At 64.7% G+C, this 56,636-nt stretch carries 55 protein-coding genes, 1 pseudogene and 1 riboswitch (2 of these 57 only partly in view); of the genes and pseudogenes, 24 read left to right on the plus strand and 32 right to left on the minus strand.

What is annotated here, in order from left to right; translation table 11 throughout:
* On the plus strand, positions 1-1,198 hold the 3' portion of the coding sequence (gene glpK / locus JGU72_RS22030; protein ID WP_199686234.1) for a glycerol kinase GlpK. It extends 296 nt beyond the left edge of the window; the window shows 1,198 of its 1,494 coding nt (coding positions 297-1,494); its start codon lies beyond the left edge, outside the window; it ends in the stop codon at positions 1,196-1,198.
* Here glpK and JGU72_RS22035 read toward each other — a convergent pair.
* From JGU72_RS22035 to JGU72_RS22045, 3 genes are all read right to left on the minus strand, one after another.
* Complete coding sequence (locus JGU72_RS22035) at positions 1,177-1,710, minus strand: type II toxin-antitoxin system prevent-host-death family antitoxin (RefSeq protein WP_199686235.1); 534 nt, start codon at positions 1,708-1,710, stop codon at positions 1,177-1,179. The genes glpK and JGU72_RS22035 overlap by 22 nt on opposite strands.
* A gap of 234 nt (positions 1,711-1,944) precedes the next feature.
* Positions 1,945-3,132: an aminotransferase-like domain-containing protein gene (locus JGU72_RS22040; protein WP_199686236.1), complete on the minus strand. Its 1,188-nt coding sequence runs from the start codon at positions 3,130-3,132 to the stop codon at positions 1,945-1,947.
* A gap of 130 nt (positions 3,133-3,262) precedes the next feature.
* Complete coding sequence (locus tag JGU72_RS22045; RefSeq protein ID WP_199686237.1) at positions 3,263-4,666, minus strand: NAD(P)H-quinone dehydrogenase; 1,404 nt, start codon at positions 4,664-4,666, stop codon at positions 3,263-3,265.
* Positions 4,667-4,764: 98 nt separating this feature from the next.
* Here JGU72_RS22045 and JGU72_RS22050 point away from each other — a divergent pair, with 98 nt between their 5' ends.
* On the plus strand, positions 4,765-5,229 hold the full coding sequence (locus JGU72_RS22050; protein ID WP_199686238.1) for a gamma-glutamylcyclotransferase: 465 nt from the start codon (positions 4,765-4,767) through the stop codon (positions 5,227-5,229).
* Between the two features lie 4 nt (positions 5,230-5,233).
* Here the strand turns inward: JGU72_RS22050 and JGU72_RS22055 are convergent, their stop codons facing one another.
* Genes JGU72_RS22055 through JGU72_RS22065 form a run of 3 tightly spaced genes read right to left on the minus strand, consistent with a single transcriptional unit; the run spans position 5,234 to position 8,331 of the window.
* Positions 5,234-6,397 carry a M20 family metallopeptidase gene (locus JGU72_RS22055; protein WP_199686239.1) on the minus strand — a complete coding sequence of 388 codons (1,164 nt, stop codon included), beginning with the start codon at positions 6,395-6,397 and terminating at the stop codon, positions 5,234-5,236.
* Entirely contained in the window at positions 6,394-7,590 is a 1,197-nt protein-coding gene (locus tag JGU72_RS22060; protein WP_199686240.1) for a M20 family metallopeptidase, read from the minus strand. Before JGU72_RS22060 ends, JGU72_RS22055 begins: the two co-directional genes overlap by 4 nt.
* Positions 7,591-7,632: 42 nt before the next feature.
* Positions 7,633-8,331, minus strand: a complete 699-nt coding sequence (locus tag JGU72_RS22065) for an enoyl-CoA hydratase-related protein (protein ID WP_199686241.1) — start codon at positions 8,329-8,331, stop codon at positions 7,633-7,635.
* A gap of 44 nt (positions 8,332-8,375) precedes the next feature.
* Here JGU72_RS22065 and JGU72_RS22070 point away from each other — a divergent pair, with 44 nt between their 5' ends.
* Positions 8,376-9,155: a purine-nucleoside phosphorylase gene (locus JGU72_RS22070; protein WP_199686242.1), complete on the plus strand. Its 780-nt coding sequence runs from the start codon at positions 8,376-8,378 to the stop codon at positions 9,153-9,155.
* Entirely contained in the window at positions 9,152-10,648 is a 1,497-nt protein-coding gene (locus tag JGU72_RS22075) for a phospho-sugar mutase (protein ID WP_307828555.1), read from the plus strand. Before JGU72_RS22070 ends, JGU72_RS22075 begins: the two co-directional genes overlap by 4 nt.
* Here the strand turns inward: JGU72_RS22075 and upp are convergent.
* A complete protein-coding gene (upp, locus tag JGU72_RS22080; RefSeq protein ID WP_199686243.1) occupies positions 10,645-11,268 on the minus strand; it encodes a uracil phosphoribosyltransferase in 624 nt (207 codons plus the stop codon). The genes JGU72_RS22075 and upp overlap by 4 nt on opposite strands.
* Before the next feature lie 115 nt (positions 11,269-11,383).
* Here upp and JGU72_RS22085 point away from each other — a divergent pair, with 115 nt between their 5' ends.
* The 5 genes from JGU72_RS22085 (at position 11,384) to JGU72_RS22105 (ending at position 14,751) form a co-directional block, all read left to right on the plus strand.
* The gene (locus tag JGU72_RS22085) at positions 11,384-11,707 is read left to right on the plus strand and encodes a type VII secretion target (RefSeq protein ID WP_199686244.1); all 324 of its coding nucleotides are present in this window, start codon (positions 11,384-11,386) and stop codon (positions 11,705-11,707) included.
* 3 nt (positions 11,708-11,710) lie between these two features.
* A complete protein-coding gene (locus JGU72_RS22090) occupies positions 11,711-12,799 on the plus strand; it encodes a C40 family peptidase (RefSeq protein WP_199686245.1) in 1,089 nt (362 codons plus the stop codon).
* Positions 12,796-13,146: a hypothetical protein gene (locus JGU72_RS22095; protein WP_199686246.1), complete on the plus strand. Its 351-nt coding sequence runs from the start codon at positions 12,796-12,798 to the stop codon at positions 13,144-13,146. Before JGU72_RS22090 ends, JGU72_RS22095 begins: the two co-directional genes overlap by 4 nt.
* Entirely contained in the window at positions 13,143-13,442 is a 300-nt protein-coding gene (locus JGU72_RS22100) for a YbaB/EbfC family nucleoid-associated protein (RefSeq protein WP_199686247.1), read from the plus strand. Before JGU72_RS22095 ends, JGU72_RS22100 begins: the two co-directional genes overlap by 4 nt.
* A gap of 64 nt (positions 13,443-13,506) precedes the next feature.
* Positions 13,507-14,751 carry a primosomal protein gene (locus JGU72_RS22105; protein WP_199686248.1) on the plus strand — a complete coding sequence of 415 codons (1,245 nt, stop codon included), beginning with the start codon at positions 13,507-13,509 and terminating at the stop codon, positions 14,749-14,751.
* A gap of 8 nt (positions 14,752-14,759) precedes the next feature.
* Here JGU72_RS22105 and JGU72_RS22110 read toward each other — a convergent pair whose 3' ends face one another.
* The gene (locus tag JGU72_RS22110; protein WP_233532833.1) at positions 14,760-15,860 is read right to left on the minus strand and encodes an adenosine deaminase; all 1,101 of its coding nucleotides are present in this window, start codon (positions 15,858-15,860) and stop codon (positions 14,760-14,762) included.
* Positions 15,861-16,092: 232 nt separating this feature from the next.
* Between JGU72_RS22110 and JGU72_RS22115 the strand changes: the two genes are divergently transcribed.
* A complete protein-coding gene (locus JGU72_RS22115) occupies positions 16,093-16,974 on the plus strand; it encodes a cyclopropane mycolic acid synthase family methyltransferase (RefSeq protein ID WP_199686249.1) in 882 nt (293 codons plus the stop codon).
* The gene (locus JGU72_RS22120) at positions 16,971-18,023 is read left to right on the plus strand and encodes a fused (3R)-hydroxyacyl-ACP dehydratase subunits HadA/HadB (protein WP_199686250.1); all 1,053 of its coding nucleotides are present in this window, start codon (positions 16,971-16,973) and stop codon (positions 18,021-18,023) included. Before JGU72_RS22115 ends, JGU72_RS22120 begins: the two co-directional genes overlap by 4 nt.
* A 16-nt stretch (positions 18,024-18,039) precedes the next feature.
* Here the strand turns inward: JGU72_RS22120 and JGU72_RS22125 are convergent, their stop codons facing one another.
* On the minus strand, positions 18,040-19,317 hold the full coding sequence (locus tag JGU72_RS22125; RefSeq protein WP_199686251.1) for a thymidine phosphorylase: 1,278 nt from the start codon (positions 19,315-19,317) through the stop codon (positions 18,040-18,042).
* A complete protein-coding gene (locus JGU72_RS22130) occupies positions 19,310-19,768 on the minus strand; it encodes a cytidine deaminase (protein ID WP_199686252.1) in 459 nt (152 codons plus the stop codon). The genes JGU72_RS22125 and JGU72_RS22130 overlap by 8 nt, the downstream gene beginning before the upstream one ends.
* A 178-nt stretch (positions 19,769-19,946) precedes the next feature.
* Here JGU72_RS22130 and sdhC point away from each other — a divergent pair, with 178 nt between their 5' ends.
* From sdhC to JGU72_RS22150, 4 genes are read left to right on the plus strand one after another with little or no spacing between them, the layout of a single operon-like run.
* Positions 19,947-20,363: a succinate dehydrogenase, cytochrome b556 subunit gene (gene sdhC, locus JGU72_RS22135; protein WP_199686253.1), complete on the plus strand. Its 417-nt coding sequence runs from the start codon at positions 19,947-19,949 to the stop codon at positions 20,361-20,363.
* A complete protein-coding gene (locus JGU72_RS22140; protein ID WP_199686254.1) occupies positions 20,363-20,809 on the plus strand; it encodes a succinate dehydrogenase hydrophobic membrane anchor subunit in 447 nt (148 codons plus the stop codon). The genes sdhC and JGU72_RS22140 overlap by 1 nt, the downstream gene beginning before the upstream one ends.
* Positions 20,810-20,816: 7 nt before the next feature.
* Positions 20,817-22,586 carry a succinate dehydrogenase flavoprotein subunit gene (gene sdhA, locus JGU72_RS22145; protein ID WP_199686255.1) on the plus strand — a complete coding sequence of 590 codons (1,770 nt, stop codon included), beginning with the start codon at positions 20,817-20,819 and terminating at the stop codon, positions 22,584-22,586.
* A complete protein-coding gene (locus tag JGU72_RS22150) occupies positions 22,586-23,368 on the plus strand; it encodes a succinate dehydrogenase iron-sulfur subunit (protein WP_199686256.1) in 783 nt (260 codons plus the stop codon). The genes sdhA and JGU72_RS22150 overlap by 1 nt, the downstream gene beginning before the upstream one ends.
* Here the strand turns inward: JGU72_RS22150 and JGU72_RS22155 are convergent.
* Complete coding sequence (locus JGU72_RS22155) at positions 23,361-24,149, minus strand: maleylpyruvate isomerase family mycothiol-dependent enzyme (RefSeq protein ID WP_199686257.1); 789 nt, start codon at positions 24,147-24,149, stop codon at positions 23,361-23,363. The two genes, JGU72_RS22150 and JGU72_RS22155, sit on opposite strands and share 8 nt — an antisense overlap.
* Positions 24,150-24,218: 69 nt before the next feature.
* On the opposite strand from JGU72_RS22155, the gene JGU72_RS22160 reads away from it, so the two are divergent.
* A complete protein-coding gene (locus JGU72_RS22160) occupies positions 24,219-25,568 on the plus strand; it encodes a D-alanyl-D-alanine carboxypeptidase family protein (protein ID WP_233532834.1) in 1,350 nt (449 codons plus the stop codon).
* Between the two features lies 1 nt (position 25,569).
* Here the strand turns inward: JGU72_RS22160 and yhjD are convergent, their stop codons facing one another.
* The 4 genes from yhjD to JGU72_RS22180 are packed head-to-tail and all read right to left on the minus strand — an operon-like array spanning position 25,570 to position 28,596.
* Positions 25,570-26,616, minus strand: coding sequence for an inner membrane protein YhjD (gene yhjD, locus JGU72_RS22165; RefSeq protein WP_199686401.1), 1,047 nt, complete (start codon positions 26,614-26,616; stop codon positions 25,570-25,572).
* A 15-nt stretch (positions 26,617-26,631) separates the two neighbouring features.
* Positions 26,632-27,666, minus strand: a complete 1,035-nt coding sequence (gene trpS, locus JGU72_RS22170; protein ID WP_199686258.1) for a tryptophan--tRNA ligase — start codon at positions 27,664-27,666, stop codon at positions 26,632-26,634.
* Between the two features lie 52 nt (positions 27,667-27,718).
* Positions 27,719-28,195 carry a barstar family protein gene (locus tag JGU72_RS22175; protein WP_199686259.1) on the minus strand — a complete coding sequence of 159 codons (477 nt, stop codon included), beginning with the start codon at positions 28,193-28,195 and terminating at the stop codon, positions 27,719-27,721.
* On the minus strand, positions 28,195-28,596 hold the full coding sequence (locus JGU72_RS22180) for a guanyl-specific ribonuclease (protein ID WP_307828556.1): 402 nt from the start codon (positions 28,594-28,596) through the stop codon (positions 28,195-28,197). Before JGU72_RS22180 ends, JGU72_RS22175 begins: the two co-directional genes overlap by 1 nt.
* A gap of 176 nt (positions 28,597-28,772) precedes the next feature.
* Here JGU72_RS22180 and JGU72_RS22185 point away from each other — a divergent pair, with 176 nt between their 5' ends.
* Positions 28,773-29,600 (plus strand): alpha/beta fold hydrolase, encoded by an 828-nt coding sequence (locus JGU72_RS22185; RefSeq protein ID WP_307828557.1) that lies wholly within the window; start codon positions 28,773-28,775, stop codon positions 29,598-29,600.
* A gap of 7 nt (positions 29,601-29,607) precedes the next feature.
* Here JGU72_RS22185 and JGU72_RS22190 read toward each other — a convergent pair whose 3' ends face one another.
* Complete coding sequence (locus JGU72_RS22190) at positions 29,608-30,831, minus strand: NADP-dependent isocitrate dehydrogenase (RefSeq protein WP_199686261.1); 1,224 nt, start codon at positions 30,829-30,831, stop codon at positions 29,608-29,610.
* A gap of 203 nt (positions 30,832-31,034) precedes the next feature.
* A riboswitch (SAM riboswitch) is annotated at positions 31,035-31,148 on the plus strand.
* Between the two features lie 80 nt (positions 31,149-31,228).
* On the opposite strand from JGU72_RS22190, the gene JGU72_RS22195 reads away from it, so the two are divergent.
* Both JGU72_RS22195 and metX read left to right on the plus strand, forming a co-directional pair.
* A complete protein-coding gene (locus JGU72_RS22195; RefSeq protein ID WP_199686262.1) occupies positions 31,229-32,527 on the plus strand; it encodes a bifunctional o-acetylhomoserine/o-acetylserine sulfhydrylase in 1,299 nt (432 codons plus the stop codon).
* On the plus strand, positions 32,524-33,654 hold the full coding sequence (gene metX / locus JGU72_RS22200) for a homoserine O-acetyltransferase MetX (protein WP_199686263.1): 1,131 nt from the start codon (positions 32,524-32,526) through the stop codon (positions 33,652-33,654). Before JGU72_RS22195 ends, metX begins: the two co-directional genes overlap by 4 nt.
* Here the strand turns inward: metX and JGU72_RS22205 are convergent.
* From JGU72_RS22205 to JGU72_RS22215, 3 genes are read right to left on the minus strand one after another with little or no spacing between them, the layout of a single operon-like run.
* Positions 33,651-33,896: a DUF3017 domain-containing protein gene (locus JGU72_RS22205; protein WP_199686403.1), complete on the minus strand. Its 246-nt coding sequence runs from the start codon at positions 33,894-33,896 to the stop codon at positions 33,651-33,653. The genes metX and JGU72_RS22205 overlap by 4 nt on opposite strands.
* Before the next feature lie 41 nt (positions 33,897-33,937).
* Entirely contained in the window at positions 33,938-34,777 is an 840-nt protein-coding gene (locus tag JGU72_RS22210; RefSeq protein WP_307828558.1) for a bifunctional methylenetetrahydrofolate dehydrogenase/methenyltetrahydrofolate cyclohydrolase, read from the minus strand.
* Positions 34,778-34,801: 24 nt separating this feature from the next.
* Positions 34,802-35,407, minus strand: a complete 606-nt coding sequence (locus JGU72_RS22215) for a pentapeptide repeat-containing protein (RefSeq protein ID WP_199686265.1) — start codon at positions 35,405-35,407, stop codon at positions 34,802-34,804.
* 33 nt (positions 35,408-35,440) lie between these two features.
* On the opposite strand from JGU72_RS22215, the gene JGU72_RS22220 reads away from it, so the two are divergent.
* Entirely contained in the window at positions 35,441-35,905 is a 465-nt protein-coding gene (locus JGU72_RS22220) for a tRNA (cytidine(34)-2'-O)-methyltransferase (protein ID WP_199686266.1), read from the plus strand.
* Here JGU72_RS22220 and JGU72_RS22225 read toward each other — a convergent pair.
* From JGU72_RS22225 to JGU72_RS31320, 6 genes are all read right to left on the minus strand, one after another.
* Entirely contained in the window at positions 35,902-36,816 is a 915-nt protein-coding gene (locus tag JGU72_RS22225) for a DUF4349 domain-containing protein (RefSeq protein ID WP_199686267.1), read from the minus strand. The genes JGU72_RS22220 and JGU72_RS22225 overlap by 4 nt on opposite strands.
* 21 nt (positions 36,817-36,837) lie before the next feature.
* Positions 36,838-40,131 carry an error-prone DNA polymerase gene (locus tag JGU72_RS22230; protein WP_199686268.1) on the minus strand — a complete coding sequence of 1,098 codons (3,294 nt, stop codon included), beginning with the start codon at positions 40,129-40,131 and terminating at the stop codon, positions 36,838-36,840.
* Positions 40,131-40,343, minus strand: a complete 213-nt coding sequence (locus JGU72_RS22235; RefSeq protein ID WP_199686269.1) for a hypothetical protein — start codon at positions 40,341-40,343, stop codon at positions 40,131-40,133. Before JGU72_RS22235 ends, JGU72_RS22230 begins: the two co-directional genes overlap by 1 nt.
* A gap of 45 nt (positions 40,344-40,388) precedes the next feature.
* Positions 40,389-41,981, minus strand: coding sequence for an AMP-binding protein (locus JGU72_RS22240; protein WP_233532836.1), 1,593 nt, complete (start codon positions 41,979-41,981; stop codon positions 40,389-40,391).
* Positions 41,978-43,390 (minus strand): lipase family protein, encoded by a 1,413-nt coding sequence (locus tag JGU72_RS31315; RefSeq protein ID WP_307828559.1) that lies wholly within the window; start codon positions 43,388-43,390, stop codon positions 41,978-41,980. Before JGU72_RS31315 ends, JGU72_RS22240 begins: the two co-directional genes overlap by 4 nt.
* 240 nt (positions 43,391-43,630) lie before the next feature.
* Complete coding sequence (locus JGU72_RS31320; protein WP_199686271.1) at positions 43,631-44,764, minus strand: PucR family transcriptional regulator; 1,134 nt, start codon at positions 44,762-44,764, stop codon at positions 43,631-43,633.
* 142 nt (positions 44,765-44,906) lie between these two features.
* Between JGU72_RS31320 and JGU72_RS22255 the strand changes: the two genes are divergently transcribed.
* Entirely contained in the window at positions 44,907-47,012 is a 2,106-nt protein-coding gene (locus JGU72_RS22255) for an MMPL family transporter (RefSeq protein ID WP_199686272.1), read from the plus strand.
* A gap of 66 nt (positions 47,013-47,078) precedes the next feature.
* Positions 47,079-48,005, plus strand: a pseudogene (locus JGU72_RS22260) (SDR family NAD(P)-dependent oxidoreductase); the annotation flags it as partial.
* A gap of 172 nt (positions 48,006-48,177) precedes the next feature.
* Here the strand turns inward: JGU72_RS22260 and JGU72_RS22265 are convergent.
* Together JGU72_RS22265 and JGU72_RS22270 are read right to left on the minus strand one after the other, a co-directional pair.
* Entirely contained in the window at positions 48,178-49,083 is a 906-nt protein-coding gene (locus JGU72_RS22265; protein ID WP_307828560.1) for a sucrase ferredoxin, read from the minus strand.
* Positions 49,084-49,091: 8 nt separating this feature from the next.
* On the minus strand, positions 49,092-49,667 hold the full coding sequence (locus JGU72_RS22270; RefSeq protein WP_199686274.1) for a YdeI/OmpD-associated family protein: 576 nt from the start codon (positions 49,665-49,667) through the stop codon (positions 49,092-49,094).
* Positions 49,668-49,690: 23 nt separating this feature from the next.
* On the opposite strand from JGU72_RS22270, the gene JGU72_RS22275 reads away from it, so the two are divergent.
* Positions 49,691-50,506, plus strand: a complete 816-nt coding sequence (locus JGU72_RS22275) for a helix-turn-helix domain-containing protein (RefSeq protein WP_199686275.1) — start codon at positions 49,691-49,693, stop codon at positions 50,504-50,506.
* 8 nt (positions 50,507-50,514) lie between these two features.
* Here the strand turns inward: JGU72_RS22275 and JGU72_RS22280 are convergent, their stop codons facing one another.
* Genes JGU72_RS22280 through JGU72_RS22290 form a run of 3 tightly spaced genes read right to left on the minus strand, consistent with a single transcriptional unit; the run spans position 50,515 to position 53,609 of the window.
* Positions 50,515-51,267, minus strand: coding sequence for an alpha/beta fold hydrolase (locus JGU72_RS22280; protein ID WP_199686276.1), 753 nt, complete (start codon positions 51,265-51,267; stop codon positions 50,515-50,517).
* Between the two features lie 27 nt (positions 51,268-51,294).
* Complete coding sequence (locus JGU72_RS22285; RefSeq protein ID WP_199686277.1) at positions 51,295-52,866, minus strand: DNA polymerase Y family protein; 1,572 nt, start codon at positions 52,864-52,866, stop codon at positions 51,295-51,297.
* Complete coding sequence (locus JGU72_RS22290; RefSeq protein ID WP_199686406.1) at positions 52,863-53,609, minus strand: hypothetical protein; 747 nt, start codon at positions 53,607-53,609, stop codon at positions 52,863-52,865. The genes JGU72_RS22285 and JGU72_RS22290 overlap by 4 nt, the downstream gene beginning before the upstream one ends.
* Positions 53,610-53,925: 316 nt before the next feature.
* On the opposite strand from JGU72_RS22290, the gene JGU72_RS22295 reads away from it, so the two are divergent.
* Positions 53,926-55,104 (plus strand): serine/threonine-protein kinase, encoded by a 1,179-nt coding sequence (locus tag JGU72_RS22295; RefSeq protein ID WP_199686278.1) that lies wholly within the window; start codon positions 53,926-53,928, stop codon positions 55,102-55,104.
* 10 nt (positions 55,105-55,114) lie between these two features.
* Here the strand turns inward: JGU72_RS22295 and JGU72_RS22300 are convergent, their stop codons facing one another.
* Both JGU72_RS22300 and JGU72_RS22305 read right to left on the minus strand, forming a co-directional pair.
* Positions 55,115-55,762, minus strand: a complete 648-nt coding sequence (locus JGU72_RS22300) for a response regulator (protein ID WP_199686279.1) — start codon at positions 55,760-55,762, stop codon at positions 55,115-55,117.
* Positions 55,759-56,636: the 3' portion of an ATP-binding protein gene (locus tag JGU72_RS22305; RefSeq protein ID WP_199686280.1), read on the minus strand. 451 nt of this gene lie beyond the right edge of the window; the window shows 878 of its 1,329 coding nt (coding positions 452-1,329); its start codon lies off the right edge, out of view; it ends in the stop codon at positions 55,759-55,761. Before JGU72_RS22305 ends, JGU72_RS22300 begins: the two co-directional genes overlap by 4 nt.

Here is a 56,636-nt window from a genome sequence, read left to right on the forward strand (position 1 = left end):
GATCGTCTGGCAGGACACTCGCACCGATCGGTTGTGCGACGAACTTGCGGGCGACAAAGGCGTCAACCGGTACCAGTCGACGACCGGCCTGCCGCTGTCGACGTACTTCGCCGGCCCGAAAGCACGGTGGATTCTCGACAACGTCGACGGCGCCCGCGAGCGCGCAGACGCGGGCGAGCTGTGTTTCGGGACCGTCGACTCGTGGGTGCTGTGGAACCTCACCGGCGGCACATCGCACATCACCGACGTCACCAACGCCTCGCGCACGATGCTGATGGATCTGCGCACCCTGCAATGGGATTCGCAGATCTGCAAGGATTTCGGCATTCCCGACTCGATGCTTCCCGAGATCCGGAGTTCGTCCGAGATCTACGGCGAGGTCGCATCCGGGCCGCTGGCCGGTGTCCCGATCTCGGGCATCCTCGGCGACCAGCAGGCGGCAACCTTCGGCCAGGCCTGCCTGTCGGTCGGCGAAGCGAAGAACACGTATGGAACCGGAAACTTCTTGTTGCTCAATACCGGTACCGAACCGGTCGCCAGCGAGCACGGCCTGCTGACCACCGTGTGCTACCGAATCGGCGAAGCGCCTGCGGTATACGCGTTGGAGGGATCGGTTGCGGTTACCGGATCTCTCGTGCAGTGGCTGCGCGACAATCTGGGTCTCATCTCGTCGGCCGACGACATCGAGTCCCTTGCAGCGACTGTCGACGACAACGGCGGCGCCTACTTCGTGCCCGCCTTCTCCGGTCTGTTCGCGCCACGATGGCGGCCGGACGCGCGCGGCGTGATCACGGGCCTCACCCGATTCGTCAACAAGGGCCATCTTGCCCGAGCAGCGCTGGAAGCCACTGCTTTTCAGACGCGCGAGGTGATCGAGGCGATGCGCGCGGATTCCGGCGTCGAGCTGACGACGCTCAAGGTCGATGGCGGGATGGTCGTCAACGAGATGCTCATGCAGTTCCAGTCCGACATCCTCGACGTCCCCGTCGTCCGCCCGGTGGTCAACGAGACGACGGCACTCGGCGCCGCATATGCCGCAGGGCTCGCGGTCGGCTTCTGGGAGGGCGAAGACGACATCCGAGCGAACTGGGCGGAAGACAAGCGCTGGAACCCGGCTATGGCCGCCGAGGATCGCGACCGCATGTACGCCGAGTGGAACAAGGCCGTCACGCGGTCCTACGACTGGGCTTCGGCGTAAAGCCGCAACTGCTCGAGTCGTTCGTCCCAGAAGTCGGCGGCCATGGAGTGCACGACCGTCACTGTGGTCACGCCATCGGCCGACTCGGTTCCGATCTCCACCTCGCCACGGCCACCGGACCACTCGATCCGCAGCACCTTCCCCGGTTCGACCTGGAGCACGATGCCGGGTTTGGCGTCGTCGTCGAAGACGACGGCTTCACCCTCGCTCGCGTGAAATTCGACGAACGGAAACCCGAACCACTGGCAGCGCAGATGACGCAGCACGATGGCGTTCCAGACACGTGCGAGTGGCGCATCGATCGACGTTCTACTCCTGTCCCGCGTGTGCGTGCCGAGGTCGGTCGACCGGAGCCGCTCCAGATCGGCCATCGAGACAAGGGCCGCGCCCGCTCGCCCATGCCGCGTCAGCACTATCCGCTCGCTACCGAACTGGACCCGTGAACACAGCTGGGCGAGGTCGTTTCGCGCGTTGACGAACGACACAGAACTCAGGGTGGGAGGTGGCGTCATGCCCCCGAACGTAGCGGTCGCCGCCGACAATTTTCGCGACGGCGGCGGGATCGGCATAGCTTCGCGAAACGAAACGTACAGACTGCGCACTCTGTACCGAATTCAGCACGAGCGCAATCGACTTCGCGGCTAGTGCAGGCCCGGTACCGATTCGCCGACACCCGAAACCTGTACACAGTGCGCAGCCCGTACGTTTCGTTTCGCAAACAGGACTGCCTTTCCCCGAGCTCGGCGTCAGCGACGGCGCAACCTCGCATGCGCCCGCGCCAAACGCTCGACGGCTTCTTCCAGAACCGGCGCCGAACCCGTCGTGAAGCACAGTCGCATCGAGTTGCGCAGGTCGTCGTGGACGGCGAACGCCGATCCCGGAACGAAAGCGACACCCTCGTCGACAGCCGCAGCCAGCAGCGCGGTCGTGTCGGTTCCGTCGCAGAAATCGACCCAGCAGAACATGCCGCCGGCAACATCGGTGCGGTGGACCGCACCGCCGAACGTCGCGTCGATCGCCCCGCACAACACCTTCGCCCGTTCGCCGTAGGCCGCACGCACGCGCGTCAGATGCGCCGCCAACCAGTCCGTGTCCGTCAACACCTCGGCAGTGATCTGGTGGGTCAACGCCGAACCACAGAGGTCCGCGCTCTGCTTGAGCAGTTCGACAGCACGACACACCTTGCTCGGCCCGGCCAGCCAACCGGTACGCAGGGCCGGCGCCACGGTCTTCGACGCGCTCGACAGGCGAATCACATGATCCGAATACGTGGCGACGGGCGCAGGTGCAGGCGCATCGAACCAGATCTCGCCGTACGGATCGTCCTCGATCACCCAGAAGCCGTACTGTTGCGCCAGCTGCGCCAACCGCTGCCGTCGCCGCGGCGCGAGCGTCACACCGCCCGGATTGTGGAAATTGCTGACAGTGTGGACGACAGTCGGCCGGACGCCATCGCGAAGCAGTTCCGCCAACAGCTCGACCCGCATGCCGTCGGCATCGAGCGGAAGCGCGCGAATCTGCGCCTCGGCATTCCGGAATACCTGAAGCGCGCCGGTATAGGCCGGATCTTCGACGACGACCACAGCACCCGGATCCAGCAACACCTGCGCCAAGAGGCTCAGCGCCTGCTGCGACCCGTGCGTCACGACGATCTCGTCGGGTGCGATCGTTCGCCCGCACAGCACCGACTCTCGCTGCGCCAGCACGGCTTTGAGACCGGGCCAGCCATTCGTCTCCGTGTACTGGACGGCGCCGAGCGAACCTAGCGCGTTCTTCGCCGCAACCGCGATGCGGTCCCGGTCGATGAGCTCGGGATCGGGTAACCCACCGGCGAGGCTGATGATGTCCGGCTGCGAGGTGATCGTCAGCAGGTCGCGAATGGCGGAACTGCTGTTGTTGCCGGTACGACGGGCGAGAGCAGGCAATGCAGACATGGGTACTCCGAAAAGGCAGAAGCCGATTCCCCGGGTCTGCGGGGCTGAGACGGTAGGCCGTTGTAGCGGCCTATCGACTATCGCACAGCGGAAACCATCATATGAAATCTATTTCTCATATAGTGAGACGTCAGTCGAGATCGTCGTGCCGCATCAGCTGCCTGGCAGCCTCGATGACGGATCCCGACAGCGACGGGTACACCGAGAAGGTCTGCGCCAGATCGTTCACCGACAAATTGTTCTGCACCGCTATCGCGATCGGCAGGATCAACTCCGACGCGACCGGAGCGACCACGACGCCGCCGATGACGACGCCTGTCGCAGGCCTGCAGAAGATCTTCACGAAGCCGCGGCGCAGGCCCGACATCTTCGCGCGCGGATTCGTATTCAGCGGCAGCATCACGGTGCGCGCCGGCACCTCACCGTTGTCGATTGCGTTCTGGCTGACGCCGACCGTCGCTATCTCGGGCCGCGTGAACACCGCCGACGCGACGGTCTTGAGCTTGATCGGGCTGACACCCTCGCCGAGTGCGTGGTACATCGCGATCCGGCCCTGCATCGCAGCGACGGATGCGAGCAGCAGCAGACCGGTACAGTCACCGGCCGCGTAGATGCCGGAAACCGTTGTCCGGGAAACGCGATCGACGCGCAGGTAGCCACCGGAATCCAGCTCGATACCGACCTTTTCCAGGCCGAGCCCATTGGTGTTGGGAACCGAACCGACGGTCATCAGCGCGTGCGAGCCCTCGACGGTCCGCCCGTCGGACAGTGTGACGACCACGCCGTTCTCGGTGCGGGCGACCGTATCCGCGCGGGCATGCTTGACCAGCTTCACACCGCGCTCTGCCAGCGCGTCCTCGAGGACCAGTGCGGCATCGGCGTCCTCGTGTGGCAGCACGCGGTCGCGGCTCGAGACCGACGTGACCGCTACGCCCATCTCGGTATACGCCGACACGAACTCGGCGCCGGTGACGCCGGAACCGACGACAACAAGGTGTTCTGGCAGCGCTTCGAGGTCGTAGAGCTGCCGCCAGTTCAGAATGCGCTCACCGTCGGGTTCGGCACCGCGCAGCACGCGCGGACTGGCGCCCGTCGCGATCAGGACGACTTCGGCATCGATCACGCGTTCGGTACCGTCCGACAACTCGGCGCGGACCTGATGAGCAGCAAGCCCGATTCGCGGATCGATCAGCTCACCACGGCCCGAGAGCACCTCGACACCGACCGTCTGCAAGCGCGCGCGGATGTCGCTCGACTGAGCATGCGCCAGGCTTCTGACGCGCGAATGAACTTGCGGGAGCGAAATCTTGGCCTGTTCCGGGTCGAGATTGATACCCAGATCGTTGGCTCGGCGCAGGTCGGTACGGACACCGGTCGATGCGATGAACGTTTTCGACGGCACGCAGTCGTACAACACGCAGGCGCCGCCGAGCCCATCGGAGTCGATCAGGCTGACGGACGCCCCGTGCTGCGCAGCGACCAGCGCCGCCTCGTATCCCGCTGGGCCGCCGCCGATTATCACGATCCGAGTCATGCCATAAACGTATTCGAGACGACCGGACGCCGCACGGCAGTCCTGCAAAGATCCCCCGTTGCTTCGCGGGACCGGCGCGCCACGATAGGCTGGCCGTCGTGCCGATTTATGCCGCGTATGGATCGAATATGGACCCGGAGCAGATGCTGCTGCGCTGTCCGCATTCGCCGATGTCGGGAACCGGCTGGCTCAACGGCTGGCGGCTCACTTTCAGCGGTGGTGACATCGGCTGGGAAGGTGCCCTCGCGACAGTTGTCGAGGAGCCTGGCTCCCGTGTTTTCGTCGTCTTGTACGACGTATCGGACGAGGACGAACAGCGTCTCGACCGGTGGGAGGGCTCCGAACTCGGCATCCATCGCAAGATCCGGCTGCGCGTGGACACCGACGAACAGCCCGTGCTCGCCTGGCTCTACGTCATGGACGCCTACGAGGGCGGTCTACCCTCTGCCCGGTATATCGGCGTGATGGCAGACGCGGCCGAAAAGGCAGGCGCACCTGACGAATACGTCCACGACCTCCGGACCCGTAACAGCCGAAACGTTGGTCCCGGACCCTTCGCTTGACCGCTCAGGCCGACGCCAGCACAAGATTCACCATCACCTGAACGCCCACCGCCAGCGCCCGTTCGTCGAGGTCGAACGTCGGTTGGTGAATATCGTGCGGTTTACCCTCGCCCGACCACACGCCGAGCCGCGCCATCGCACCCGGCACTTCTTCGAGGTACCAGGAAAAGTCTTCGCCACCGCCCGATTGCTGGGTATCGGCGAGCGCGTCGGGTCCGATCACGCGAATGGCGTCCTCGAAAATGCGCGTCGAATGCTCGTCGTTGACCACCGGCGGCACGCCGCGTTTGTAGTTCAGTTCGTAGCGGACGCCCGTCGGCGCCAGCAGGCCGTGCACGATTTCCCTGACCATCGGCTCGAGCGAGACCCAGGTGTCGTGATCGCCCGTCCGCACTGTTCCGGTCAGCATGCCGGTCTGCGGGATTGCATTCGGCGCCTTCCCCGCGCTGACCGCACCCCAGACCATCACGGTGCTGGTTCGCGGATCGATGCGCCTGCTGAGCATTCCCGGTAGCCCCGTGATGACCGTTCCGATCGCGTAGACGAGATCGGTCGTCAGGTGTGGCCGGGACGTGTGCCCGCCGGGTGAGTCGAGCACCAACTCGACGGTGTCGGCCGCGGACGTGATCGCACCGACGCGGATGCCGACTCTGCCGACCTCGAGACGCGGATCGCAATGCAGTGCGAAGATTCGCGAAACACCGCTCATCGCACCGGTATCCACGACGTCGAGCGCGCCACCCGGGAACACTTCCTCGGCCGGCTGGAACACCAGACGCACGCCGACCGGCAGCGATGGCGCGGCGGCGAGTGCCAGCGCCGCGCCGATCAGCACCGTGGTGTGCGCGTCGTGACCACAGGCGTGTGAGACGCCGGGAACGGTCGACGCATAGGTCGCTCCGGTGAATTCCTGCAACGGCAGAGCATCCATGTCGGCGCGGAGTGCAACTCGCTGACCGTCCGGCCCGATATCGCACACGACGCCCGTGCCACCGGGGAGCACCTTCGGATCCAATCCAGCGGCCGTCAGCTTCGAGACCACGAACTCCGTCGTCGCGTACTCGTTGCGGGCCAACTCGGGGTTTGCGTGAATGTGGCGACGCCAGCCCGACAGTTCGCCACCGTGGCGAGCGAGCCAGTCGTGGGCAATTTTGCTGTTCTCGATCATCTGCCCGCCCTCGCGTTCGCTCGAACTGCGACTCCCGCAGCCAACCGTTCCCGCGAAGACTCTTCTGACAGGACGCGAATCACCGTGCGCGCCAGCGCCTGTGCGCCGTCGAGCACCGCGCGATCAGCGGATGCATTCACGCTCGCGGCGGCAAAGCCGGGCTGATGCGTGACGGCACCGCCGGAATCGATGCCGATGACCGGATGTATGCCCGGCAAGACGTTCGTGACGTTGCCCATGTCTGTGCTACCCAGCGGTCGCAGTCCTTCCAACCCAGGCGCGAGCGGCGTACGCCCCATCGCGGTTATCTCCGAACGGTACGCATCGGCTAACTCGGCGTCGGGCGTCAACTCCGTGTAGGTCGGTGCAACCGTTCGGATATCGAAACTACAGCCTGCGGCCATCGCACCTGCGGCAAAACAAGCTTCCGCGCGTTCGCGAAGTTGTTCCAGCGACGCGGTCGACCGGGCGCGCAGGTAATACAGCATCTCCGCGTGACCGGGCACGATGTTCGGCGCGATCCCACCGTCGCTGACGATTCCGTGCAACTGCTGACCCGGCGCCAGATGCTGACGCAACAAGCCGAGCCCGACCTGCGCGACGGTCACCGCATCCGCGGCATTGCGACCGAACTCGGGCGCGGCCGACGCGTGCGCCTCACGGCCGGTGAACGCGATCGCCAGGTCGGCGAGTGCGAGCGAGCGGACACCGACGATGTCCTCAGGTCCCGGATGCACCATCAGGGCGGCCGCGACGTCGTCGAACACTCCAGCGTCGAGCATCAGAATCTTGCCGCCGCCACTCTCCTCGGCCGGCGTTCCGATCACACGCACCGTGATTGCGTGCCGGTCGGCAAACTCGGCGAGCGCCAGCCCGGCACCGACCGCCGCCGCGGCGATGACATTGTGACCGCACGCGTGTCCGATTTCGGGAAGGGCGTCGTACTCGGCGCACACGCCGATGACCAGGTCACCGCTGCCGAAGCTCGCCTCGAAGGCCGTCGGCAGACCGGCGACCTCGGTGCGTACCTCGAATCCGCGCTGCGTCAACAGTTCGATCAACTTTGCCGAACTCTTGAACTCGGCAAACGCCAGCTCCGGTTCGCCATGAATGGAGTGGGACAGCTCGATCAGATCCGACGACGCAGCACTGACCACGGACGCGATGTCCGCAGTGTCCACATCGGAAAGCATTCTCTCAGTGTCGCACTAGCAGAAGCGTCTCCGAGTGCCGCATCAGCCGAACTTCAGGTTCTCCGGTGTGTTCGGAGTGTTGAGTGCGGCGAGGACGGGTGCGTGCAGGTCCGTCTTGATCCTGGTCAAGTTCGGGCCACGGTTGCTCGCCAGCCCGGCCGCGCGCTCGACAGCGGCGGCGAGCACGCCGTCACCTTCCGCGGTCGCGTCGACGATTCCCTTTGCGAGAGCCTCCGGTCCGCCGAGCCGGTCGCCCGTCGTCATCGTCGCGACCGCCACCTGACTGCCGAGCCGGCCCGTGATCAGCGCGTTCATCCCGATCGTGAACGGCATGTTCAGCTTGACCTCGGGAAGCGTGTAGAAGCCGCGATCGCTCTTCATCACGCGGAAATCGTGCGATGTCGCGGTCATCGCACCGGCTCCGAAAGCATGTCCGTTGATTGCGGCAACGGTCGGCAGCTGGAACGTGAGCAGCCTGGCGAAGATCGAATGGACGCGGTCCAGGTACCAGTGCATCTTGTCCAGGTTGCCGAACAGCCAGTCGGTGTCGAGTCCGTTGGAGTAGAACTTCCCGGTCGCGGTGGTGACCAGGGAGGCTTGCCCTTCAGACGCCTCTACCTCGTCGAGGTTTGCGTGCACCTCGTCGATCCAGTCCGGATGAAAGCGATTCTCGCTGTCTGTCTGTCCCTCGTTGCCGAGGTAGAGGATGAAAACGTCGCCTTCGCGCTGCAGGTATGGCATACGAGGAGGATAGAGACACGGCCGTCCCAATAGAGTGGTGGCCCATGGAAGCCACGCAGGCCGCCGCGTCGATCGCAGAGCGCTCCGGGATCGCCGAACACCGTGTCGCGATCGTTCTCGGTTCCGGCTGGCAACAGGCCGCGGCCCAGCTCGGCGAACCGACAGCGGCGATCCCGATGACCGAGTTGGCGGGGTTCGCGCCGCCGGCCGCCGCAGGTCACGTGGGCACTGTGCTGTCGGTGGACGTGGCAGGCACGCCGGTGCTCGTGATGATGGGCCGCAGTCACCTCTACGAAGGCTTCCCGGTCGGCCAGATCGTGCACCCCATCCGCACGGCATGTGCCGCTGGTGCGAAAACCGTCATCCTCACCAATGCCGCGGGCGGCATCCGCGACGGCCTGCGGGTCGGTGAGCCTGTCCTCGTCAGCGACCACATCAACCTGACCGGTCGATCACCGTTGCTCGGGGCCGAATTCGTCGACCTCGTCGATGCGTACGCTCCGGAACTACGCGAGATCGCGAAGGGCGTCGACCCGGCATTGACCGAAGGCGTCTACGCGGGCGTCGCCGGACCCCAGTACGAAACGCCTGCCGAGATCCGGATGCTGCGAACGATCGGCGCGGACCTCGTCGGTATGTCGACGGTGCACGAAACGATCGCTGCCCGCTCCCTCGGCGCGCGCGTGCTCGCCATCTCCCTGGTCACCAATCTCGCGGCGGGCGTGACCGGTGCGCCCTTGAATCACGCCGAAGTGCTCGCCGAAGGGCAGGCAGCTGCGGCGCGGATCGGCCGGTTGCTCCGCGATGTGGTGGCCGAGTTGTGAGTGCGTTGCACTTCGGCACCGCCGGACTGCGGGGCCCGATGCAGGACGGTCCCGACGGCATGAACGTCGCCGCGGTGCTCTCGGCGACAGCCGGTCTGTGCGCGTGGCTGCGCGACCGCTGCCTCGGTGGCGGGATCGTGGTCGTCGGGTACGACGCTCGCCACAACTCAGCCACTTTCGCCGACGCAGCTGCGGAAGTACTTGCCGCCGCTGGCTTTTCGGTCCGCCTATTCCCCCGGCCGCTGCCGACCCCGGTGACGTCGTTCGCGGTCAAGGCGCTGGACGCCGTCGCCGGCATTCAGATCACCGCGTCGCACAACCCACCCGCCGACAACGGCTACAAGGTATTCGTCTCCGGTGGCGCACAACTTGTTTCGCCCGCCGATCGCGAGATCGAGGCAGCGATCGCCCGGATCGGACCGGTCGACGAGATTCCGCGCGCACCCGTCACGCCGATCGACGACGACCTCCTGCAGAGATATATCGCCCGCGCCGCAGGACTGCCGCGCGGCACGCATCGCGACCTGCGCATCGCGGCGACGCCGCTGCACGGAGTCGGCGGCGAAACGCTGCTCGCGGTCCTGCGGGCGGCGGGATTCGGCGACGTCCACGTGGTCGACGAGCAGTTCGAGCCGGACCCCGATTTTCCGACGGTCTCCTTTCCCAATCCCGAAGAGCCCGGGGCGGCTGACCGGGTGCTCGCGCTGGCTGAACGGGTTCGGGCAGACGTTGCAATCGCGCTCGATCCCGACGCGGACCGGTGCGCGGTCGGCATACCCGGACCGGACGGCTGGCGAATGCTGACCGGCGACGAGACCGGTGCCCTGCTCGGCAACTACGTGCTGACCGGCGCGAAGCCGGATTCACTGGTCGCAAGCACCGTCGTGTCGTCCCGGCTGCTGGCGAAACTCGCACCCGCCCGCGGAGCGCGGCACGCTGAAACTCTCACCGGCTTCAAGTGGCTCGTCCGCGCAGGCCAGGGCCTTGTGTATGCATATGAGGAAGCCATGGGCTACTGCGTCGACCCGACCTTCGTGCGGGACAAAGACGGGATCAGTGCGGCCGTCCTCGTTGCCGACCTGGCCGCGGACTGTAAAGCTGCCGGCCTCGATCTGGCGCAGGTGCTCGACGAGCTTGCGATCGAGTTCGGGCTGCATCGGGGCGATCAGGTCGCGCATCGAGTCGAGAGGCTCGCCGATATCACCGATACGATGGCCGTTCTGCGCGCCGACCCGCCGCCGACGCTTGCGGGCAGGTCCGTCACCGTGACCGATCTCGCGCAACGACGGGGCCAAATGCGCACCGACGCACTGATCTTCGAGGCGAACGGTGCACGGGTCGTGGTTCGGCCCTCGGGTACCGAACCGAAGCTGAAGTGCTATCTCGAAGTCGTCGAACCGGTAGCGGGCAACGCCGACCTCCCACGCGCACGCGAGGCCGCCGCGAAAACACTTGCACAGCTGCGGGATTACTGCCTGACGATCACCGGTTAGCGCGGACCGAACTGCCGGTCACCCGCGTCCCCGAGGCCAGGCACGATGTAGGCGTTCGAATTGAGGCCGTCATCGATTGCGGCGGTGATGAGGCGCACCGGAAACCCTGACTGCGCAAGTGTTTCCACGCCCTCGGGCGCCGAAACCACGCAGATCGCGGTGATGTCCGTCGCGCCGCGATTCACGAGCAGTTCGATCGTGTGTTTCATCGAACCACCGGTCGCGAGCATCGGGTCGAGCACGAAGACCGGCAGGTCGGCGAGGCTGTCCGGCAGTGACTCCATGTACGGCACCGGCTGATGCGTCTTCTCGTCGCGTGCGATTCCGACGAACCCCACCCGGGATTGCGGAATCACCGCGCTGGCTTGCTCGACCATCCCGAGACCCGCACGCAGAACGGGGACGAGCAGCGGCGGATTGGCGAGGCGACAACCCTTGGTCGGGGCGACGGGAGTGCTGACATCGAACTCGCGGACCGGCAGATCGCGCGTCGCTTCGTACACCAGCATGTGGGTAAGCTCGCGCAGTGCAGCCCGGAAAGTCGGGTTGTCGGAACGTTCGTCGCGCATGGTGGTGAGCAGTACTGCTGCGAGCGGGTGGTCGACAACCTGGGTGTGCATAGCGAAACAATAGTGGGGCAGAAGTATTCAGTGGGGGTAAGTCCGGCGGAACCGATGCGCACTCTGGTGCGTCAAAGAAACCGAGGACTCGAAACGACCGGTGGGGGCAAGTCGCATGCCAGATCTCTATGTCCAGACGGGTGAGCTGCACGGCTATGCCGGAGTCGCCGCCGAAATGGCGAGCCAACTGACCGCCGCGGGCGCGGGCACCGCAGTGGCCGGGCCGGCCCTGCTCGGTCCGGTGTTCGGCCTGATCGGGGGCGAATTCGTTGCCGCGTTTGCCGCCGCCCATTCGGCCCACGTCGCAGCGATCACCGACCTCGCGAGCAAGGTTGCCGGCATGGGCGCAGCCTCGGTCGCATCGGCGACGGATTATGACGGCGCCGACGCAACAACGGCGGGTAACGTGAGTTCGGCCGGTCGAACGATCGAGGCGTAGAACGTGCTCGACGCAGCGGCACTTGCCGCGCCGATCGTGCAGTTGCTGACGACATTCGGTACCGGCGTCCTACCAGGCGGCGGTCCGGCCGACGTTCTGCGCTCGTCCTCGGTTGCCATCGATTCGGTGCACTCGCTCGGCCGTACCGGAATTGCTCACCTCGAGGCGTCGTGGTCGGGCGCAACGGCCGACCACGCGGCCGACAGAGCGGCCGCGGCGCAGGGCTCTGCAGTAGCGATCTCCGATCGCGGCAACTCCATCGCGGACGTCCTGTCTCTTGCCTGCGCCGATGTGAACGCGGGCATCGCCGAACTGAGCAAGATCCTCGATTCCTTCGTTTCTATCGTTGTCGCCGCGGCACCGACCCTTGCCACACCGACCGGCCAGACCATGGTCATCGGAGCGGCCATCGAACACCTCGGCCGCGCGCTGGCCGTAGTCGCCAAGGTCCGCGAGCAACTGGCCGCGCACTCGGCGCGGATGCTCGAGTTCGTCGATCCGCCCGCAACACCGACGGCCCCGGCGGCGACGATGCCTGCCTCGCAATCCACTTCCGCGGGCGCCGACCTCGGAACGAGGTTCGTCTCCAGCGCCGCGCAATCGACGGGCGCTCCCCCGGTTCCGGACATGATCTCTGCGCTGAACGGCCACAGCGGCCAAGGCGCCGCGGGCCCGTCGGCCTACGTGGCCAACGGGCAGGGCGTCGAGGTTGCGATGCCCGACGGCAGTACGGTCGTCGCGCCGAACGAGAAAGCCGCCGATGCGCTACGTCACGCGCTGAGCCAGCAGGGCACGCCCTACAGCTGGGGCGGCACGACACCCGGCGTCGGGTTCGACTGCAGCGGTTTCACCCAGTGGGCATACGGCGAGTCCGGCGTCGAGATCCCGCGCACCGCGGCAGATCAAGCGGTCGGCATGTCGGTGAACGCGGCCGATCTCATGCCTGGCGACCTCGCCGTCTGGGATGGGCACGTGGCGATGGTGGCGGGTAACGGGATGTTGATCGAGGCCGGTGATCCGGTCGAACTGAGCCCGTTGCGGACCAGCAACATGGGCATGGCATTCCACGGCTTCTACAGGCCGACGGCATGAGCAAGGAAGGAGAGTCGGTGCTCCCACACGTCACTGCCGTGACCAGGACGAACCGATCGGGCACAATTTCGGTGCGCGCGACGGATCAGGGCTTACCCGTCGACATTCAGATCGAGCGCCGGGAGCTGCGCTTCGGTGCCCAACCGCTTGCTGACGAGATTCTTCGGCTGACCAGGCTGGCAGCACTCGAAGCCGGTGCGCGTCGTCGCGAATCACTCGCGCAGTCCGGAATACCTGCTGACATCCTCGATCGCCTCGGCCTACCGACACGAGATCAGGTCGTGGCGCGCGAGGACGTGTTCGAGGAGCAGGAAACCGCCCCCACGTCATGGCTGCGGCCGGTATGAGCCAGCAGATGGACGCCTTGGTCGCGAATGCCACGGCGAAGCTCGAGCAGCTCGAAGCGGCCCTGGATTCGCTGCAGAAACTCAGGGCGCGCTTCACGACCCCCGACGGCACGGTCACCGCGGAAGTCGACGGCAACGGCGCCCTGGTCGGCCTCTGGCTCGACGAAGCGGTCGGCGGTATGGCGCCCAATGCCGTCGGCGCTGCGATCACGCAAGCCTGTCAGCAGGCCGCAGGCCTCGCCGGACAGCGCCGCGCGGCCGTGCTGACCAGGCTCAACGACGCGTTTGCATCCTGATGCCCGCGCGCTGTGACCGGGGCTGCATAGTGCGGTCGCCGAACTGTCGATAGGCTTTCCAACCATGGCAGCTGGAGACATCGTCCCGATCGAACTCGGACTCACCGATGGCGATCTTGTAACCCTGTGGGCTCCGCGTTGGCGCGAAGGCGACGACGAGTGGGAGGCCTTCCTCGGTCGTGACGATGCCCTCTTCGGCTTCGAGTCGGTTGCGGAGCTCGCGGCTTTCATCCGGTCCGACAAAGAGAACGACCTTGTGGAACACCCGGCCTGGCCGGTTGTCGTGGCCTTGTCGGCCGCCGAGCTCGAGCCCGAGGACACCCACTGCTTCGACCTGGTCGGCGTTCCCGAGTTGGCCGCGGCCGATCCGGACGCCGACGTGGTTGCCGAGTTGGAGGACACACTCGAGATGGTGCGCACCATCGGCGAGGTCTGCGAACTGGACGCGGTCCTGAAGTTCTTCAGTGCCAATCCGATTCTCGGCGCACTCCCGGGTGGTGTGAATGCGTTTGCCGGTCGGGACGGTGAAGAGCTGTGGGATCAGGTCGGTACGGCCGTTGCCAAGGACTGGGACTCCGTGCTCGACGCGATCGACAAGGTGGTCTCCACGCCCAAGGTCGACGCTTCCGCAGTCGCGCTCGCGGAGGCAGAACTGCTTGCCGCAGACGAGAACACGGTGGATGCCGACGACGTCACCGACGAAGACGACGAATCCGAGTTCGAGGCAGTCGATTTCGAAGACGACGAGGATGAGGACGATGATTCGTTCTGGCACTCTGTCGGCATCGATCCGGTGAAGATCATCATGTCCAGCGGGATCTACTTCACGCTGCGGTGTTACCTCGACGACGATCCGATCTTCCTCGGAAACGACGGAAAGATAGACGTTTTCACCTCGGAGCGCTCTCTTGCACGCCACCTGGCCGACAATCACGAGCACGACCTCGCCAAGGTCAGCACCTACTCGCAGGTGCAATCGGCGGCCGTCGACGGGTCGCTCGAGGTCGAGGTCACCGACGAGAACGTCTACGTGCTCACCGGTTTGGCCGACGACCTCGGCGAGGGACCGGAGTCGGTCGACGCCGAGCAACTCGACCTCGCGGTCGAATTGTTTACCGATGCAGGCGATTACGCCGAAGACGGGGCCGTCGAAAAGGCGCTGGCGCCGTCGACGCCGCTCGGCTGGTACGTGTCGTACGTCCTGAATCCCGATCCGACACGGATGGCTCCCAGCCCGCCGTTCGGCGACGAGGCGGAGGCGTGGCGCGCACTGGAAACCGGGTTCGAGGCTCGGATCGCCAAGCGCTGAACGGCGTTTCAGCCCAGTATCACGGCGTAACCGGGTTTGATGACGTTGTCGATGAGCCATAGCCGCTCGGGGAAAGGAATGAAGGACGACTTCATCGCGTTGATCGTGAACCGCTGCAGGTCGCTCCAGCCGTAGCCGAAGGTCTCGACGAGCTTGAGCATCTCGCCGCTCATCGTGGTGTCGCTCATCAATCGGTTGTCGGTGTTCACGGTTACGCGGAAACGCAACCGGGCCAGCAGCGCGAAAGGATGCTCCGCGATCGACGCCGCGGCTCCGGTCTGCACGTTGGACGTCGGGCACATTTCGAGCGGAATGCGCTTGTCCCGAACGTAACTCGCAACGAGCCCGAGCGTGGCATCACCGTCTGCCGCGACATCGATGTCGTCCGTGATCCGCACGCCATGACCGAGCCGGTCGGTTCCGCAGAACGCCACGGCTTCGTGGATCGACGGCAGGCCGAACGCCTCGCCGGCATGGATCGTGAAGTGCGCGTTGTTCGTTCGCATGTATTCGAACGCATCGAGGTGCCTGCTCGGCGGAAATCCAGCCTCGGCGCCTGCGATGTCGAAGCCGACCACGCCGCGGTGCCGAAAGCGCACCGCAAGTTCCGCGATCTCACGCGACCGCGCAGCATGTCGCATCGCCGTGAGCAGACAGACGACACGGATTCTGCGACCGGACGCCGCAACCGCCGACTCGCCCGACGCGAACCCGGCCAGCGTGTGCTCGACAACTTCGTCGAGCGTGAGGCCGTCCTCCAGGTGGAGTTCGGGGGCGAATCTGATCTCCGCATAGACGACGCCGTCCGCGGCCAGATCCTCGACGCACTCGCGCGCGACGCGCTCGAGCGCATTCGGCGTCTGCATTACCGCAACGGTGTGCTCGAAGGTCTCGAGGTACTGCACGAGCGACCCACTGTTCGCGGCATCGCGGAACCAGTCACCGAGCGCTGCCGGATCGCTTTCGGGGAGCCGGTCGTAGCCGCACTCGGCGGCTAACTCGATGACCGTCGACGGGCGCAGGCCGCCGTCGAGATGATCGTGCAGCAGCGCTTTGGGCGCCTGCCGGATAGTCGACAGATTCAGCGGCATCGGACCGGTGAGCGGCATACCGCAAACCGTAACCCCCGACCTGCGGTCCACGCGCGCGGATCGGTCCGATCTCACACCAATCCGATCCCGCCCGGGCCCCGAATGCCTACATACCAATCGCCGATCGCGGCGCCCAGAAGAGAAAAACGTTGCTCTGCAATGTTTTTCGTTGGGTGCTGAGCGCTGGGAGCGGTTGGCAACGCGCAGCCGATTCCGTCCCACCCGCATAACCGACACACGGCGGTGACCCATGCCCGAACGCCTTCTGCCCTTTTACGACGACGTGCAAGCCCACTACGACTTGTCAGACGACTTCTTCGCAACGTTTCTCGACCCGACCCGGACCTACAGTTGCGCGTACTTCAGCCGCGACGACATGACTCTCGAGCAGGCCCAGCTCGCGAAGATCGATCTTGCGCTCGGCAAATGCGATCTCCGCCCGGGAATGACGCTGCTGGACGTGGGCTGCGGCTGGGGCTCGACGATGATGCGAGCTCGCGACCACTTCGACGTGGACGTCATCGGCCTGACGCTGAGCCGCAACCAGTTCACACACGTCACCCACGCGACCGACAGCCCGCTGCGCAACGGCAGGACCGCCGAGGTACGACTGGAGGGCTGGGAGGATTTCGACGAACCGGTCGACCGGATCGTCTCGATCGGCGCATTCGAGCATTTCCGGAGGGAGCGCTACGGGGCATTCTTCGAGCGCTGCCACTCGATCCTGCCGCCTGACGGCCGCATGCTGCTCCACACGATCGTGCAGTACAACCGCCACGAGATTCGGGCGAAGGGACTCCCCATCAATCGTGAAGTCCTCGAATTCGCCAACTTCATCAACGCCGAGATCTTCCCGGGTGGGCAACTTCCGGAGCCGGAATGGGTCGTCGCCGACGCCAGGGCGGCAGGTTTCGTCGTCGAGCGAATCCACCCGCTGCGGCTCCACTATGCGCGCACGCTGGACCACTGGTGCGCCACCCTGCGCGAGCACCGCGACGAGGCAATAGCTGCAGCCTCGCCCGCCGCCTACGACACATATGTGAAATACCTCGGCGGGACCGGGGATTACTTCAGAAATGGGTACATAGACGTCATGCAGTTCTCACTCGCCAAGGCGCCCGGTCGCGGATGAGTGTCGACACGACCACGTCCGCCGCTACCGCCGAAGCCACCGCTCTGGTCGGAAATCCTTTGCGGCTCAACGGCTATTACGAAGTGGGACGCGAGAAGATCCGGGAGTTCGCGCGCGCAGTGCAGGACGCCCATCCGGCGCATCGATTCGAAGCGGCGGCAATCGCGCACGGCCACGACGGATTGATCGCGCCGGTCACCTTCACCGCAATCCTGGGCGCCATAGCGCGGCGGCACATCTTCGAGAACTTCATGCCTAACTACGACCTGAGCCAGGTTCTGCACACCGAACAACGGATCACGTCCCATCGCCCGGTCCGGGCCGGTGACCGATTGATCTCGTACGTGACACTCGAAGCCTTCCGGCACGGCCACGGTCAGCACCTGTTCGTCCTCCGGATCGACATCGTCGACGAGAAAGACGAATACGTGCAAACCGGCTGGACGACGATCGTCGGGCGCGCAGGCGGCGAAGGCGCCGACGACAGGCTCGCGCGTGCGGTGAAGACGATCGCGGCGACCGAAGTCCCGACGTCCACGCCCTCTGCCGGAAATGCGTACAACGTCGCTGCCGCGGACGGGCCCGCCGACACCCTCGCTCCGTCGTACGCGCAATACGAACCTCGACCGCAGCGCCGCCTTTCCGAGGTCGCTGTCGGCGACTGTGTGCCCGAGCACGTCAACTACGTCAGCCGGGGCGATCTGGTGAACTACGCGGGTGTGTCCGGCGACGCGAACCCGATCCACTGGAGCGACACGATCGTGGACATAGTCGGGCTGCCGAACGTCGTCGCCCACGGCATGCTGACCATGGGCCTTGCCGCCGGTCTGGTGACCGAGTGGGTCGGCGACCCCGGTGCCGTTCAAGAATTCGGCGTTCGCTTCGTGAGCCCCCTGTACGTCCCCTCCGACCGGTCCGCCGAAGTGCGCTTCAGCGGCAAGGTACGTGCGATCGACACCGCCGCCCGCACCGCTACGGTCGCCCTCACGGGACTCGCCGACGGCAGGAAGATCTTCGGCCGCGCTGTGGCGACGGTTCGTCTCGCCTGACCCGTCCGTCCTGCTGTCAGCCGATCCGCTCGATGATCAGCGGCGGCGGCGAATAGCCTTCCGATACCGACCATGCACCCGTGAGCGCCTCGAGCGCCGAGGCAATCGACTCCGGCGTATCGGTGTGCAGCGTGAACAGCGCATCACCGGCCTGTACGGCTTCGCCGGGCTTTGCATGCATGACGACACCCGCGGCCGACTGGACCGCGTCGCCCTGGCGAGCCCGGCCGGCGCCCAGCCGCCAGGCTGCGATCCCGACCGCCAGCGCGTCCAACGTCGTCAGTACGCCGGATTCCGTCGCGCGCACGAGCTCGGTGTGCCGAGCCTTCGGGAGGGCGGCGTCGGGGTCTCCGCCCTGCGCGGCGATCATTGCCCGCCAATGGTCCATCGCGTGCCCGTCGGCAAGTCGTTGCGCGGGATCCACGTCCTCGACGCCGGCAAGAGCCAGCATCTCGCGTGCGGAGGCAATCGTCAGTTCGACGACGTCCGCGGGACCGCCCCCGGCCAGGACCTCGACCGATTCGGCGACTTCGAGTCCATTGCCCGCGGTCGACCCCAACGGCACGTCCATCCGGGTGATCATCGCTCGCGTCGGCAGCGACGCATCGGTGCCGATCTCCACCATCGTTTCCGCAAGCTCGCGCGCGTCGTCGTACTTCTGCATGAACGCGCCCGATCCGACCTTCACGTCGAGCAGCAGCGAACCCGTACCCTCGGCGATCTTCTTGCTCATGATCGAGCTCGCGATGAGCGGGATGGACTCGACTGTGCCGGTCACGTCACGTAGTGCGTAGAGCTTCTTATCGGCGGGCGCTAGATCGGCACCGGCCGCGCAGATGACGGCCCCGACTGCCGGGTCCGCGACCAACTCCCGCATGCGGGCGCTCGACACCTGCGCGCTCCAGCCCGGAATCGCTTCGAGTTTGTCGAGTGTGCCGCCCGTGTAGCCGAGACCTCGGCCCGCAAGTTGCGGCACTCCGAGACCACACGCGGCGACGAGTGGAGCAAGCGGAAGCGTGATCTTGTCACCCACTCCGCCGGTCGAATGCTTGTCGACGGTAGGTCGCGGGAGGTCCGTGAAATCCATCCGGGAACCCGACGCAATCATCGCCGTCGTCCACGCGCTCGTCTCGGTACGTGTCATCCCGCGTAACAGGATCGCCATAGCCAGTGCCGACATCTGTTCGTCTGCAACGGTTCCGCGCGTGAAGCCGTCGACGACCCAATCGATCTGCGCGCGAGTCAGTTCGTGCCCGTCCCGCTTGGCCCGAATGACCGATACGGCGTCAGGCACCGGAGCCTCCCGATACCCGCTCGATATCGTCGGGACCGAAAGCGTTGGGCAACAAAGCACTAAGTGAAACGGCACCGTTTCGAGTATCGATCAAGAGGCCCGGGCCGCCGTGCTCGAGAAGAAGCTGCCGGCATCGCCCGCAAGGCATCAGAATCTCGTTACCCGCGTCACAAACCGATACTGCGAGCAGTCGTCCGCCACCGCCGGAAAAGAGGTTCGACACCATTCCGCATTCGGCGCAGAGACTCAGTCCATATGAGACATTTTCCACATTGCAACCGACCACTATTCGGCCGTCGTCGACGACGCCCGCAGCGCCTACCGCGAAGTTCGAATAGGGCGCATAGGCGTTTTGCATCGCCCGTCTCGCATTGGCGCGCAACACATTCCAATCGACGCCGTGGTCTGCGACACCCTCGGCCGGCGAGTTGCCCCGGTCTGAAATTCCCATCTTCAGATCTCTTTTCACATTGGAAAGGCAAACCTAACAAAGGCATTTATGCACAGTAAGAGCGCCAGTTGATCTATGTCGTTGTATCGCGGGGGTTTAGAGTTCACCACAAGTCGGTTCTCGTCGACCGGACACCCGCTCGGCGCGTCCATCGAAGACGTTGGAGGCAAGGCACGCGATGGCAAGCATTATTGACGCGGACGCTCCAGAAAAGGAGCCCACGCGATCGCTGTACCGCGGCGACCCCGGGATGTGGTCGTGGGTGATGCACCGGATCAGCGGCGTCACGCTGTTCTTCTTTTTGTTCGTTCACGTTCTCGACACTGCGCTCGTTCGCGTCAGCCCTGAGGCTTACAACGAAGTCGTCGACACGTACAAGAACCCCATCGTCGGCTTGATGGAACTCGCGCTCGTCGCGCTCGTCCTGTACCACGCGCTCAACGGCGTGCGGATCATGCTCGTCGACTTCTGGTCCGAGGGCCCGCGTCACCAGCGCCTCATGCTGTGGATCATCCTCGGCATCTGGTTCGTCGTGATGATCCCGGCATCCGGCCGCATCTTCTACAACATCTACATGGGCACGTGGGGGCACTGATGAGCGTCGAAGCCCGTTCTCTGTCGAAGTCCTACGATCGCCCGGCCAGCCTCGACAACCCGCGTGCGCCGCGGAAGGCGTCGAAGAACAACTTCGAGTTGTACGCCTGGCTGTTCATGCGGTTCTCCGGACTCGCGCTGATCATTCTGACCTTCGGCCACCTGTTCATCATGCTGATGTGGGACGAAGGCGTTCACCGGGTCGACTGGCAGTTCGTGGCCGACCGCTGGTCCTCACCGTTCTGGCAGTTCTGGGATCTGACGATGCTCTGGCTCGCGCAACTCCACGGCGGGAACGGATTGCGAACGGTCATCGCCGACTACTCCCGCAAGGACTCGACGCGCTTCTGGCTGAACACCCTGCTGGCGCTGTCGATGATCCTCATCATCGGGCTGGGCACGTACGTGATTTTCACCTTCGATCCGAACTTCACCCCCGGGGAGTAGCACACACATGCCCGAACCTCAGGTTCACGAACACAGGTACGACGTCGTCATCATAGGTGCAGGTGGCGCCGGGATGCGCGCAGCGATCGAGGCCGGTCCGCGCGTTCGCACGGCTGTCCTGACCAAGCTCTACCCCACTCGCAGCCACACCGGTGCGGCTCAGGGCGGTATGTGTGCGGCGCTCGCCAACGTCGAAGAAGACAACTGGGAGTGGCACACCTTCGACACGGTCAAGGGCGGCGACTATCTCGCCGACCAGGACGCGGTCGAGATCATGGCGAAGGAAGCGATCGACGCCGTTCTCGATCTCGAGAAGATGGGGCTGCCGTTCAACCGGACGCCCGAGGGCAAGATCGACCAGCGCCGCTTCGGCGGGCACACCCGCAACCACGGCCAGGCCGCCGTGCGCCGCGCGTGTTACGCCGCCGACCGCACCGGTCACATGATCCTGCAGACGCTCTATCAGAACTGTGTCAAGCACGACGTCCAGTTCTACAACGAGTTCTACGTGCTCGACATCGCGATCACCGAGACGGACCGCGGCCCGACGGCAACCGGCGTCATCGCCTACGAGCTTGCGACCGGCGAGCTGCACATCTTCCAGGCCAAATCGATCATCTTCGCCACCGGCGGATCGGGCCGGATGTACAAGACGACCTCGAACGCCCACACCCTGACCGGTGACGGCATGGCGATCGTGTTCCGCAAGGGATTCCCCTTGGAGGACATGGAGTTCCACCAGTTCCATCCGACAGGCCTCGCGGGTCTGGGAATTCTCATCTCCGAGGCGGTCCGCGGCGAGGGCGGCATCCTGCGCAACGCCGACGGTGAGCGATTCATGGAGCGCTACGCGCCCACGATCAAGGACCTCGCGCCGCGTGACATCGTCGCGCGATCGATGGTGCTCGAGGTGCTCGAAGGCCGCGGCGCCGGACCGGACAAGGACTACGTCTACATCGACGTCACCCACCTGGGCGCGGAAGTACTCGAGGAGAAGCTCCCCGACATCACCGAGTTCTCGCGTACCTACCTCGGCGTCGACCCCGTCACCGAACTCGTCCCGGTGTTCCCGACCTGCCACTACGTCATGGGCGGCATTCCGACCCGGATCCGCGGCGAGGTGCTGCGCAACAACGAAGACATCGTCTTCGGGCTCTACGCCGCCGGCGAGTGCGCCTGCGTCTCCGTGCACGGTGCGAACCGGCTCGGCACCAACTCGCTGCTGGACATCAACGTGTTCGGTCGCCGTTCGGGCATCGCCGCCGCGGAGTACGCGGAACGGCGTCCGGACTTCATCCCGCTGCCCGAGAACCCCGCCGGCATGGTCCAGGAATGGCTCGCGCGGATCCTGTCGGGCGAAGGCCACGAACGCGTCGCCGACATCCGCACCGAACTGCAGAAGTCGATGGACAACAACGCGTCGGTGTTCCGCACCGAAGACACGTTGAAGCAGGCCCTCACCGACATCCATGCACTGAAGGAGCGCTACGCGCGAATTACGGTGCACGACAAGGGGAAGCGCTACAACAGCGACCTTCTCGAGGCGCTCGAGCTCGGCTTCCTGCTCGAGCTTGCCGAGGTGACGGTCGTCGGTGCGCTGAACCGCAAGGAGTCCCGCGGTGGACACGCGCGCGAGGACTACCCGAACCGTGACGACGTGAACTTCATGCGGCACACCATGGCGTACAAAGAGGGCGAAGACCTGCTCTCCGATATTCGCCTCGACTTCAAGCCGGTGGTTCAGACCCGCTACGAGCCGATGGAGCGTAAGTACTGATGACTACGTCTGTTGAATCCCCGGCGAGCACCGGGCAGACTCCCCCGCCCGTGCCCAACGGCTCGGTCATGGTCACGATGAAGATCGCGCGCTTCAACCCGGAGAACGACCTCGGTGCGCACTGGGACAGCTTCCAGGTCCCGTGCCTGCCGACCGACCGGCTCCTGAACCTGCTGCTCTACGTCAAGAACTACCTCGACGGAACACTGACTTTCCGGCGCTCGTGCGCGCACGGTGTCTGCGGTTCGGACGCGATGCGCATCAACGGCGTCAACCGACTGGCGTGCAAGGTGCTCATGCGGGACATGCTCCCCAAGGACAGCAACAAGACGCTGACCATCACGGTCGAGCCCATCCGTGGGCTGCCGGTCGAGAAGGACCTGATCGTCGACATGGAGCCGTTCTTCGACGCCTTCCGTGCGGTCAAGCCCTACCTCATCACCAGCGGCAACGAGCCGACCCGCGAGCGCATTCAGTCCGCGGCCGACCGGCACCGCTTCGATGACACGACCAAGTGCATCCTGTGTGCCTGCTGCACCACGTCCTGCCCGGTGTACTGGAACGACGGCAGCTACTTCGGTCCGGCCGCGATCGTGAACGCACACCGGTTCATCTTCGACAGCCGTGACGAAGGCGCCCGCGAGCGCCTCGACATTCTGAACGACGTAGAAGGCGTCTGGCGTTGCCGTACGACGTTCAACTGCACCGACGCGTGCCCTCGCGGCATCGAGGTCACGAAGGCGATTCAGGAAGTCAAGCGCGCGCTGCTGTTCGCTAGATGATGTTGACGGCGTCGAGGAACTTCTCGGCAACGTCCTTGTCGCCTTCGATCGTCAGGTCGTGATCACGCCATTTCTCGCGCGTGGTCGCCCATAGCGGAAAGTCGGTCGATCGCCCTGTTATCCGGGCGATCGGCTTGGCGCCCTTGCCCGGTTCGACCTCGAGTTTGCCTTTGCGCAGCGGCGTGATCTGCCAGTTCCCACCGGCCGGACCGGTCAGGGTGAGCCCGATCGGCCGGTTCAGCCAGGTCATCGATTCGCGGTTCATCTGACCGAGGCCGGCGAGCATCCATTCCAGCGTGACTGCCATCCGCTCTTCGTCGATCGGCGGTGCAGGCCTGTCGAGAGCTGGGGCGATGTCGTGCTTCAGATGGGTGTACCAGTCGAAGACGAACACTGACGGCAGCAACCGGATCGGATACCTGCCTAGGTTCCCCAGCGGCAACGGGATCGCCCCGAGCGGCCCGCCGGTCGTGACCCGGAGCAACGACGCCGCCCGCGCACTCCACTTTTCGAATTCGGCGAGGACCTTGTCCGCAGGCATATCGCGCCACGACTCGAGGAGATCCTCGTTCTTGGCTTCGGTGTCGCTCGTTGCGATGACACCGATGATCTTGGGGCTGAACATGACCTTGCACTCGCCGGCGAAGTGCGCGACAACGTCCTTGACGCGCCACCCTGCCGCACGGCTGTCCGTCTCCCAGTCCGCCGCCGACAGGTCGCGGCAGTAGTCGAGGACCTCCTGCCGCTGAGTTCTCAGCGCCTTGATCCTGTCGATCGGCACGGCGTCTCCTTCCGGACTGATGCGGGCTTGCGCCAACCTTAGGGTGAACACCGGTACGCTGCATCGACAATGAACACGCGCGTCACCGCTCTCCTGCTCCGATCGACAGTCGTCTCGATGATCCTCGTCCTCATCGCACTGACGGGGATTCCCGCGATCGCGGACCCCGACGACTCCACTTCGAGCGGTAGCACGACCACGTCGACGACCCCGCCTTTCACCACACCGCGAACCGACGACTGCCCGAACGAGACCGCGCCTCCTCGCGCGATCGACTCGTCCGAGGTGCCCGCGCCCGGAGAGCCGACCCCAGGCCCACTTCCGATTCCCGACGATCCTGTCGGCGGGGACGAGCTCGGCGAATGCGGCGTCATCACGCCCTCGGGCTCGAATGCACTACCGAAGGACATCTCCGCAACCGCCTGGGTGCTGGCGGACCTCGATACGGGCGACGTGCTGGCGGCGAAAGACCCGCACGGGCGCTACCGCCCGGCCAGCACGATCAAGGTGCTGCTGGCGATCCTCGCGCTGGACGAACTCGATCTGCGCCGCACCGTCACGGGCACGACGGCGGACGCCGATGTCGACGGCACGCGGGTCGGGATCGGGCCCGGTGGGCGGTACACGAACATGCAACTCATGCAGGCCCTCGTGATGGCGTCGGGTAACGATGCCGCCCACGCGATCGCGGCGCAGCTCGGCGGCGACGAGGCAACCGTCGAGCGCATGAACGAACTCGCGGTCTCGTTGGGCGGATTGGACACCCGCGTCGCGACCCCGTCGGGACTCGACGGACCGGGGATGTCGACATCGGCCTACGACCTCGCGCTGTTCTTCCGGGCGGCGATGCAGATCCCCACGTTCGCGACGTTGATCCACACGGAGCAGGTCGATTTCCCCGGGTTCCCCGCCGACCCACGTATCCCCGACGACAAGGATCATCCGGGCTTCCCGATCGGCAACGACAACCAACTGCTCTACAACTACGACGGCGCGCTCGGCGGCAAGACCGGTTACACCGACGACGCCCGCCAGACGTTCGTCGCCGGTGCCGAGCGCAACGGTCGGCGACTTGCGGTGACGTTGTTGGCCGCGGACGTCAAGCCGATCCGGCCATGGGAGCAGGCCGCTCGGCTGCTCGACTACGGCTTCGCACTCGATGCCGATCAGTACGTCGGAACCCTGGTCGACGAGAACGACGACGCGTCGACGTCGACGCGCACCCGTTCCACCAGGGCCGGCGAAGTGACGCTTGCCGCGCCACCGGAGCGAGGCTCGGACGGTAGCTCGACCGACTCCGACAGCGGCACCCACACAACGATCGTCCGGGTGCTGATCGTTCTCGTCGGAGTGCTGATCGTACTCGCGTGCCTGCTGGCTGCGGATTCGCTCGATCGCCGCAAGAAACACGGCCGCTGAGCTAGCCGCGTTTGCGCCGCATCCCCGAAAGCCCCAGTGCGGCAACCACACCCGCACCGAACAGCGCGAGACCTCCCGCCGCCGTCGGGCCGCCGCGAACTTCGACGCGAGGCGCGATGATGGTCGCTTCCGGCGGTTTCACGACGGCGAGAGCCAAATTCTCCTCAGCGGTCGCTGCCCACGCCGTTGCGAACAGGATGATGCGCGAGGTGAAGAAGCTGAACACCATGATTCCGAGAATCGGGCCGAACGCGACTCCCGCGGGACTGCTGAGCACGGTCTTGAGATAGAACGTCGCGATCTGCTTGAAGATCTCGAACACGATCGCAGCGAGTAGTGCGGCTTTGAGTGCGCTCTTCAGCGTGACTGGCTCGCGGGGCAGACGCGCGATGACCCAGACGAACACTGCCCAGGACGCGAAGACCGCCAGCGCGATCGAAACGATCTTCAGTGCGATCCCGACTCCCGGAGCGTTCTCCAGGTTGACGAGGGCGAGAAGCCGCCGACCGACAGTCCCAGAGCTCACCGCGGAGAAGCCGAGCGACAGCACGAGGGCGAAGGCGAGGCCTACCAGCGCACCGAGGTCGACGATCTTCGTCTTGAGGAAACCGTCCGGCTCGTGCTTCTGGTCCCACTGTTCGGTAAGCGCGGCTCGCAGATTGTTCATCCACCCCAGCCCGGCATAGAGGCCACCGACCAACCCGATCACACCGACGGTCGCGCGTGAGTCGACGGCTTGCTGGATCAGATCGTTCAGCGTGTTTCCCATGTCGCCTGGGACGCTGTCGCGCACCTTGTCCTTTGCGTCGAGCAGCAGTTCCGGGTTGCCACTCAGCACAAAGCCCGCGATCGAGAAGCCGACCATGATCAGCGGAAACAGGGCGAGGACCGTGAAGTACGTGATTCCCGCGGCGTAGAAATCGCCGCGTTGGGCCTGAAACCTGGCACCGGCCCGAATCAGATGATCGAGCCACGGGCGCTTCGCGCGCTGTTGCTCCAGTGTTGCCTTGACGTCGCTAGCTTTCTCCTTGACGTCGTCGACCTTGATGTCCGGGATAGCTGATCACCCTCTCGGGGTCAGGAACCCCACTCGGTCGTACACCTGGCTCAAGGTGCGCGACGCCACCGCCCTGGCCCGTTCGGCGCCTGCGGTCAAAATTCGGTCCAATTCACCCTTATCCTGCAAAAATTCTTGCACCTGGGCCCGCAGCGGCGTGACGAAATCGACGAGAGCATCGGCAACGTCCACTTTGAGGTCGCCGTAACCTTTCCCCTCGTACGCAACTTCCAAACCTGCGATCGGCTGATCGGTCAGCGCACCGAGAATCACCAGCAGATTGCTGACGCCCGGCTTGGTCTCCGGATCGAAGCGAATCTCGCGTTCGGTGTCCGTGACCGCCGACCGGATCTTCTTCGCCGACACCTTGGGGTCGTCGAGCAGGCTGATCAGGCCGGCGTCGCTCGCGGCCGACTTGCTCATCTTCGACGTCGGGTCCTGCAGATCGAAGATCTTCGCGCCACCCTTCATGATGTGCGCCTCGGGTACGACGAACGTTTTCTTGAACCGCGTATTGAAGCGCTGCGCCAAATCCCGCGTCAGTTCCAGATGCTGGCGCTGATCCTCGCCCACGGGCACTAGTTGCGGCCGGTACAGCAGAATGTCGGCAGCCTGCAGGATCGGATAGGTGAACAGTCCGACGCTCGCGTTGTCGGAACCCTGCCGGGCCGACTTGTCCTTGAACTGCGTCATCCGTGCGGCTTCACCGAAGCCGGTGATGCAGTTGAGGACCCAGGCGAGTTGGGCGTGCTCGGGCACCTGACTCTGCACGAACAAGGTCGCGCGCTGTGGATCGATACCCAGCGCAAGCAGCTGCGCGGCCGCTATTCGCGTTCGCTGGGCCAGCTGCTTCGGCTCCTGCGGCACGGTGATGGCATGCAGGTCCGGAATGAAATAGAAGGCTTCGTGATCGTCCTGCAAACCCACCCAATAGCGAACCGCGCCCAGGTAGTTCCCTAGATGAAAACTGTCGGCAGTGGGCTGGATTCCGGACAGGACGCGGGGTTTGGGCGCCGCGGCCTCGGGGGTGGGGCTGGACATGGTTGCTGATCTTTCCACGTGCACCGACGCGTAGAGCCAGGGACCTCGTCGGTCAATCGAGCGTCAGCACAGTGGTTTGCACGGTCGGCCATGACTTCGGCAGGCTCCGCTCGACCTGCAGGACGACACGGAAAACCGCCGGCTCGGTCCGGTCGGACCACTCCTGCGCGTAGAAGGACATTGCCTCGAAGAACCAGCCGATCGCATCCGGGTCGGCACCGAGCAACAACTCGGCATCGCGCACGAGCACGACGTAACCCCTTGCGGGCCCGACGAATTCTTCGAGATCGCGCATACATTCGTCGAACGCGTCCTTGTTTTCCCCGAAGTAGTACGGGAACTGGAACGCCGCTGCGAACTCGTCGAACACCGCAGAGACTGTCGGCATCTTCGCACCGCGTACCTCGCGGACGACGTATCCAAGTTCCGGCAACGCGTACCGCAATCGGCTTGCATCCTGCGCGGTTGCGCGCAGCAGACCGACCGGTGCTGCCGCCGCACTCGCAACGAACTGCGCGGCGTTCGGCATCAGCGCATCCTCTCGAAGGTTTCGTAGTGGTCATCGGTGTACCACGCAGAGCCGTCGCTACCCGTGACTATCCGCTCGGCATCACGCGATTGCCCGCGCTTTTTCGGGTTGACGTCCCACTCGCGGTACCGGATCGACGCACCACCGGAGTCGGTTCGGGGCAGCACGCCTTCTTGATTTCGGAACGATTGACCACCCTTCGTACCGGGCGCATCCGCGGACTCCGGCCACGTTCCCGCGTCGATCGCGCGCAGAGTCTCGACAGCGTGGGCAGGAATTCGGCTGTCGGTGTGACTGGGGGCAGGCGAACTACATGCGCTACCGAAGGTGAGGAGCAGCAGGGCAAGCACGGTCGCGGCGAGCGACCTGTGTCGCTGGGTCGGCTGCGCGCTGGTGCTCATCGCGCGCAAGGCTAGCAACATTGCGGAGTTTGGTTCGCTCGACGACTGGGAATTCTGTGCACAGAGCGATGCCTGTGACTCCGAGTTGCACAATCGACGAGCGACGAGTTATCTAGCTGAGAGCTCTATATCTCCACAGCTCTGCATTCCTAACAATGACGTGAGGAAGGTCCACCGTGGCACCGTTGCCAACGAAGGCCCTGCACATGGGGTCGGGCGAACCCGTACTGCTGATTCAGCCGTTCATGCTTTCGCCCCACGTGTGGCGCGGCGTGGCAGAGCGACTGGCCGAAGACTACGAAGTCTTCGCGCCCGCACTTGCCGGCCACTGGGGTGGCCCGCCCGTCGACGGCTGGAATGTCAGCGCGTCGTCGCTGGCAGACAGCATCGAGGCCCAGCTCGACGAGCTCGGCTGGGACACCTGCCACGTCGTGGGCAACTCACTCGGCGGCTGGGTCGGATTCGAACTCGTCCAGCGCGGCCGCGCCCGGACGATGACGGCCATCGCGCCCGCCGGCGGCTGGCGCGAGTTCACCGCCGATCAGATCCGCGTCGGCATCAAATTCCTCTCGCTCGGCCCGCTCGTCGGCGTCGGTCGGTTACTCGGCGACCTCGCGGTACACAATCGACTGATCCACAAACTGTTCCTGCCGCTCGTGAGCAAGAACGTCAGCGCCGTCGACTTCGCGGACGCCGAAGCAGTCGTGCTCGCCGCGACGCACTGTTCGGCATTCTTGAAGGTCTTGTGGACGGGGCTGCGCGGCGGGGGTGTCACCGGGCTCAGCGATGTGGCCATACCCGTTCGGCTGCTGCTCTGCGAAAACGACCGCATCATTCCGATGCGCCGGTACGGCAGCATGTTCCTCGAAGAACTGCCGCCCGAAGCCGACCGCATCACGATGCACGGCATCGGACACGTCCCCATGCTCGAGGATCCCGACCGAGTCGCGATGCTCGTTTCCGAGCACATCGCGGCAGCTCGGTCGGCACTGCGCGCCGGCTGACCAGCGGTCAACGCTCGTTGATGGCCTTCGCGAGGTTCTCGTCGAGTGCCCCGAGGAACTCCTCGGTCGTCAGGTAGCCCTGGTCGCTACCGACCAGGAGCGCGAGATCCTTCGTCATCTGGCCACCCTCGACGGTCTTGATGACCACGTCCTCGAGCGCTTGCGCGAAACCGATGACATCGGGTGTGTTGTCGAGCTTGCCGCGATGCTCCAGGCCACGCGTCCAAGCAAAGATCGAGGCGATCGGGTTCGTGGAGGTCGGCTTGCCCTGCTGGTGCTGGCGGTAGTGGCGGGTCACGGTGCCGTGGGCGGCTTCGGCCTCACAGGTCTGGCCGTCCGGGGTGAGCAGAACCGACGTCATCAGACCGAGTGAACCGAAACCCTGGGCGACAGTGTCGGACTGCACGTCGCCGTCGTAGTTCTTACAGGCCCAGACGTAGCCGCCCTCCCACTTCATCGAGGACGCAACCATGTCATCGATCAGGCGGTGCTCGTAGGTAAGGCCCGCGGCGTCGTACTCGGGCTTGAACTCGGTGTCGAACACCTCCTGGAAGGTGTCCTTGAACATGCCGTCGTAGGCCTTGAGGATGGTGTTCTTCGTCGACATGTACACCGGGTAGTTCTGCTGCAGACCGTAATTCAGCGACGCGCGCGCGAAGTCCTCGATCGACTTCTTGAAGTTGTACATGCCGAGAACGACCCCGCCGTCCGCCGGGAACTTGACGACCTCGTGCTGGATCGGTTCGCCGCCACTGTCGGGAGTGAACGTCAGGGTGACAGTGCCGGACTCGAATACCTTGAAGTCGGTCGCGCGGTACTGGTCGCCGAACGCGTGGCGGCCGATGATGATCGGCTTCGTCCACCCTGGCACCAGACGCGGCACGTTCGAGATGATGATCGGCGCGCGGAAGATGGTGCCGCCGAGAATGTTTCGGATCGTGCCGTTCGGCGAACGCCACATCTTCTTGAGTCCGAATTCCTCGACACGCGCTTCGTCAGGCGTGATGGTGGCGCATTTGATGCCGACGCCGTGCCTCTTGATCGCGTTCGCAGAGTCGATGGTCACCTGGTCGTCGGTGTCGTCGCGGTGTTCGATACCCAAGTCGTAGTACTCGAGGTCGACATCCAAGTACGGATGGATCAGCTTGTCCTTGATGAACTGCCAGATGATCCGGGTCATCTCGTCGCCGTCGAGTTCGACGACAGTGCCCTCTACCTTGATCTTGGACATGGGTACTCTGCGTCCTCCTAGGAAGGTGCCCTCGTTGACCACCGCGAATCCGCTTGTGAGCGATCCCAGCTGTTCAACAGACAACGTATACGTCGTGGCCGAAACACGTCATGCCCAATCTAAACATGACGCACGTACGGGTTAAGGCGGGTCCCTACAGGGAGTTCCAGGGCACTGCGCACCGACTGCTAACATTTCGGGCAGGTCATGAGTACCAGCGCATAGCCCCGGCTTGTTGGTCGGCAACCCTCCTACCGCGGTGGGGTGCTCCGGGTGATGACCGGGCCCTCCGGTAAGCGAGAGGGCAAGTGCGTATCAGGAGGTTTCGAAGCATGTGTTGTTGTAGCCGATAGGCCCCGACACCCCCCCCACCTTTCTCATTTCCTGGAGTACCCCCATGACCGAAACAGACGCGTCCGCAAACTGGTCCTTCGAGACGAAGCAGATCCACGTCGGCCAGGTGCCCGACGGCACGACGAGCGCTCGTGCACTGCCGATCTACCAAACGACGTCCTATACGTTCAAGAACACCGATCACGCGGCAGCGCTCTTCGGGCTCGCAGAGCCGGGCAACATCTACACCCGCATCATGAACCCGACTCAGGACGCGGTCGAGCAGCGCGTCGCGGCACTCGAAGGCGGCGTGGCAGCACTGCTGCTCGCGTCCGGTCAGGCAGCGGAGACCTTTGCGATCCTCAACCTCGCACAGGCCGGCGACCACATCGTGTCGAGCCCGCGGCTCTACGGCGGAACGTACAACCTCTTCCACTACTCGCTCCCGAAACTGGGCATCGAGGTCTCCTTCGTCGAGGACCCCGACGACCTCGAGCAGTGGCGCGCGGCAATCCGCCCGAACACCAAAGCCTTCTTCGCCGAGACGATCTCGAACCCCAAGAACGACATCTTCGACATCCCCGGTGTCTCGGCCGTCGGCCACGAGTCCGGAATTCCGCTCATCGTGGACAACACGGTTGCCACGCCGTACCTGATCCAGCCCTTGGCGCATGGTGCGGACATCGTCGTGCACTCGGCAACCAAGTACCTCGGCGGGCACGGAACGGCGATCGCCGGCGTGATCGTCGACGGCGGCAACTTCGACTGGACCCAGGGCCGCCACCCCGGCTTCACCACTCCCGACCCGAGCTACCACGGCGTCGTGTTCGCCGACCTCGGTGCGCCGGCCTTCGCACTGAAGGCGCGGGTGCAACTGCTGCGCGACCTCGGCTCGGCGATCTCGCCGTTCAACGCGTTCCTGATCAGCCAAGGCATCGAAACCTTGAGCCTGCGGATCGAGCGCCACGTCGAGAACGCACTGAAGGTCGCCGAGTTCCTCGAGGCTCACCCCGACGTCACCTCGGTGGCGTACGCGGGCCTGCCCTCGTCGCCCTGGTACGAACGTGGCAAGCAACTCGCTCCGAAGGGTGCCGGCGCGATCGTCGCTTTCGAGCTCGCCGGTGGCGTCGACGCCGGTAAGCGGTTCGTCAACGCGCTGACCCTGCACAGCCATGTCGCTAACATCGGCGACGTGCGTTCGCTCGTCATCCACCCCGCGTCGACGACCCATTCGCAGCTCACTCCCGAAGAGCAGCTCGCGTCCGGCGTCACGCCCGGCCTCGTCCGCCTGGCGGTCGGGATCGAGAACATCGAAGACATCCTGACGGACCTTCGCGCTGGTTTCGTGGCGGCCGCGTCTTGACAGTTTCACGCGCAGCCCGTCCGGATGCGGTATTCCCGCCGCCGGACGGGCAGCTCGGCACCATCGGTATCGGTGCTGTCGAGCTCGAATCCGGAGCGGTGATCCCAGACGTCACCGTTGCGGTACAGCGCTGGGGTGAGCTGTCCCCGAAGCGAGACAACGTTGTGCTGGTCGAGCATGCCTTGACCGGCGATTCGCACGTCACGGGTCCGGCAACGGAGTACCACAAGCTGCCCGGCTGGTGGGACGGCATGGTCGGGCCCGGGATGCCGCTGGATACCGACGAATGGTGCGTCGTTGCGACCAACGTCCTCGGCGGCTGCAAAGGTACGACCGGTCCGTCCTCCATCGCGCCGGACGGAAAGTACTGGGGCTCACGCTTTCCCGGAATCTCCATCCGCGATCAGGTCACTGCCGAGAAAGCGGTTCTGGACCGGCTCGGTATCGAGCGGCTTGCATCGGTCGCCGGTGGCTCGATGGGTGGCATGCGCGTTCTGGAGTGGATGGTCGGCGAGCCGGACCGGGTTGCGTCGGCCCTCGTTCTCGCCGTCGGAGCGCGCGCCACCGCTGACCAGATCGGTACGCAGACAACACAGATCGCCGCGATCGCTGCCGATCCCCACTGGCAGGGCGGCGATTATCACGGCAGCGGAAATGCGCCGCTGGCCGGCCTCCGGATTGCGCGCCGCATCGCGCATCTGACCTACCGCACCGAGTTCGAACTCGATCATCGCTTCGAAAACTTCGCCCAAGGCGACGAGAATCCTTTGGCCGGTGGCCGATACGCCGTGCAGAGCTACCTCGAGCACCAAGCCGACAAGCTGGTTTCGCGGTTCGACGCGTCGACCTACGTACTGCTCACCGACGCGATGAACCGGCACGACGTCGGTCGTGGCCGCGGCGGCGTGGAAGCAGCACTCGCAGCAACCCCGGTTCCCTGCGTGGTCGGCGGAGTCGACTCCGACAGGCTGTATCCGCTTCGGACACAGCAAGAGTTGGCAGATCATCTCCCCGGCTGTGCCGGCCTGGAGATTCTGCACTCCAGGGACGGGCACGACGGCTTCCTCACCGAGGCAACGGCCGTCGCCAAACTTCTCGGCGAGACCATGAACCTGGCGCGCGGCTAACCGGTTCCCAACGGGTCGATCGACGCGGCGAGCAGCACGATTGCAGTTCCGACCGTCACCAGCGCCAGCACGTCGAAGCCCTTGCCCCGCACGGCGAGCAAACCCACCCGGTCGGCCGGCAAGCACAACCGAAATGCCGCCGCGAGCAGCGTTCCGCCGCCGAATACGAGCGCACCACGGCGCCAGCGTTCCGACAGGACCAGAACCACCGCGACTACGATCACGATCGTCACCACCACCATCGGCAGGTGGCAACGGACGTAAGTGAGAACCCGGCCTCGTGTCACTCGAGCTCGGCCCGCTCGACCACGTTCGACAGCAGAAACGCTCTCGTCAGCGGTCCGACGCCACCGGGGTTCGGCGACAGATAGCCCGCAACATCCGCGACGTCCAGCGCCAGATCGCCGACGCGGCCGTCCGGCCCGCGGGCCGCGCCGACGTCGACGACCGCTGCGCCCGGCTTCACCATGTCGGCGGTGATCAGACCGGGCGAACCCGCTGCCGCCACGACGATGTCCGCCCGCCGGACCTCGGCCGCGAGGTCGCGCGTTCCGGTGTGGCACAACGTGACCGTCGCATTCTCGGTCCGGCGCGTCAGCAGCAACCCGAGCGGTCGGCCGACCGTGATGCCGCGGCCGACGATCACGACATGCGCACCGGCGATCGGCACGTCGTACCGACGCAGCAGCGCCAGCACGCCACGCGGCGTACACGGCAACGGCGCCTCCTTGCCGAGCACTAGTCGCCCGAGGTTGACCGGGTGCAACCCGTCCGCGTCCTTGTCGGGGTCGATCCGCTCGAGGGCCGCGTTCTCGTCGAGATGCTTCGGGAGCGGAACCTGGACGATGTAGCCGGTGCACGCCGGATCGGCATTGAGCTCGTCGATGGTGTCGTCGAGCTGCGCTTGGCTGACGTCCGCAGGCAGATCACGCCGGATCGAGTTGATCCCGACCTTCGCACAGTCGCTGTGCTTCAGCCGAACGTAGGTTGCCGAACCCGGATCGTCACCGACGAGTACTGTGCCGAGCCCAGGCGTGATCCCCCGTTCCCGTAGTGCGGTGACGCGTTTTGTCAGGTCCTCGAAGATCTCGTCACGGGTGGCCTTGCCATCTAGGAGAATCACGCCCGCCATTGTTTCAGACGACCGTTACCCAACGACCAGTCCGCTGGCTTGTGCGTACGCAACCGCCTGGCTCTGCTCGATCCGGGCGCCCGTCAGCTTGGCCGTACGCCACAACATCGCGTCGATGTGCGCACCTCGCAGGTCGGCGTGCTCGAGTCGCAGCCCGGTCGTTCGCGCACCCATCAGATCCACCGAATTGAGCGACGCGCCACGCAGATCGGCCTGCACGAGGATCGCATCCCGGAACCTGCAGTCGCTCAGGTCCACCTTCTGCAGATCGGCGCCACCGAGTGATGCCAGGGAAAAGTCCACCTCCTGAAGCTGAATCGGCCGCATCCGGCAGTGCTGGAACGTGGATCCCAGCATCGTCGAGATTCGGAAAGTACTGTGCCACAGCGTTGTTCCGCTGAACGTACACGACCTGAACGCCGACGCGACATGGTGGGACCGACTCAGGTCCGCACCCGTGAAGTCGCACTCGGTGAACACGACACGCTCGGTCCGTAGGCCCGCCAGCTCGGCTTCCCGAAACGAACACCGGGTGTAATGCCGGTCGCTCCACGCCTCCCCCGCATGCAGGGATTCGCTGTAGTCCTCGGCGATGAACTGCTCGTAATCGACGGTAGACATTCCCTCATTCTCCGCCTCTGAAAGGCTGGTGTGGTGTTCCGTTTGATGTTCCACGAACCTTGCATCCCGCCCAACACGGGAAACGCCATCCGTCTCGCAGCCGGAACAGGGTGTGAACTGCACCTTGTGAAGCCGCTGGGCTTCGACATGTCCGAGCCGAAGCTCCGTCGCGCCGGCCTCGACTACCACGACCTCGCCTCGGTGACCGTGCACGAGAACCTCCCGGCCGCATGGGACTCCCTGCAGCCCGAGCGCGTCTTCGCCTTCACCGCCCACGCGACCACGTCGTACGCCGATATCTCCTACCGCGCCGGTGACGTCCTCCTGTTCGGTCCTGAGCCGACCGGCTTGGCACCCGAGGTACTCGCCGATCCGCACGTCACGGCACAGCTCCGGATCCCTATGCTGGCCGGGCGTCGATCACTGAACCTCGCCAATGCCGCCTCGGTCGCCCTGTACGAGGCGTGGCGCCAGCACGGTTTCGAGGGCAGCGTCTAACCGACCTCCTGCTGTTCGGCTTGCTCTGGCTTCGATCGATGACTACGGCGGGCACCGCTGATCACCCGCCAACCTAGCCAGCCGAGCAACGCGATGACGCCCAATAACCCAACCCACGGGATCGCCTTCCCGACGAACAGCACGACCGCCCCGATCGCGTCGAGAACAGAATTCCAGCCCGACACGATTCCGTCCCAGAAGCTGTCCGGGTCCGGCTCGGGGTTCGGCGGGGGTATGTCTTCTGTGGTGAATTCGATCGAGAGCGTGGACAGGTCGATCTGATCGTCGAGGTGCCGTTTCTGCGCCACCAGGCTGTCCAGTTCTGCTTGCCTGCTCGACAACGCGTTTTCCGCCTCGATCAGATCCGCTGTGTTGGTCGCTGCCGCGATCAATGCCCGCAGGCGGTCGGTCGATGCCTGCAAGGCTTTGATCCGGGCGTCGAGATCGTCGACTTGCAGGGTGACATCCGTGCTGGTGATGGTGATGCTGGTGACCCGCCCGTATTCGTGCAGTGCGGCGACGAGTTGGTCGGTCTTGTCGGATGGCACGCGGACTGTCAGCGACGCACTCGGTTGCGTGTTCGGAGTCCCCGGCTGCTCGGTCCGGTTGTCGACTCGCCCGCTCAGCGACTCCACCTTCGTGATGGTCTTGTGGGCGGACTCGATCGGGTCCGGCGCTGTGATGAAGACGCTGCCTGTCGTGATTTCCTTTCGTTCGGCCGTCGCGTCGACGGGCGCTTCGCGCATTCCGCCAGAGTCCATCGTGATGCCCGGTGGTTGCATCGGCGCAGGTTCGGTCGCCATCTGGCTTCCACCTGATTCGGTACTCGACCGTTTGCCGTCGGAGTCGTCGCCACAGGCGACCAGGAAGAAGGGCAACGCAAGCAGCAACGCGACCAATAGGCGTCTCATGCTGGAAGGGTAAGGTGCCGATCATCGAAAGTCCCGCGACTTGTGCGTGATTCGCAGATCCATTCGCTGCAGCCGATCCGCCACCACCGTCACCGCGCCCTCGGCGTTCTGCACTTTCCCCCTGATCAGCAGCGCAGGCGCGGACTGCGCCAACCTTCGGTACTTTGCCCAAAGCCCAACCGAACAAACCACATTGACCATTCCCGTTTCGTCTTCGAGATTGATGAAGGTGACGCCGGCAGCTGTTGCCGGACGTTGCCTGTGCGTCACCGCTCCCCCGACCAGTACCCGTTTGCCGTCGGGTATCGCGAGCAGTCTGTCGGCTGTGATCACTCCCAACGCATCGAGTTGCGGTCGCAGGAACTCGGTCGGATAAGTACCGGGTGATACGCCCGTCGCCCAGACGTCGGCGGCCGACAGTTCCAGATCACTCATGCCGGGCAGCGCGGGCGCTGTAGTCGAAGCCCCGAGCCCCGCGAGCCGGTCCGGCCGCTCGCCGGCCGCAGCGCCCGCCGCCCACAACGCCTCGCGGCGTGTGATTCCCAGGCTTCCCAATGCTCCTGCCGTTGCCAACGCTTCGGCTTGCGACACGCTCAGTTCCACCCGACCCGTAAGGTCGAGGAACGACTCGTAGCGACCGCTCTCGGTGCGGGCGTCGAAGATCGCGGCTGCCAAGTCTGCGCCGATATGTCGAACAGCCGCGAGCCCCAGCCTGATCTGCATCCCCTCCTCTTCGAGCGTGGCGTCGGGCAGGCTCGCATTGATGTCGGGACCGTGCACGATCACGCCGTGCCGCCGCGCGTCGGCAACCAGCGATTGCGGTGAATAGAACCCCATGGGTTGCGCCCGCAGCAGACCCGCGCAGAATGCTGCCGGGTGGTGCAGCTTGAACCACGACGAGTAGAACACCAGCGACGCGAAGCTCTGCGAATGACTTTCGGGAAAACCGAAATTTGCGAAAGCATAGAGCTTCTCGTAGATCCGGTCGGCGACGTCGTCGGGAATGTTGTGGAGCGTTCGCATTCCTTCGTAGAGCCTGCCTTTGAGCCGTTCCATCCGCTCAGGTGACCGCTTGGATCCCATTGCGCGCCTGAGCTGATCGGCTTCTGCAGCAGAGAATCCCGCCACGTCGATCGCCATCTGCATCAACTGTTCCTGAAATAGCGGCACACCCTTGGTTCGCTCGAGCGAATGCTTCAGTGCCGGATGGTCGTACGTCACTGGTTCCAAACCGTTGTGGCGGCGAATGTAAGGATGCACCGAGCCGCCCTGAATCGGCCCGGGCCTGATCAGCGCCACTTCGACAACCAGGTCGTAGAAGGTACGCGGTTTCAATCGGGGCAGCGTGGCCATCTGGGCACGCGATTCGACTTGGAAGACACCCACGGAGTCGGCCCTTTGCAGCATCTCGTAGACGGCTTGTTCAGTGAGGTCCAGTTCAGCCAGGTCGACTTCGATTCCCTTGTGTTCCGCGACGAGATCGATCATGTAGTGCAGTGCCGACAGCATGCCGAGTCCGAGCATGTCGAACTTCACCAAACCCACTGCGGCACAATCATCTTTGTCCCATTGCAGCACACTCCGATTCGCCATCCGCGCCCATTCGACGGGGCAAACGTCCGCGATGGGCCGGTCGCAGATCACCATTCCGCCCGAATGAATGCCGAGGTGCCGGGGAAATCCCTCGATCTGCTGCGCGAGGTCGAGAACCGCAGCCGGAATATCGGTGTCCTTTTCCTGTCCTACGCCGTTCCACCGACTGACCTGCTTGCTCCACGCATCCTGCTGCCCCTGCGAAAATCCGAGCGCTCGAGCCATGTCGCGCACCGACGACTTACCGCGATAGGTGATGACGTTCGCAACCTGCGCGGCGTACTCCCGGCCGAACTTGTTGTAGACGTGCTGAATCGCCTCTTCGCGTCGGTCCGATTCGATGTCGACATCGATATCCGGGGGGCCGTCGCGCTCGGTCGACAGAAACCTCTCGAACAGCAGCTCGTTGCGAACCGGATCGACGTTCGTGACACCGATCGCGAAGCACACCGCCGAGTTCGCTGCCGACCCTCTGCCCTGGCACAGGATGTCGTTGTCCTTGCAGAACTTGACGATGTCGTGAACGACCAGAAAGTAGCCCGGAAAGCCCAGTTCCGCAATGATCTTCAGCTCGTGTTCGAGTTGCGCGTACGCCTTGGGTGACTCGCCGCGGGTGCCGTACCGCCGCCGAGCACCGGTCATGGTCAGTTCGCGCAGCCAGCTGTTCTCGGTATGTCCGGCCGGGACATCGAACGGCGGCAGCTTCGGTGCGATCAGACGCAAATCGAACGCACACTCCACGCCGAGTTCCGCAGCATTGCCGACGGCGTGGGGATACTGGGCGAACAAGCGCTTCATCTCCGCGCCAGACCGCAGATGCGCACCTCCGGTCCCCGGGAGCCAGCCCGCCACCTCGTCCAGACTCATCCTCGCGCGCACAGCCGCGATCGCCATTGCCAGCCTGCCGCGCTCGGGTGCCGCGAAGTGGGCGCCGGTCGTGGCAACCACGGGAAGTCGCTGCTGCCGAGCAAGATTCGCCAATTGCGCGTTTCGCTCGTCGTCATCGGGAATCCCGTGGTGTGTCAGTTCCACAGCCACACGCTCTCGCCCGAAGCGGTCGACGAGGTCGTGTAGAGCTACGGCCGCGGCCTCGATTCCACCGCGCTCCAAAGCTTTTCGCACATGCCCCTTACGACAGCCAGTGAGGATCTGCCAATGATCGCCCGCAGCTTCGGTGAGCGAGTCGAGGTCGTACTCGAGCTTTCCCTTCTCTCCGCCCTTCAGATGCGCGGCTGCTATCGCTCGCGACAAGCGCCGGTAACCTTCCTGCCCCCGTGCGAGCACGAGCAAATGGGTGCCGTCCGGGTCCGCAGATCCGGCGCGGGAATCCTTTGCACCCAAAGACAACTCGGATCCGAACACAGTTCGGACGCCGAGTTCCTTCGCTGCCTCGGCAAAACGCACGATGCCGTAGAACCCGTCGTGGTCGGTGATGGCGAGCGCGTCGAGCCCGAGCCGTGCGGCCTCCTCGACCATCTCTTCGGGGTGGCTTGCGCCGTCGAGAAAGCTGTACGCGGAATGAGCGTGCAATTCGGCGTACGGCACTCGCGGTCCGTCCACAGCATCGATCGACCCCGCGCGATAATCCCCACGCTTGCGTGACCACGCCGGACTGTCGCCGCCGTCGCCGGGATACATCGCTTCCGGGTTCGTCCGTCCAGGTCGACCCGACAGCACACGTTCGAGTTCCGACCACGTAGGCGGACCGTTGTTCCAGCCCATTACGCAGCCACCCGTGTTGTGCGCCGGTGAAATCCCGGCACGGTCACGACCAGGTGTGGTTTGACACCGCCTTCACCGGGCCCCGCCCCGGATCCGAGATAGCTGTCCAGCAGCAGCGCGAGTCCGTCGGCACGGCGCTCCCCCGCTGCGGTGGACTGCAGAGGCCGCGAAGTGACCCATCGGGCCTGCTCGGCGGGACTGATCAACTCCATGTTCGAACTATAGTTCGACCCACCGACAACTTCCCGCGCCGCTGACTACCTCTGCTCAGCGAGCCTGCGCCGGTCGATCTTGCCGGTGGGAGTCCGCGGAATGGCGTCGAGGAAGATGACGTCGCGGGGCGCCTTGAACCGTGCGAGATTCTGCTTCACGTAGGCGCGGACCTCCCCGTCGTCTATGTCCCCGCGGCGCACGACGAATGCGGCAAGTCGCTGCCCGAATTCCTCGTCGAGTACTCCGATGACTGCCGCCTCAGCAACCGCGGGATGCGTGTACAGCAGATCCTCGACCTCACCGGGGAACACGTTCTCACCACCGGAGACGATCATGTCGTCGTCTCGACCATCGATGAACAACCGTCCGTCGGCATCGAAATGCCCGAGGTCGCCGGTGCTCATCAGCCCGTCGACCACCTTCTTGGAACCGCCGCCGGAGTAGCCGGCGAATGCGATCGAGTTGCCGACGTAGACGGTACCGATCCGCCCGGGTTCGACCACCCGAGTGCCTGCGCCGTCGAACAGTGCAACGACGATCCCCACCGGCGGCTTGCCGACCGTTCCCGGCGCTGCCTGCCAATCCGCCGGCGTTGCGATTGTTGCGGTGCCCGTCTCGGTGCAGCCGTAGAAGTTGTAGATGACCGGGCCGAAGATTTCGATTGCGCGGTTCCCGAGCGTCGTCGGCAGAGCAGCGCCGGCGGTGAACACGATCCGCAACGAGGTCGTGTCGTATCCCCGGATGACGTCCTCGCCGAGTTCCAAAATGCGATGCAGCATCGTGGGCACAAGTACTACTGCAGCACAACGGTATTCAGCGATCTGCGCAAGCGCGCGTTTGGCCTCGAACCTGCCGTGCAGCACGATCGTCGCACCCAGGTTGAGCCCAAGGATGAACTGCGACAACGCCGTTCCGTGAAAGAGCGGCGCGCACAACAGTATCGACTGGCCGGGCCGCAGCGGAACGCGATCGAGAAACTGTGCACCCGCCAACGGTGACTCGACTCGGCGCGGCGCACCCTTCGGAGTGCCCGTTGTACCGCCGGTGAGCAGCACGAATCCACCTTGCGACGCCGGCGCGGGGAAAGCGGAACCAGACACCACCCGGTCGTGAACGAGCCGTTCGACATGCTCGGAGCGCGCGTCGAGTCGCACCGTCGAGATGGGCAGGGTCGCGATGACGTCGTCGAACTCCGAGTCCGCAACGACCGCCGACACCTTTTCCCGTGCGGCGACATCACCGAGCTGAGCGGCACTGAACCCGGTGTTCATCAATACCAGGCGAGCACCGAGTTTTGCTGTGGCAACCATGGTCTCGACCAGCAGAGCATTGTCACGGCACAGTGCCGCGACCACATCCGCGGACCCGACGCCGCGATCGAGCCAATGCTGGGCAAGCGCGTCCGTACGTTCGTCGAGTTCCTTGTACGTCAGCGAGCCCGCCGCGGTGACCAGCGCAATTCGCCCCGGATACCGAGCTGCCGACGACCGCACACCGCCTGCTATCGGACCCAGCGCGCGGACCGCCCCCGCCTTTCGTGCGGTCCGCGCGGGATGCCGGAGGTCGATCATCCCGGCTCGTTGCAGCACCGCGACCTGGCGAATCGCCACTCCTGCCGCCCTGATCGAGGCTTTCATTCGCCGACCGGCTTTCCGAGAAGGTTGAGCATGAACGGCCCGATCTGCGGAAGCAGCGTCGTCCACAGTTCGGGTGCCAGTAGCACTGAGCCTGCGTCGTCGATGGTGCATCCCTGCACTGCGGGAATTCCCGCGAAGCGGTCGGCGAGGAACTTCATGAACAACGGGATCGCGAAGACATCGAGGGTGAGATGTTCGCTGAAATGATCGCGCAGGTACTGCACTCGGGCCGTCGGGTCGCTGCAGTAATTGTCGACAAGCGCGTTGACGGGCGCGATCGGGAGCAGCCAATCCGGGTTTGCGTGCAACATGAACATCGGCATGTCAGGGACCGAATGTCCCATCGCAATCTGGTCCATCACTTCGACTGCCCGTGGATCGTCGAACGGGTTCGGGATGGTGAAGATGTCATCGAGGTCGACGAAAGGTAGGACCAACGACGTCGGCACCTGGCACAGGTTTTCCTTCGCTGCCACCATCAGCTGACCAGCCGGAGTCAGATAGTTGTCGAAAAGGTTGTCCAGCGCCGGGTATTCACGACGCGCTCCGACCGCACCGGCGAAGATGATGCCGGAGCCGGCGTTACCGCGCGCCATCTTCAACGCCGCGCGGACATCTGCCGGAATGCCGCCTTCGGCCACACCGACGATGTTCAGTTCGGGTGCATAGGTGCTGTGCAGTTCCGCTGCATGGCCGGTCGCGAGAGCGCCGCCCGAGTACCCCGTCAGCCCGACTTTCGTATCGGCACCGTCGAGTTGCATCGGGGCGAAGTTCTCCGCGGCGCGGATGCCGTCGAGAGTTATCTGGCCCTGCAACGGACCCGCACCGAACGCCTGGTCAGGCCCCTGCGTATCGGTGACGACGACAGCCCAACCCATTTGCGCAGCGGCGATCGGCACGGCGAACAGGCTTGTCGTCTCGGATGAGCCTGCCAGCGGACCGATCGAGCCGACCTGGCTCAGGTAGGACGGGCGGCAGTACTGGCCGAGCGAGTCTTCGGCGAACTGATACGACAGCAAGGGCCGCGACCCGACGGCCGGGGTCCGCGGCTTCATCACCGTCGTTACCGCCGGGATCGGTTCGCCGCGTGTGTTCGTCGACCGGAACGACAGCTGCCAAGCATCCATGTTTATCGGAAGCACCGCTGCGTACGCGAGATGGACCTGACGAGCTGCGATGATCTCACCCGGCTGTTTGCTCGCGACGATGCCCTGCGCCGGTCGGTAGAAACCGGGATCCAGCTCGGGCGGCATCGGCGGGATGGGGAACGGCAACGGCGGCTGAACCTCGACCTGAGAGGGATCCGCTTGCGAGACTGCCGGATTCGCAACGGCCGCTCCCGTCGCTACGAGGCCCGCTATCCCGAGCGTCCAGACGACGCGAGCCGCGGCGCGCCGAGATCGTTCCACTCGACGTGCCTTCCCACACAAGGTCTTGTTCACCGCGGTATTTCTCCATCTCCACCATCGGCGGTGGGGCGTGGCGGTGACCTGCAGCCACCGCGAACCGAACGAGCTGACGGCGATGAACGTCGCGCAAGCCAGTGGTTCGCGAGACCGCATCGTCTATTCCGTTCAGCACACCGCACAACCCGAGGGGTCCGCTACCGGCAAAAACCCAGACTTCTCGGACTTCGCCTGTGAAAGTGCCTAATCCGACGACGCCGTGGCTAGTAACGCCGCGTAGAGCACCATCGCCTCGCGCGGCCGCAGCGGGTCGAATCCGGTAGTCGTCGCGATATTGGCCAGCCGATAGGTGACGGTGTTGCGGTGCACGGCGAGTCTGCGCGCCGTCGCGAGCTGATTGAACTCGCAATCGAAGAACGCGTTCAGCGTCTCTACGAGCGCGGGCTGCTCGGCGAGTTGGGCAACGATCGGCGCCAGCTGCCGATGCGCCGCCGGACCCGTCGCGAGGGCGAACTCCAACAGCACGTCACGCGCCGCGGTGACGAGCTCGGGCCGGGACATCCGGCGGCAGATGCCACTGACAGCGCGTGCCTCGACTGCCGCCGCAGGGATGTCTGTGTGCCGGTCCGCGTCCGCCGCGCCAATCCACAACTCGGTGCGGTCGTGCGCGTCGTCGACGTGCAGGCAACGGGCGACTGCGTTTCGCGCCGAGTCCGGAATCAGCGCCATCCACCCGGTGCTGTCCAGGCGCAGGAACGCCCCTGGAATCCGTTCCAGATTGTTTCGAACAGTGGTCAATCGCAACGGGTTTGCTCTGTCGCCGACCTGGAAAGCCACGACGAGAAACGAAGCAGCGATCGGCGCATTCTCCTGTGCCCACGCCGGCTCTCGTCCTTCGAGCAGTGCGTCGGCGACTGCGCGACGCCGCTCGCGCTGCTCCCACAGCGGATCGTTGACGTCTTCGACGCACGCGAGCGCAACCTGGGAAGTGACAGTCGCGACGTACTGCATCATCACCGGACCCATGTCCAACAGCACCGCCCGGTCCGGCCCGGCAAGCGAGTTGTCGACCTCCGACCACAGGTAGGTCGCCGCCACTCGATAGGTGTCGAGCATTTGGGCCAGCGGCACGCCTTCGCGTACCCGCGACACCGCAAGGTCCACGACGGGCCGCAAGCGCTCGGCGGTCGGCAACTCACCCGACGTCAGCGCTTCGAAGAACAGCTCGACGTTCAGTCGCGCCCCACGCGCAAATTCGGCTTCTACCAGCGCAGAAGGCAGCTGCGTGTAGGGCGGCACGACGGTCGGCAGACCGCCGATCATGTGCAACACGCGTTCGCGCAGGGCATCGAGCAGGCCGGGCTCGAGCGAGCTCACGATTGGACCTCCGATCACGCGTCGACGAGTGCAGTGGTTGCGCGAACTATAGGCGGGCTGGGATCGGCGCAGCTCTGAACCCTGGTTGCGACGAACTCGTATCACTGCCCGACACTCGACTCGGATCGGCAACGGAGCAGATATGACGCGCTGGGCGCACGTCGTCACGGCACGGCCGCGCTGGGTCCTTACGATCGTCGTTGCGCTCGCGGTACTCAGCGGTGTCTGGGGCATCGGTGTGTTCGACCGGTTGAGCCAGGGCGGGTTCACCGATCCCGGTGGCGAAGCCTCCGAGGTCGAGCGCCTCGTGGGCGACAGCATCCCCGGCGACCCCGACCTGGTCGTCATCTACTCCCCGATCGGCAAGCGTCTCGACGACATCGGCCCGCAGGTCGCCGAGAACTTCGCGCAATTCAGCGCCACGGTTCCGGTCCGAGCTGTGACGTCCTACTGGACCGCCGACCCGGCGACCGCGCAAGCTCTGAAATCAAGCGACGCGACGATGGCTATCGCAACCATCACTCTTGCAAGCGATTCCGGATACGACGAGACCAACTTCGCCGAGCTTTATCCGAAGCTCACGGTCGACGGTGTCGATACGCAATTTGCGGGAGCACCCGTTGCCGGGACGGCCATCAACGAACGCTTGAAAAACGATCTCGTTCGGTCGGAAGCCATTGCCCTGCCGATAACCCTCGCGCTTCTCATCGTCATTTTTGCCGGCGTGGTCGCCGCAGCAGTTCCGGTGGTGGTGGGCGCGCTGGCCGTGTTCAGCGCGCTGGGCACGCTGCGCGCATTGACCTACGTCACCGATGTCAGTCCGTTCGCAATCAATGTGACGTCGTTGCTCGGCCTGGGACTGGCGATCGACTACGGCTTGTTCATCGTCGGCAGATTTCGCGAAGAACTGGAATCGGGTGCGGCACCGCTGGATTCGGTGAGAACGACGGTAGCCACCGCGGGCCGCACCGTTGCCTTCTCTGCGTTACTCCTGATCTGCGCATTCGCCGGGATGCTCGTGTTCCCGCAGGCAGTTGTTCGGTCGCTCGGTATCGGCGCGATTGCCGCCGTGGCGGGTGCCGCGACTGTGTCGTTGACGGCTGTGCCGGCGGTCCTTGCCGTCCTCGGCACACGGATCAACGCGTGGACCTGGGACAGGGGCGCCGCACGCCGCGGCGAAGAACGTGCCCGCAGATTCTGGGGGCGCGTCGTCGCAAAAGTACTGAGTGATCCGCTCCAGTTCGCGGTCGCAATCACAATTGCGTTGCTACTCATGGCAGTTCCGCTCGCCGGTGCGCGTCTGGGCGAGATAAGCGACACGGCGTTGCCCGAGGGCGACGCCGCCCGCACAGCGGCGCAGATCCTCGCGGCCGAGTTTCCTGCCGTCGACGATGCCGGAATCGTCGTGCTCCGAACCGACGATTCCACCATGCCGACGCCAAACCAGAACGCCGAGTCCATCGCAGCTCTGCTCCGGGTTCCAGGTGTAGCGCAGGTGCGAGTGCTCACGACGGAGCCCGAATTCACGACGCTGCAGACAACTTTCGCACCGGCCGTGGACCACGAATCCGTCGCGACGGCGTTACGAAAGATCGACCCTCCCACCGGGACAACGATGCTCGTGGGCGGCGCTGCGGCGCAGGCGGAGGACGGCTATGCAGCGATTGCGCGCTGGCTTCCGGTGATGATCGCGATCATGGTCTGTTCGACGCTGGTGCTGCTGTTTCTGGCGTTCGGCTCGGTAGTGCTGCCGTTGAAAGCCGTGGCGATGTCGGGCCTCAGCCTGGCCGCGACGTTCGGCTTCCTCACCGCTGTGTTCCAGGACGGACGCGGCATCGCGCTGCTCGGACTCGAAGCGCGACCGCTCGAGCCGACCTTCGTCGTGTTGATACTCGCGGTCGTCTTCGGATTGTCGACGGACTACGAGGTATTCCTGCTGTCGCGCATGGCCGAGGCACGGGCGGCGGGGGCCGACACCGAAGGTGCCGTCCGGTTCGGTATCGAACGAACCGCGCGAATCGTCACCGCCGCAGCGTTGCTTCTCGTCGTCGTGACGGGTGCGTTCACTCTCAGCGGCATTGCGACGATGCGATTTCTGGGGGTCGGGATGATCGTTGCACTGTTGCTCGACGCCACAGTTGTGCGAATGTTGCTGGTGCCGTCGCTGGTGCAACTGATGGGCGACGCGAACTGGTGGGCTCCTGATTGGCTGCGGCGAATTCACAGGCGCGTCGGAATCGGTCACTGAGGGACCTTGTCGGCGGAACTTACTTTGGAGTAAGTTCGGGTGATGACAGATCGCACGGCGCTCCAGCTCGCTGGCCGCCACATCATCATCACGGGCGCATCCTCGGGAATCGGACGCGCCTCCGCGCTCGCAGCAGCGAACAAGGGCGCGACCGTTCTGCTGCTCGCCCGGCGCGACGACGAACTGCAGGTCGTAGTCGAGGAGATCCGTGCCGCCGGCGGCAAAGCATTCGGATATCGATGCGACATAACCGAACCGGACGCCGTCGAAACAACTGTGCGGCTGATCCTCGAGGAGCATGGCCACGTCGACATGCTGGTGAACAACGCGGGTCGATCGATCAGGCGCTCGGTGTATCGCTCGACAGAACGACTCCACGACTTCGAGCGCACGATGGCCGTCAACTACTTCGGCGCAGTCCGCATGGTGCTGGCGCTGCTGCCGCACATGCGGGAACGGAAATTCGGCCACATCGTCAACGTCAGCAGCGCGGGAGTGCAGTTCAGCGCACCTCGTTACGCCGCCTACCTGGCAAGCAAAGCTGCTCTCGACAAGTTCAGCGACGTAGCCGCCGCTGAAACCCTGGCCGACAAGATCACTTTCACGACGATCCACATGCCGCTGGTCGATACCCCGATGATCGCGCCGACCGGTAAGCAGAACGTCACGCAGGCCGCGAGCCCGGAATGGGCTGCCGCGACGGTCGTCCGCGCGCTGATCGAACGGCCCAAACGAATCGACGTTCCCGCCGCGACCCTCGCGGAGTACGGCGCACTCATCGCCCCCAAGCTCAAGGACGCGGTCATGCATCGGGTCTATCGGCGCTTCCCCGAATCTGCCGCTGCAAAAGGCGAGCCGGTCAACGGCGAGCAAGCAACAGAACCTGATGGCCGGGCACAGTCAAATGGCAAACCGCGCAGCCAAGCAGCGCTCAAACGTGCGTCGAAGGTTGCGCAACGGCTGGGCAGGCTGGTTCCCGGCGCCCAATGGTGACTGCCCGGCATGTGAAACTCGGGCAAGAATAGGAAAGTCCCGCTGGCGGGTCGGGGGTCTGCCAGCGGGACTGCCTATGTAGTCGGTGGGTCCGCACAGAGTGTTACAAGCAATTTCGAAATCTTTTTTGGGGCTTGTGAACAGGTCAAACGCAACACATGTCCGACATTCCTCAACCTTCGGTACGTTGCACGCCGAGTTCTCGAAGGCGCACAACTTCGACGGCCTCCGCTGTTTTGGGCACGGCACCGCAGCTCGCAGGACGGGGTGGCAATGGACGTGTTCGGACGTGAGCCTCCCAGCGGCGCCCGTCGGTATGGACGACCACCGGATCCGACTGGGATTCGACGACGGTCAGCGCGTCGACCGACGCGTGAATCGTCGATCGAACCGCTACCTCGGCGGCCTGGGCATATGCCGTGTACGAGCTGCGGCCGCGCAGGCCGGTGACCGGAACGCTGCCGGCGACAACGGCCTCGACAACTGCCTCGCTCTGCTCGGCGTCGAGCCTGCCGTAGGTGTAACCGGTCGGCAGCATGATCATCGACGGCGCAAACCTATGCCCACCCGTGTGCGAGCATTCCCAGACCATGTCCCCGTATGTCGCGGCGAGGTGCGCTGCGACCGGCCGACCGAATCGCGCGCAACACTGGTCGCGCTTGCTGTGCGCACAGACGAGCACGGTCGGTTCGGTCACTCGGTCCCCGATCCCCGGCGGTGGACCCGCCAACCTGTCGAGGTCGATGTCGAGCAACTCGTCCAGAGCTCCGATGACGAGCCGCTCGCACCAGGTGTTGCCGGGCGCGGAACTTGCGAGCAGCACCGTCCGCTGTCCGGTCGCGACTGTGCGACCGGATCGGCGGACAAGCATCGGCCGCACGTTGGCCGCGGCTGTCCGACGGCCCAACTCGGCGGAGAGCTCCACCCCGAGGACTGCGTCACCGATCATGTCGCGACCCCACGGACCGGGCTGCTCGACGCACAGCCACGCAGTTGCGTGCGCGGCAGTGCCGGGCAGTGGCTCATCGACGGCTGATGCTGCCGAGCAGGTCAGGTTCGGCTCGTTCGTTGTGGTCACCGATCGGCCTAGTGGAGCTTCTTGCCCTGGGCAAACATATCGATGAACTTGGCAATTCGGCGGGCTCTCGTTTCCGGGCGCTTCGCGTCGTTCAGTTGCAGGTGGACCGCGAAGTGATTGCGCTTGTCCAGTGTCGCGAAGAAGGCTTGTGCCGCAGGACTCTTGGCTAACTCATCGAGAAAATCTTGCGGTACTTCTGCTTCGCTGGGCCGCTCGGTTGCACGGTCCCACCGCCCGTCGGCCTTGGCGCGATCGATCTCGGCCTGGCCCGCCGGGCGCATTCGGCCCTGACCGATGAGGTCGGCGACCTTTTCCTGATTACGTTTGGACCACGGGCTCTGGGCACGACGGGGCGTGAAGCCCTGCAGATAGAAGTCGTCGTCGATTCGCCGCGCCTGCCCATCGATCCACCCGAAGCACAATGCCTCGTCGAGTGCGCGAGCGTGGTTGATCGACTTCTGCCCCGTCCCCTTCTTGGCAATCTTGATCCAGACGCCGTCGAACACGTTGTGATTCTGCTCGAGCCACTCGCGGAATTCCGCCTCGTCCGCGAAGTACTCGGTCGGCCGTTCGGGTGTGGGCATGAGTCGATTCTAGGATTACCGATGTGCCACACGACGAGCCCCGCGGTGAACCTGGCGCAGTCCTGCGGCCTGATATCGCCGATCCGTTGATCGATGTGAAACGCGTGCGGCCACGAGAATCGTTGCGGCCCTTCGTCGACTACCTGTGGCTCGTGCGCTGGACGATCACTGCAGAGCACCGGCAGCAGGTGCTGCCGCAGCCGAAGATTCATCTTGCAGCCGAGAAGGGCCGCCTGCTGGTGCACGGGGTGAGTCGAGAACCGTTCTTTCGCACCTTTACTACTTCGGGACACGTCATCGGGGTCGCGTTCCGCCCGGGCGGCTTTCGGCCGTTCCTCCGTTCGAGCGTCGGCGCAATCGAGGGAAGAGTCGTTCCTGCAGGCGAGTTGCTGGCTCTCGACGATCGACCGACCGCACAAGAGGTGCTCGCTGCGCAGGACGACGCAGTGATCGTGGCAGGTATCGAGAGGTATCTGGAAAGCCTTGACCCCGAACCGGATCCGATGATCGAGGAGGTCGCAGCGATCGTCGAGCGAATCGAGAGCGACACCGGCGTGCACCGCGTCGACCAGGTTGCGAAGTTCGCGGGTATGAGTGCCCGAACCCTGCAGCGGCTCTTCACGGATTACGTTGGCATTGCACCGAAGTGGGTCATTCAACGGCGTCGGCTGATCGACGCTGCGGAACATGCGCACAACGGTCCGGTGGTGTGGGCCGACCTCGCCGATCAGCTCGGCTTCAGCGATCAAGCTCATCTCATTCGCGCCTGGACGGCAGCGGTAGGAACACCGCCGGCAACCTACGTTCGTGAGACTCGCGGCTGGCGTCCACGCGGGTGAGGAGCCCGTCAGTCGGACATCAGGAACGGCAGAACCACACCTTCGAAATCCGAGTACCGGTCGCGATGAATGCTGTGCCCGGAGCTGAATCTGACGACCGTGCAGTCGGGAATCGCTTGGACCATTGCGTCGAGTTTGATCGGGTCGACCATCCCGCCCTTGCCACCCCGTAAGACCAGAGTGGGTGCCGTGATGTCCGGCAACCGCTCCCACCACGTGGGGTTCGGTTTCCGAAACTGCGCCAGGGCCGACGAGGTCATCGAGCGGTCGAATGCGAGTACCGCTCGTGGGTGCCGGACGACGCTGGACGCCGCATGCCACAACTCGGGAGCCGAAGGGAAACGGCCTGTCAGTTGAGCAGGCGGATCCCCGACCCGCATCGGTAGCGGACACTCTTCGATGACGAGTCGACGAACCAGTTCGGGGCGCGTCTGGGCGATCTCGGAGATCGCGTACCCACCGAGCGAATGCCCGACAAAGTCTGCGGAGAGCAGGTTCAATTCGTCGCAGAGCCGGAGAACGTCTGCGCCGAAGTCGTTGAACAGATAGGTGGGCGCATGGGCGCTGCGGCCATGTCCACGAAGATCCGGAATGATCACCCGACGACCTTTTGCGACGAGTTCGCGAGCAAATCGGTCCCAGGTGTACCCGTCCCCGCCCATGCCGTGGACCAAAACGACCGGGACCGGATCGGGCGAGCCCGAATCGCGGTATGCGATGTTCACACCGGCCAGCGCCACAGTGCTCGTCGTCAGGTCCACAAAGGCAGCGTAATGGCAGATCGAGACTCACTCGTAAACCCCCTCGACGCTCCAGGCGCTGTCGTGAAACGCCAACAGCAAAGCCTTCGGCTCGTCCAACAGAACCTGGGCTCGTGCCGCGTTGTGACTTGCGGCAGGATCCCACCACCGCTCGTCCACCGACCACGGACCTGCCCAACCACGTAGCTGCCATACCCTTGTCCCCCAACGCAATCGATCCGGAACCGAATCGAAGACGCCACGCTCGGTGACCAGCACCGGCGCACCGTTGCAGTCCTCGAGCGCCACTTCGGGTCTGCTGTCGAGCACCGCCGCAGGTGCGGGCTCGGGTAGTCGCCCGGGCCACGGAGCAGCGGGATCCGACTCCGGGACCAGTTCGTCCCCCAGCGGAACGAGGGTGATCCGTTCTGCCGGTCCCCTACCGCCGCTGAGCACCCCGACTTGAACCGCCTCACCACCGAGTAGACCCTGCACGCGGACAAGCGCTCGACGTGCCCGCTCGTCGCCCTCACCGACGCCACCCCACAGCCCGAGCTGCAGCGCACTCGCAGCAACCACCTCGACCGGTTCGAGGCGCAGAGTGGTGATACCTGCGGTGGGCTTGGATTCGCTGCGACCGGTCAGCCAGCCGTCCAGCTGCCACCGCACCCGGTCTGCTGTTCCCTCCGGGGTCAACGGTTCCGCGCACCGCCATGTTCGCGAGAGGTGCTCACCGTTGCCAGTGCTTGCCTGAACGAGTAGCCGGGTACATGCAACGGCCGCTGCTGCCAATTTGACGTGCAATTGCTCCGCAAGAGATCGGCCTGCGAAGGCTGCCGCGTCGACCCGATCGATCGGGGGGTCCATCTGCTGCTCCACTTCGAGGTTCGGTGGCAGCGCACGTGCAGAAGGCGGACGTTCGGGCTCGCCCCTCGAACTGCGATGAGCGGCGACGGCGTCGGTTCCGAACCGCGACGCCACGTCGACAGGCGAGAGCGCGGCGAACGCGCCGATTGTCCGTAAACCCAAGCGGTGTAACAGATCCACGAGATCGGTGCGCTCGGGTGCGGCAAGGCTAGGTTCGGCCGACAACTCCGATATCGGTAGCGGCGCAAGGAATTGGGCACCACCGCCACGCGGCACTATCGCAGCCCTGCGGGCTGCAATCACTGCTGTCGACAACTCGTCCGCAATCCCGATCTGACATTCGACTCCGGTCGCCGCGGCCTCGTCCACCAGTCGTTCGGCCGCCGCATGTTCGGATCCGAAGTATCGGCTGACACCGCGCGCCGACAGCACAAGCAATCCGGGGCGTAGCACCTCGACACCAGGGGCAATTGCGTCGATTGCAGCAGCGACCGGTTCGAACAGACGCGCATCGCGGTCCGGATCCGCGAGAGCGATATAGACCTGTGGGCATCTGGCCTGGGCTTCGCGCTTGCGTAGCCCGCGTCTGACACCCTCGGTTCGCGCAGTGGCCGAACACGCGATCACCCGGTTCGCCGAAGTGACGGCAATGGGACCGGTCGGCGAGATGTCAGCTGCAACTGCAGCGGCAATTGCCGGCCAGTCAGGACACCAGAGGGCAAGAACACGCGACTGCGCCTTGGGCGCCGTCATATCGAAACCGCTTCCGGCAGTTGCACTATCGCAGGGCGGGCAACCGGAGTAACCCATTCGATCCTGCCGTCCACCTGCTGCACATCCAATCGCGCGATTGCCGGACCGAAGGCCCTGCCCTGCGCACGAACAGCCAATTGCAGAGACCGCAGCCGCCCCGACCCCCTACCTAGACCGCCATAGCCGACCACTCGAGCATCGAGCCTGAGTTCCGCGCCAGACCATTGGCCGTCGGCTACGACGAGAGTGCACCCCTTGCTACGCGCTCGCGCGACGACAGCACGCGCTCGCGTTGGCGACACAGTTGCGCCGCCGAGACCGAGAACAACCAGATCCATCCCGTCCAGCAACACCGCCGCGACTTCGACGGGATCCGGGCCAGGATCTGGCACCAGCGCGATGCGGCCAAGTTGAGCTCCCATTTCGCAGGCAGCGAGCAACCCCAGCCGAGGCCTGCCGATCACGACTGCATGACCACCTCCAGCAGTTACCGAAGCGAGCAAACCTACGAGCAAAGAACTTGCGCCGGCAATCGATACGACCGATCCCCTGACCAATCCACCGAAGGGCAGCAAGTCTGCCAGCGCACCAGGCACCTGCAAAACCTGAGTCGATTCTTCTTCCGCCCCTAGGGGAATTCGCAGATTCTTGGCCTCGCCACGAGCTGGAACAGCAGCGATTCGACTCCTGAGCAACTCGAGGCGCTCTTGTCGAGACAGCCCGGAAAGTGCAGCATCCCCCATGAAACCGCTCGGCTGTTCTGCAAAATCAACTGGAAAACTCAACCTCGAACTCCCATACCTCCAGCGATCGAGGAACTCCGAGACCGAAGCACGCACGATCGAAGACAGTCACCAACAGCCGTCAAGGCATTGGCAACCACGGGGAAGACGTGGTCGACAACCTCTGTTAACTACAAGTTTGTCGAACAGATTTTCGACTGATTTCAGTAAACCGACTTGGCGCTCCTGAGTCAAGTCCGAATTATGGCAACTTTTCAGCTATCGTGCGATGGGCTAGTGGTCGGACTCAGCGCCAACACGCGATACGCTCGCAAAGGTGACCAGACACTCAGGACCGGGAGTCGGGCCGGACTACCTCGTCGCGGGCCGTTACCGATTGCGCTCGAAGCTCGGCGGCGGCATGAGTTCGGTGTGGTTGGCACACGACAAACTGCTCGACCGCGAGGTCGCCATCAAGCAGGTCGCCTCGACCGCTCGTCTCGATCCGGACAAGGCCGCAGAGGTTCGCGAGAGCACCATTCGCGAAGGCCGAATGGCTGCCCAACTCTCGCACGTTCACGCCATCGCGATGTACGACGTCGCCCTGGACTCCGGTGAACCCTGGCTCGTCATGGAGTACATCCCCTCCCGCAGCCTCGCGCAGGCACTGCACATCACCGACACGCTGTCGCCTTTCGAGGTCGCACAGATCGGAGCGCAGGTTGCCGACGCACTCGCAAAAGCGCACGCCGCCGGCATCATCCACCGCGACATCAAGCCTGGAAACATCCTCGTCGCAGATCGCGGCAGACACGTCGGCACGGTCAAGATCGGCGACTTCGGGATCTCGCGTGCAATCGGCGACCACGGCGAACGGTCCGACATGATCACCGGCACCCCCGCCTACTTCGCTCCCGAGGTCGCCCGTGGCAAAGACCCGACCGAAGCGAGCGACGTCTTCTCCCTCGGCGCCACGCTGTACACCGCCATCGAAGGCCACCCGCCGTTCGGCTTCGACGAAGATACGCAAGCCCTGTTGCAGAAGATCGCATCCGCCGCGATCATCCCGCCCGAGCACAGCGCCGAACTCACCGACATCCTTCTCGACATGCTCGAACCGGATCCGGATCGGCGACCGACCATGGCGCAGGTACGCGATACGCTCGCACATCTTGCCGCCGGTGAGGGCGGTAATCCCGCCTACATCTTCGGCGTACCGATCCGTGACTCCGACGGGTCGACCCCCGGCTGGGCACAACGAAACGCCGTCTTCACCGAACGCCGTCCGAACCGGCCACCCGACCGGCCACTTGCTCCCGAATACCGGCCCGCACCAGCACTCCCGAAGAAAATCCCAGTCAGGCAGGCCGCTGCGCCCGCACAGGGCCGTGTTCGACCGAAAAGGGCTGAACCGCAAGCAAAATCACAGGCCGCGCCACTCCTCATCGCCATGGGGCTGCTACTTGTGGTGATACTCGTGCTAGCTGGTGGCGTCTTCATGCTTACCCGGTTCTGACACCCGGACCTCAGTCGATCCGGCGTCGGTGCGCCCATCTTGTCAACGCGTTCCTGTTGGATTGCTGCGTCTTTCGAAGCACGTTCGAGGCGTGCGTCTCGACCGTTTTCACCGAGATGAAGAGATCCTCCGCGATCTCGCGATAGGTGTAGCCGCGCGCCAATAGCCGCAGCACTTCGAGTTCGCGCGGGGTCAGAGAATCGAGTTCGGGATCGAGCGGCGGCTCCGGAACCGCGGACCGCCCGGTGAACGAATCGAGCACGAACCCTGCCAACCGCGGACTGAACACCGCGTCCCCACTTGCGACCCGTCTGATGCCCTCGGCCAGTTCGGCACCCGAAATCGTCTTCGTCACGTAACCGCGCGCACCCGCACGGATCACCGCAATCACGTCTTCGGCTGCGTCGGACACACTCAGCGCCAGGCACACGGGTCCGCTGTCGATGCCGCCCAGCACCGACACCCCGCCGCCGTCGGGCATGTGCACGTCGAGCAGCACCACATCCGGCCGGGTCGCGTTGATTCCTGCGACGGCAGCGGCGACTCCGCCTGCCTCGCCGACTACCTCGATATCGGACTCCCTGCCGAGCTCGGCTCGGACGCCGGAGCGGAATACAGCGTGATCGTCGACCAGAAATACGCGGCAGCGCGTCGTCACCGAAGCTGCTCCTCGGCGGTGCGGCCCAACTCGGCATCGCGAAGAGATTCCCGAACAATGTTGCGTGGCATGCGAATACGAATCTCGGTCCCCTTACCCAGCGCCGAACGTACCTTGACGTCGCCTCCGCGACGCTCGATGCGCCCGCAGATCGAGCGAGCCAGGCCCTGCCGGTCCGACGATACCGCGTCGACGTCGAAGCCCGACCCGCGATCACGGACGAAGACACTGACCCGCTCGGCCTCGACCTCGGCGAAGAGGTCGACCTCGTCTGCCCCGGAATGCTTGGCTGCATTCACCAGCGCCTCACGGGTTGCGCCGAGGAGTGCGGTGAACTGCTCCTTCGGCAACCCGGACGCGAGCTCGTCCGTTCCGCTCCCTCCGGCTAGCGTCAGATCGCCGACCGTCACGGGAGTGACCTTCACACCGTGCTGATCCTCGACCTCGCCGGCAATCGTCCGCATCGCGGCGGCCAAGCTCGCATACGCTGTCTCACCGCCGCTGAACAGCCATTTGCGTAGTTCGCGCTCCTGACTGCGAGCCAGTCGCACGACCTCTTGCGGGCTCTGCGCCTGTCGCTGGATGAGGGCGAGCGTCTGCAGCACCGAATCGTGCAGGTGCGATGCGATCTCTTCCCGTTCCTCGTTGCGAATTCGCGCTGCACGCTCGGCGTTGAGTGCGCGCAACATCCGGAGCCACAGCGGGACGGTCAGCAAACCCGCGCCGATCAGCGTCACGAATACGGCCAGCAAAGAAGACCCCAGCGACCCGAGGTCCACGCGGGCGAACACGACGACACCGAGCCCGACGACGATAAGTGTTGCGCCACCGACGATTCGGGCCCAGGTCAGAACCGATGGCCGCTGCGGCAGGC

Source organism: Antrihabitans auranticaus (assembly GCF_016481275.1).
Lineage (GTDB): Bacteria > Actinomycetota > Actinomycetes > Mycobacteriales > Mycobacteriaceae > Antrihabitans.

What these genes read in the sequence shown, in the direction of transcription:
- JGU72_RS22035 (WP_199686235.1), bottom strand. Translation starts at nt 1,710, where the DNA reads ATGACGCCACCTCCCACCCTGAGTTCTGTGTCGTTCGTCAACGCGCGA.
- JGU72_RS22040 (WP_199686236.1), bottom strand. Translation starts at nt 3,132, where the DNA reads ATGTCTGCATTGCCTGCTCTCGCCCGTCGTACCGGCAACAACAGCAGT.
- JGU72_RS22045 (WP_199686237.1), bottom strand. Translation starts at nt 4,666, where the DNA reads ATGACTCGGATCGTGATAATCGGCGGCGGCCCAGCGGGATACGAGGCG.
- JGU72_RS22055 (WP_199686239.1), bottom strand. Translation starts at nt 6,397, where the DNA reads ATGATCGAGAACAGCAAAATTGCCCACGACTGGCTCGCTCGCCACGGT.
- JGU72_RS22060 (WP_199686240.1), bottom strand. Translation starts at nt 7,590, where the DNA reads ATGCTTTCCGATGTGGACACTGCGGACATCGCGTCCGTGGTCAGTGCT.
- JGU72_RS22065 (WP_199686241.1), bottom strand. Translation starts at nt 8,331, where the DNA reads ATGCCATACCTGCAGCGCGAAGGCGACGTTTTCATCCTCTACCTCGGC.
- JGU72_RS22070 (WP_199686242.1), top strand. Translation starts at nt 8,376, where the DNA reads ATGGAAGCCACGCAGGCCGCCGCGTCGATCGCAGAGCGCTCCGGGATC.
- upp (WP_199686243.1), bottom strand. Translation starts at nt 11,268, where the DNA reads ATGCACACCCAGGTTGTCGACCACCCGCTCGCAGCAGTACTGCTCACC.
- JGU72_RS22085 (WP_199686244.1), top strand. Translation starts at nt 11,384, where the DNA reads ATGCCAGATCTCTATGTCCAGACGGGTGAGCTGCACGGCTATGCCGGA.
- JGU72_RS22095 (WP_199686246.1), top strand. Translation starts at nt 12,796, where the DNA reads ATGAGCAAGGAAGGAGAGTCGGTGCTCCCACACGTCACTGCCGTGACC.
- JGU72_RS22100 (WP_199686247.1), top strand. Translation starts at nt 13,143, where the DNA reads ATGAGCCAGCAGATGGACGCCTTGGTCGCGAATGCCACGGCGAAGCTC.
- JGU72_RS22105 (WP_199686248.1), top strand. Translation starts at nt 13,507, where the DNA reads ATGGCAGCTGGAGACATCGTCCCGATCGAACTCGGACTCACCGATGGC.
- JGU72_RS22110 (WP_233532833.1), bottom strand. Translation starts at nt 15,860, where the DNA reads ATGCCGCTCACCGGTCCGATGCCGCTGAATCTGTCGACTATCCGGCAG.
- JGU72_RS22115 (WP_199686249.1), top strand. Translation starts at nt 16,093, where the DNA reads ATGCCCGAACGCCTTCTGCCCTTTTACGACGACGTGCAAGCCCACTAC.
- JGU72_RS22120 (WP_199686250.1), top strand. Translation starts at nt 16,971, where the DNA reads ATGAGTGTCGACACGACCACGTCCGCCGCTACCGCCGAAGCCACCGCT.
- JGU72_RS22130 (WP_199686252.1), bottom strand. Translation starts at nt 19,768, where the DNA reads ATGGGAATTTCAGACCGGGGCAACTCGCCGGCCGAGGGTGTCGCAGAC.
- sdhC (WP_199686253.1), top strand. Translation starts at nt 19,947, where the DNA reads ATGGCAAGCATTATTGACGCGGACGCTCCAGAAAAGGAGCCCACGCGA.
- JGU72_RS22140 (WP_199686254.1), top strand. Translation starts at nt 20,363, where the DNA reads ATGAGCGTCGAAGCCCGTTCTCTGTCGAAGTCCTACGATCGCCCGGCC.
- sdhA (WP_199686255.1), top strand. Translation starts at nt 20,817, where the DNA reads ATGCCCGAACCTCAGGTTCACGAACACAGGTACGACGTCGTCATCATA.
- JGU72_RS22150 (WP_199686256.1), top strand. Translation starts at nt 22,586, where the DNA reads ATGACTACGTCTGTTGAATCCCCGGCGAGCACCGGGCAGACTCCCCCG.
- JGU72_RS22160 (WP_233532834.1), top strand. Translation starts at nt 24,219, where the DNA reads ATGAACACGCGCGTCACCGCTCTCCTGCTCCGATCGACAGTCGTCTCG.
- trpS (WP_199686258.1), bottom strand. Translation starts at nt 27,666, where the DNA reads ATGTCCAGCCCCACCCCCGAGGCCGCGGCGCCCAAACCCCGCGTCCTG.
- JGU72_RS22175 (WP_199686259.1), bottom strand. Translation starts at nt 28,195, where the DNA reads ATGCCGAACGCCGCGCAGTTCGTTGCGAGTGCGGCGGCAGCACCGGTC.
- JGU72_RS22180 (WP_307828556.1), bottom strand. Translation starts at nt 28,596, where the DNA reads ATGAGCACCAGCGCGCAGCCGACCCAGCGACACAGGTCGCTCGCCGCG.
- JGU72_RS22190 (WP_199686261.1), bottom strand. Translation starts at nt 30,831, where the DNA reads ATGTCCAAGATCAAGGTAGAGGGCACTGTCGTCGAACTCGACGGCGAC.
- JGU72_RS22195 (WP_199686262.1), top strand. Translation starts at nt 31,229, where the DNA reads ATGACCGAAACAGACGCGTCCGCAAACTGGTCCTTCGAGACGAAGCAG.
- JGU72_RS22205 (WP_199686403.1), bottom strand. Translation starts at nt 33,896, where the DNA reads ATGGTGGTGGTGACGATCGTGATCGTAGTCGCGGTGGTTCTGGTCCTG.
- JGU72_RS22215 (WP_199686265.1), bottom strand. Translation starts at nt 35,407, where the DNA reads ATGTCTACCGTCGATTACGAGCAGTTCATCGCCGAGGACTACAGCGAA.
- JGU72_RS22225 (WP_199686267.1), bottom strand. Translation starts at nt 36,816, where the DNA reads ATGAGACGCCTATTGGTCGCGTTGCTGCTTGCGTTGCCCTTCTTCCTG.
- JGU72_RS22230 (WP_199686268.1), bottom strand. Translation starts at nt 40,131, where the DNA reads ATGGGCTGGAACAACGGTCCGCCTACGTGGTCGGAACTCGAACGTGTG.
- JGU72_RS22235 (WP_199686269.1), bottom strand. Translation starts at nt 40,343, where the DNA reads ATGGAGTTGATCAGTCCCGCCGAGCAGGCCCGATGGGTCACTTCGCGG.
- JGU72_RS22240 (WP_233532836.1), bottom strand. Translation starts at nt 41,981, where the DNA reads ATGAAAGCCTCGATCAGGGCGGCAGGAGTGGCGATTCGCCAGGTCGCG.
- JGU72_RS22255 (WP_199686272.1), top strand. Translation starts at nt 44,907, where the DNA reads ATGACGCGCTGGGCGCACGTCGTCACGGCACGGCCGCGCTGGGTCCTT.
- JGU72_RS22270 (WP_199686274.1), bottom strand. Translation starts at nt 49,667, where the DNA reads ATGCCCACACCCGAACGGCCGACCGAGTACTTCGCGGACGAGGCGGAA.
- JGU72_RS22285 (WP_199686277.1), bottom strand. Translation starts at nt 52,866, where the DNA reads ATGACGGCGCCCAAGGCGCAGTCGCGTGTTCTTGCCCTCTGGTGTCCT.
- JGU72_RS22290 (WP_199686406.1), bottom strand. Translation starts at nt 53,609, where the DNA reads ATGGGGGATGCTGCACTTTCCGGGCTGTCTCGACAAGAGCGCCTCGAG.